This window comes from Bacillus sp. XT-4 (assembly GCF_050864245.1).
Lineage (GTDB): Bacteria > Bacillota > Bacilli > Bacillales > Bacillaceae > Bacillus > Bacillus altitudinis.
The window spans coordinates 625,930-681,199 of the sequence record NZ_JBPAFI010000001.1 but is presented as its reverse complement, the minus strand read 5'-3'; the positions used below and the strand labels follow the sequence as shown (position 1 = coordinate 681,199).

Sequence of the window (55,270 nt, the reverse complement as noted above, 5' to 3'; positions counted from 1 at the left end):
CTTGTCCCTGGCGCCATTCAAGAATTAGAAGCAATTGGCTGTGAAGTGAAACTACTCGGCAGCTATCAAACATATGAATTAACGAATGAAAAATAGTGTCCTCTTGGGGACACTATTTTTTTAGTCTTTAATGAGAAATCCAGCGTCATCAAGCGCTTGAATGGCTTGGTCAAGCTGCTTTTGGCTGTATGAAGTAAGGGTATGTAAGTGTACGCCGTCTGTCAGCTCTGATAAGTAGGAGGCGCCCGTATTAGAAATATGATGAACGAAGTCAGCCACTTGTTTGCGCGTACTCACTCGAATAGAGGCCGTCAGCTCCCCGTAGACAGGGTGCTCAATGATCACGTCTTTCACCGTTACACCGTAGTCTACAATCAGTGTCAGCTCCTCTTCTGTACGATGAGGATCGTGCTTGCAAGCGATAATCTGTTCAATTTCAGTTTCCGGTGTATGCTGCGCCATATACACATAGCCTTGGCTTGTGGCAATAATGGGTTCGTTTTTTGCTTTGAGTAATGAAATATCTTGTACAATGACTTGTCGTGAGACAGCGGCTTTTTTAGCTAAAAAACTTCCGGTGAGTGGTGTATCAGTCTCTTGTAGCCACTTTAAAATGGCGTTTCTTCTATCTTCGCCAATGAGTTTTCTCTCTTGTTCCACGTTTTATGCTCCTTTCTTCTCCTTTTGCAAGCTCTCAAATGTATGCAAAAGCTGATCGATGTCATCCTTTGATGATCCTCGTCCAAATGATAGTCGAATGAATTGAAGGGCATCACGATCTGATACATGTAATGCCTTCACAGCAGGGGAAGGGTGGTGATAACCAGAAGCGCACGCACTTCCTGTGGATATACAAATCCCATGCCGGTTACAAGCTAACATTACATATTGTCCTTCAAACCCTTCAAAAAAACAACCAATAATATGAGGCAGCGTGCGGCGCTGGTCACTTTCTTGCAGCATGCGGACAGGCAGCTGCCTTTTTTTTAGCTGCTGAAGAAAATAATCACGAAGCTGAATATCTAGCTGTTGCTGTTGATCTATTTTCAGCATGATTTGCTCGCTTGCGGCTACAAAAGCACCGATGCATGGCACGTTCACTGTCCCTGGGCGTAGACCATTTTCCTGAACAGTATCTTGATATATAGGCTTCCAAGGGACATGTGCCCCCATATAGACAGCACCGGCGCCCTTAGGTGCATACACTTTATGACTCGAAATGGAGAGGGCATCAACCCCTAGTTCTTTAATCGACACATGCATTTTTCCGAATGTTTGCACTGCATCTGTATGAAAAAGAATGTCTCTTTCTTTTAAGAGCGTTGCTAATTCAGCTAATGGCTGAATAATCCCAGTTTCTGAGTTGGCATGCTGGATGGATACTAGTCCGGTTTCAGGCAATAGAGCCTGTTTGAGAATCTCCTTTGTGATAATTCCTTCTTGATTCGGTTCTATGACCGTCACCTTCACACCGAGACGCTGCAAGGCATTGACCGCATGATGAACAGAAGGGTGCTCTACTGATGTGGTAATGACATGCTGTTTATGTGGAGGTAGCCCATTTATGATCGATTGAATCGCAAGGATATTGGATTCAGTTCCGCCACTTGTAAAGTAAATACTATCAGGTTCGCCCCCTAGAATCGCTGCAAGTGATTGTCTGCTGTAAGCCAAGATTTCATTTGCTCTTCCTCCTGCATCATGCAGGCTGCTCGCATTTCCGTAACATTCTTTGCTCAACTGCTGAAATACATGCAGTGATTCCTCAGAAACAGGTGTAGAAGCTGCATAATCTAAATAAATCAAATCCATCCATCTCCTGTGTGAAAATTTTTTCTTGTATTTATTGTAGTGTTGTGTAATGATATGTGTCAAGACAGGTGTAAATGACAGGAGGGGCGATTGTGTCATCTATCAAAAAAGTCATTGTGGTGGGGTCGGGCATTGCGGCTCTTTCCTTTGTGAATACGATCTCAGAGAACTGCCAAGTCATCATGATGACAAAAAAACAATTTTCCTCTAGTAATTCCATGCTCGCACAAGGGGGAATCGCTGCAGCCTTTTCCGCACATGATTCTGTCGATCAGCATGTGCAAGACACTTTAGCTGCGGGGTGTGGTCACAATGATGACAAAACTGTACAGGAGATCGTCCGTCATGGAAAAGATCTTGTAAAGAAGCTCGTAGAAGAGGGCTGCCCATTTGATCGAGATGAAACGGGAATTCCGCAGTTAGGTAAAGAGGGAGCCCATACGACCCATCGTATTCTGCATGCAGGAGGAGATCAAACGGGAAAAACCCTCGTGCAGTTTTTGAAAGGGAAGCTCGGCTCACACATTCATGTATACGAAAATCATCATGTCATGGATCTATTGGTTCATGAAGGGGTATGTACCGGTGTTGTGTGGAAAGACGAAAAAGGTCATGTACATACAATGACCGCGGATGCAGTTGTATTATCCACTGGCGGCTGTGGATCCTTATATGAAACAAACACAAATGATCCGTCTGTGACAGGAGATGGTCTGATGATGGCCTATCGCGCAGGGGCACAGCTAGTAGATCTCGAATTTGTGCAATTCCATCCGACCCTTTTGACCACTTCAGGTAAAGCGATCGGTCTCGTATCAGAGGCAGTCAGGGGAGAGGGCGCCTATTTAGAAGATGAATCAGGCAGGCGGATCATGAAAGGAATCCACCCGCAGAGCGATTTAGCGCCTAGAGATGTGGTGGCAAGGACCATTTTCCATGAGCAGCAACTCGGTCATTCCATTTATCTTAACATCCGTGATATTCCGCATTTTTCTGCACGTTTTCCTGCGATTGCTTCGATGTGTCAGCGTGCGGGAGTTGATATGGCAAGCGGAAGGCTGCCAGTTTCACCCGGTATGCACTTTTTAATGGGTGGAATTAAGGTGAATGAACATGGAGAAACAACTGTTCCATCACTTTTCGCCATTGGTGAAGCAGCTTGTACAGGTTTACACGGCGCCAATCGACTGGCAAGTAATTCGCTCTTAGAAGGTCTCGTTTTAGGAAACAAGGCGGCACGGTATGTTGAGCGGTTGCAAGCCCAGCAAGATAAAAACCCTGCTCTTTCCATTCAAGAAGTATGGTCTGTCCCAACGGTGTCACAGGCTCAGCTCAGAAAATGGATGACAGCATATGCCGCAATTGTGAGAGATGAGAAAGGCTTACAGACTTTGCTCGATCATTTAGAACAAGTCTCTTTTCAGCAAATTAATGTGAAAAATATCACAAATGAACAGATCGAAATAACTAATCAATGGGCTTTAGCCATATGCCTTATCAAATCCGCATTACTCAGAACAGAAAGTAGGGGCGGTCATTATCGCATCGATTATCCAAATCGGCACGATGCTTCGTGGCGAGCAAAACAGATTGTACATGAACAGGGCCATATTTATACCGTAAAAAATGAAAGGATTGGTGCCAAATGGAACGTTTACAGTTAAAGCAAATGCTCACTCATTTTTTAAAAGAAGATATTGGGTTTGGAGATGTATCCGCTGATGCCATCTTTGGAGACAAGAAAGGAACAGCTTACATCATGGCGAAACAATCAGGCGTATTGGCCGGGACACAAGTCATTGATATGGGATACAAACTGCTGAATGAACAAGTTCAAACTGAGCTGTTTTTCCAGGAAGGTGATTGGATTCATGAAGGGGCTGTACTGGCACAAATAACAGGCCCCGTCAACGACTTGCTGAAAGGGGAGCGGGTGGTGTTGAATATCCTACAAAGAATGACAGGGATTGCTACACTAACGCATGAAGCAGTAGAGCGATTAGCTGATCCATCTATTACGATTTGTGATACGAGAAAGACGACACCCGGTTTGCGCATGCTGGAGAAGTACGCAGTAAAAGTCGGAGGCGGAAAGAATCATCGTTTCGGCTTATCCGATGGTGTGATGATTAAAGATAATCATATTGCGGCTTGTGGTTCTATCAGGGAAGCTGTGGAGAAAGCAAGAGCATACGCCGGTCATATGGTGAAAATTGAAGTGGAAATTGAATCAGAAGCACAGCTGATGGAAGCCATTGATGCCAAAGCAGATGTCATCATGTTTGACAACTGCTCTCCAGACGAAGTGAAGCGCTTTAAACAAATGACCCCTGAAACCATATTGACAGAGGCATCAGGCGGCATCACGTTAGAGAATGTGGCTAACTACCGGGGGACAGGTGTAGACCTTATTTCACTTGGATTCCTTACACATTCTGCTCCATCATTCGATTTTAGTATGAATATGGAATTCAGCCATAAAGGGGGAACGACTCATGTCCATGGTTGATGTGTTAGCAGCACAACATACAGCCATGATGCCAGATGAATATAAACAGCGCTCTTATGATGAAATGAAAGAGAGAGTATTAGAGATTAAAAGCGCTTTTGGATCAAAGCTTTTTATACCGGGTCATCATTATCAAAAAGATGAAGTCATCCAATTTGCTGATGTGACAGGTGATTCATTGCAGCTTGCACAAATTGCTGCTGACAATCACGAAGCAGAATACATTGTATTTTGCGGGGTTCATTTTATGGCAGAAACGGCCGATATGCTATCAAAAAAGAATCAGCACGTCTTTTTGCCAGATATGAGAGCAGGTTGTTCAATGGCAGATATGGCGAATATGAAACAAACAGACAGGGCGTGGGATCAGCTCACTGAGCTGTTTGGAGATACGATCCTTCCGCTGACTTATGTAAACTCAACGGCTGATATTAAAGCATTTGTCGGCAAACATGGCGGATCGACTGTCACATCTTCAAACGCTAAAAAAGTATTGGAGTGGGCGCTGACCCAAAAAGAGCGAATTCTTTTTCTTCCTGATCAGCATTTAGGGCGTAACACAGCCTATGATTTAGGGATTCCGCTAGAGGAAATGGCTGTCTGGGATCAAATAGAAGAAAAGCTCATCACCGACCAACCGCTTCATCGAATCAAAATGATTTTATGGAAAGGTCATTGCTCTGTTCATGAGAAATTTACCATTGAGAATATTGAACAAACGAGAAAACGTGACCGTGACATACAGATTCTTGTTCATCCAGAGTGTACGCATGAAGTCGTAAAGGCTTCTGATCTAGCTGGTTCAACGAAATTTATTATTGATACGATCAAGCAGGCACCAGCAGGAAGTAAGTGGGCCATTGGAACAGAAATGAATTTAGTGAAACGCATCATTGACCAGCACCCTGACAAACAAATTGAATCCCTCAATCCAGATATGTGTCCATGTTTGACAATGAACCGTATTGACCTGCCTCATCTACTATGGTCACTTGAAAGCATTGAAAAAGGGGAGCCAGTCGGTTTGATTCAAGTGGATGAAGAGACGACAAAAGAGGCATTGCTCGCTTTAAATAAGATGCTGACCATTAAATAATGAAGTGTCCCCTCCTATCAGAAAACAAGTTTTTATCATATCGGCTTGTAAATAGGCATAAATTTATGTTGAAACATATTGTACTTCTGACATAACCGCTACGTTCACGTTTTGCATAGGAGGGGAAAACGTTGAAAATTCATATTGTGCAAAAAGGAGACTCCCTTTGGAAAATTTCAAAGAAGTACGGAGTCGACTTTCAAGAATTGAAAAAATTAAATTCACAGCTCAGTAATCCAGATTTGATCATGCCAGGAATGAAAATCAAAATTCCATCTAGTGGTGTTCCTGTGAAAACCGATCATCACAAAGCAAAAGAAATGCCAAAAGCAAAAGAACACCCGTATGTAAAAGAAAAGCCAAAGGATGTCGTGCAAGTTCAAGATACGAAGCCGAAGGAAAAACCGAATGAACCGGTACCTTATGTGCCACCAGTACCAAAGATTGAACAGCCAGTTTTTCCACAAGTTGATGTAAACTATTATCAGACGAATCTCTACCAGCCATTCACGCCTCCTCCCAAAAAAGAACATCATGAGAAAAAAGATCACGTTCATGAAAAGAAAGATCATGTTCATGAGAAAAAGGATCATAAAGATCACAAGGACCATTTTCATCATGAAAATAAGGATCATTTCAAAGATGAAGTGGCAAAGGGATATGATCCATTCATTCATATCCCACATCAAAAAGAGGAGGGAAAAGAAATGGAGTATAGTAATTACCCAAACCTTCCTAATTTCCCGCAAATGCCGAATGTTGGAGGGGCAGCAGTAGGGGGCATGGCTGAAAATAAAGAGCATCACCACCATCATCAAGAATCATATGATCCTTATTATGGTTATGGTCATTACATGCCAGCAATGTATCCATATCCGCAGCAAATGGTACCCGCTTCTCCTATTTTACCGGGATCAGGCCTTTGTTATCCGGTACAGCCGTATTATCACCATCACATGATGCCGTACCCTTATCCGGCGGCTCAGCCGTATTACCCTGCGTATCAAGCACCAGCTTATTACGGTGAAAATCACGAGCATCATGCAAACGATGGGCATCACTGGCACCACCATATGCATCCAAATGCAGGAGCGAATGCGAATGCCAATCAAGGCTTTTATCCAAACGCTCCAAATGAAGCATATGGCAAGGAAGACTGCGGATGCGATGATGGTATGAAGCATCATCAACCATGGCCTGGACATTATCCAAACCCTGTTCCATATGGTCAAATGGGTGCTTATCCAGCACAGCCTTATATGCAGCAGCCTTATCAAAACCCATCTGTTTTTGCAAGACCAGAAGAAGACGAAGAAGATTAATGACACAAGGGACGATCTCAATCGTTCCTTTTTTTGTTTATAACTGACAGCTTGTTTTTGTCCTCAACTGTACATGCTAAAACAGAGCCTGTTTTGCGCTCATGAGATTCAATTTGTACAGGGGGTTTTTCGTTTGAGACAAAAATGGCAAAAAACAATCGCCTTAGTGCTTCTACCTATTGGATTAACGGCATGTGGTACAAATAACAATGCGGGTGTAGATACACGTCATAATCAATCTGGCCAGCCAGTTGGATACCACTCCAATCAACAGGCAACAGACAACAATCAAGATCATCAAGGACCGGTTTCTGAGCTTATGGAGGGAATGAACGGAAGAAATACAACGAATGTTGATGATCGTTCACGCCCTACACAGGATCAAGTGAGAATGCCACTGACTGGTGGAGATGGACGCTACAGTCATGGAGATATGAACTATCATAACCAAATGTCGTTCTCTGGCTACGATAAACAAGAGAACATCCAGCGTTCAAGAAAAATCGCCAACCGAGTGAACAAAATGAACCATGTGACAGACTCACAAGTCATGGTGACGGATGAAAATGTGTATATTGCTCTTAAAACAGATGGGCGCTTGACATCAGAGGGTGTATCACAAGTAGAAGAAGCAGCGACTCGTTATGCAGATGGAAGAGCTGTCCAAGTCATTAAAGACGAAGGCGTATTTACACGCTTCAGAGATATGAGAAAAACGCAATTTGAAACAGGTCAGACAGGCATGACCCGCTAGGCGGGAATAAAAAAGGCTAAAGTTCATGACGAACTTTAGCCTTTCTTTAAAAATAAACTTTGATCCCGATATAAAATTCATAAAAGAAATAACAGCCAAACCCAAGTAATAAAATACCGGCAATAATGGATGTCCACTTGATCATTGTTCGATTCATCACTTTTCTTGTTAGGGAAACAATCGTGAGAAGACCGATGTCATGAAGAAGAATCCCTGCCAAAATACCCGCAGCAGCCAATATAAATTCAGATGAATTTGTATTCGTATAAGCATCTGCCAGTACAGCACCAAACACAGATACCCAGAACACAAGGTTTCCAGGGGATACTGCGACGAGCAGCCCATTTCGGTATGTTTTAGCGAATGATTTATTCACTTTTTCTCCTGCTAAATGGATGTCTTGATCCGCATTTTTAATCGAATCGTAGGCAAGAATCATTAAAAAGATGGCACCGATCAGCCAGAGAGGAATTTGGATAAAGGGCAAAGATAAAAATTGAGCAAATCCAGCATATAAAGCCAAGATGAGCAATATATCGATGGTCATACCACCAGCGCCTACAGTTAATCCATGAAAGAATCCGTTTTTTAATCCCTGCTTTGTCATTTCAACCGTGATCGCTCCAACAGGTAGAGCAATTGAGAATCCAACGACGATAAATGTAAGAAATGTTTGCAATCGACTAGAACTTCCTTTGAATCATGTTTGTATAAAAATTCTCCGTTTAGATTAATTATACATATTAGGAGAAAAGGATCAATGATTATTTCTGATTTAATCGAAATGAGAGAGATAGATCGTGTATAGAAAGATGTATATCGTGAAGAGCGTGTATTCATTGTAGGGCAAAGGAACTATTTTCCTGAAACTTCTTTTTTTCATTTCTCAGCTATGCTACACTGTTGTGGAAATCAATATAAGTGACTAGGGGTGCCCGGAAATGCGGGCTGAGAGAGAAGACAAGCTTCTTAACCCTTTGGACCTGATCTGGCTCGTACCAGCGTGGGGAAGTTGAAGATGATACATGTGCCATATGAATGGCATACATGTTTTTTTCTGACGACGAAACCAGGTTCTTTACATAGAATCTGGTTTTTTGCTGGTGCTGATTCCATCCTGTCCGGTGACACGAAAAGAAGGAGAGAACAGCAAATGAATGAAAAGACAAATGTTCCATCAACGCAATCTTTATTATCAAACTTTGAAGGCAGTCGAAAGGTATATGAACAAGGCTCAAGACCTGACATTTTGGTGCCAAAAAGAGAAATCGTGCTCACAAATACAGTGACACAAGCAGGTGATATCCAAAATGAACCGATTCGTGTGTACGATACAAGTGGACCGTATACAGATGAGGAGGCTCATATTGATGTCACAAAGGGATTAAAGCGCCTGAGATCAAAATGGATTAAAGAAAGAGAAGATACTGAAAGCTATGAAGGGCGTCAAGTAAAGCCAGAAGATAATGGATATCGCTTGAACGGGAAAGAATCCTTTCAAGCTGCCCAGACAGAATTTCATCATGTGCCGCTCCGCGGGAAACAAGGTGCTTGTGTGACGCAAATGCATTATGCAAAAAAGGGGATCATTACGCCTGAAATGGAGTTTATCGCTTTGAGAGAACAGCTAAGTCCTGAGTTTGTTAGAGAGGAAGTGGCTAGTGGGAGAGCGGTCATTCCAGCGAATATCAACCATCCTGAAAGTGAGCCGATGATCATCGGGAAGAATTTTCACGTGAAAATTAATGCGAATATTGGCAATTCAGCTGTGACGTCGTCCATTGAAGAAGAGGTGGAGAAGATGACATGGGCAATTAGATGGGGGGCAGATACGATGATGGACCTGTCTACAGGAAAGGACATTCATACAACGAGAGAATGGATTATCCGCAATTGCCCAGTCCCAGTAGGAACGGTTCCAATTTATCAAGCACTTGAAAAAGTGAATGGAATCGCAGAAAATTTGACGTGGGAAGTATACCGAGACACATTAATTGAACAGGCAGAGCAAGGGGTTGACTACTTCACCATTCATGCGGGCGTCCTGTTAAGGTATATTCCCCTCACAGTCGACCGGGTCACAGGAATTGTTTCAAGAGGCGGAGCCATTATGGCAAGATGGTGTCTCGCTCATCATCAAGAGAACTTTCTGTATACCCATTTTGAAGAAATTTGTGAAATCATGAAAACATATGACATTGCCTTTTCGCTTGGGGACGGGCTCAGACCTGGATCCATTGCGGACGCAAATGACGAAGCACAGTTTGCAGAGCTGGAAACGTTAGGGGAATTGACAGAGATCGCTTGGAATCATGATGTACAGGTCATGATTGAAGGACCTGGTCATGTTCCAATGGATAAAATCAAAGAGAATGTCGATAAGCAGATGGAGATATGCAAAGAGGCACCTTTTTATACGTTAGGCCCTCTAACAACAGATATTGCACCGGGATATGATCATATTACATCCGCGATCGGTGCGGCGATGATCGGCTGGTACGGAACAGCCATGCTGTGCTATGTGACACCAAAAGAGCATTTAGGTCTGCCGAACAAAGAAGATGTAAGAGAAGGTGTCATCGCCTATAAAATCGCCGCACATGCAGCTGATGTAGCAAAAGGACATCCTGCTGCTCAAAAGCGTGATGATGCCTTATCAAAAGCGAGATTTGAATTCAGATGGCGGGATCAATTTCATCTGTCACTTGACCCAGAACGAGCGCTGGCATTCCATGATGAAACATTGCCTGCTGAAGGTGCTAAAACCGCTCATTTCTGTTCCATGTGTGGACCAAAGTTTTGCAGTATGAAAATATCCCATGACATCCGCAACCAATCAGAAGAAGTGAAAAGAGAGATGGAGAAGAAGGCAAAAGAGTTTATCAATCAAGGCAGCCAAATCTATCAATCCTAAAAAAAACCTCGCACTCCTCTAGTGCGGGGTTTTATAAAACGGCTGAAATGGCTTTTCTCACGAGGTGGAAAAATGCTTTTACTGCAATCGCCATCGTTTCAACACTTGGGATGAGGGCATCTGTTAAATGAAATAGAACTGTTTGTCTCTCTGGAGATGTTCGTTTTTTCTTTTGTTTCATAAAGACAGCCTCCTTTTCATTCAATATACTTCTTTTGAAGCGTATCTAGATAGATATGTTGTGCGAATTTAAACAAAATTTAAACTTCTTGTGTTTAGAAGGAAAGAAGCAGGGGAAACGGATTGAATAGAGAATGAATGAAAAGAGCTGACCGATTCGGTTAGTGAACAAGACAGAGTGGAAGGTGATCTTATGATGAAAGTATTTAAGGTAACATTTCATATGAACAATGGGGAAGTGCTCGATTTCGAGCTGAAACGTCCAGCTACCTATGATGTGTATAAAAAAATTGAGGAAGCCAATCATTGGTTTAAGCTGAATAATGAAATCATTAACCTATTAAATGTGAATAGTATCCATGTAGAAACAGAATAAAACAGAAAGCCGCTCAAAGAGAGCGGCTTTCAGCGTGTAGACAAACCCTCGCATTCGGTGTCAGTCCTGCGTGCCGGTGCTCACGAATGTCAAATTCGCTCCGCGCCGGTACTCGTCATTCCTAGGGCTGCAAAGGTTTTCTATCACGCTGAAAAAGAAGACAAAGGGCTAAAATAAAGTTCATTTTAGCCCTTTGTCAACAATCTGAAAGCCGCTCTTTTCGAGCGGCTTTCATTATGCAGTAAAATCATTTCGATTGTTCAGCTGACCTCGAGACAGCCAGTTTTTCTTATACAAATAGGCAATCACTTCAAGCCACAGACGCGGCGCTTTTTTAGGGAAAAAAGGTTTTTGATAATAGGTGTATGCAGCTTTTAAATCATCCCATTGATGACATGTTTTCGTTTGCGTGAAGCGGGCGACGTCAATGACCCTGACGCGGCCATCCTTTGTTAAAATTAAATTTCGCAGATGAATATCAGAAGGATTTAAACCTTTCGCGCGTGCTTCTTCTAGCGCATCATCTACTTGTTCAATCATTTGTTTTTTGATCGGAATTCCTTTTGTCAGGCATTCATAGAAAGTATAACCTTTAATATATTCCATTAAAATATACTGATCCCCAGACTCGTAAATCTCAGGATAATAGGAGGAGCCGGAAAGTTTTTCATAAATTGCAGCCTCTTTGCGGGCGATGTTTCGATAAGAAGGAAAAAAGACTTTTAACGCCATTTTTTTGCCGTCTTTTTTGTATGAAAATACATAGGCACTTCTTCCTTTGCCGCACAGCTCAAGCTCAGCCGGTTTAAAGACGAGCTTATTAAAACGCTTTTCTTCTTGATACTGAATCGATTCGGCTAATCTTTTGACATCTGACATTGACTTCACCTTCTTTGGTTTCAGTTTATGCGGCTGAAAAACGAATGATGAAAAAACCATGTAATTCGGTAGAGCAATGGATTGTATAAAACATAACATTTACGCACGAAGGATACAACGAAAGACGCTCAATATGTGTCAAGACATCGATTTGGTTAATGTGGAGCAAAATGGGTCAAACTACATATGTCATGCATCGATCTTATGTTCTAAAGAGGTGTAAATAGTGAAAGTGAAAATAAAGTATTTCGTTACAGGACTTATCATGACAAGTGTACTCTTTTTCGCTGTTGATATGGAAGCAGCAGAACACTTGCAAAAAGAGTCAAAAACCATCAACGTTCAGCTTGAAAAGGTCTATCTAGACGGCGATGTGAGTATTGAAAGACAGCGGGCATCATTAGAAGACAAAGACACATTTTGGGCCCAGTATAAGGGCTGGACATTGGTAGAACAGCGAGAGGATTTTGCCCTTTTTAGAAAGCAAATTGACGATATATCGCCTTTAAGTAAAGCAAATGGATATATCGGATTATCAGAAGACGGCGTGATTTCTACGTTTCATGGAAGGCCTGACGGGTGGGCGGAGCCTATTCATCTCTTTTTTCAAATTGATACGTCCCGCTTGGAAAGTCATGTAGAGCAGCAGCTTGCACAAGGCATTCCGTTTCGAACAAAAGATGAATTTGAGCATGTGCTTGAAGTCATGAAACCTTACCGAAATGAACAATCGTTTTAATCGTATGACAGCTTGCTGGTGTGAAGACCGCAAGCTCTTTTTCATGGGTTGACGATGAAAAAAGGCTGAGCGAACGTATGTTAACTTTTATTACGGTTTTCTCTTCGATTTATGTTACAATGGAGAACAGTCAAAGAGGTGAAAACGGTGATAGAGTTTGTAAAAGGGACCATTGATTATGTGTGCCCGCAATATGTTGTCATTGAAAACGGCGGAGTGGGATATCAAGTCTATACCCCAAATCCGTTTATCTATCGAGTAACAAAACAAGAAACGATTTATACGTATCATTACATAAAGGAAGACGCTTTTTCGTTATATGGATTCCAAACACGAGAAGAAAAAGCGTTGTTCACAAAACTGTTAAATGTCACAGGGATTGGACCGAAGGGTGCGCTTGCGATTCTTGCTTCCGGTGACCCTGGCGCTGTCATTTCAGCGATCGAACGAGAGGATGAAGCTTTTCTCATTAAATTCCCGGGTGTTGGCAAAAAAACAGCACGACAGATCATTCTAGATCTGAAAGGGAAGCTCGCAGATGTGGTGCCTGAAATGATAGGAAACTTATTTAACCACGAGGATCATATCCAGATTGAAACGCAGCAAAGCGCTTTAGATGAAGCGGTTGAAGCCTTAAGTGTCCTTGGGTATGGTGATCGTGAAATCAAAAAGGTTCTTCCTTTATTAAAAGAAGAGAAGAATCTTACAACCGATCAATATGTGAAAAAAGCTTTACAAAAAATGTTGAAATAGGGTGATGTCTCATGGATGAACGGCTCGTCTCAACTGAAGCAGACAACCATGAATCAGCCATTGAGCAAAGTCTGCGTCCACAGACGCTTAGTCAATATATTGGCCAGCAGAAAGTAAAGGATAATCTCAGCGTATTTATTGAAGCTGCCCGAATGAGGCAGGAAACGCTGGATCACGTTCTTTTATATGGGCCGCCGGGACTTGGGAAAACAACGCTTGCGTCGATCATTGCCAATGAAATGAATGTTCAGCTGCGTACAACGTCTGGACCAGCGATTGAACGCCCTGGCGATTTGGCGGCGATCTTAACATCTCTTGAACCTGGCGATGTTCTGTTTATTGATGAAATTCATCGCTTGCAGCGTTCAATAGAGGAAGTGCTATATCCAGCGATGGAGGACTTTTGTCTAGATATCGTGATTGGAAAAGGAGATACAGCACGCTCTGTGCGGCTTGATTTACCGCCATTTACGCTTGTAGGTGCTACAACCCGTGTTGGGCTTTTAACAGCGCCGCTTCGTGATAGGTTTGGGGTTCATGCAAGATTGGAATACTATGAGCAAAGAGATTTGGCTCACATTGTAGCAAGAACAGCCGAGCTGTTTGAGATTGGGATCGACATTCGTTCAGCTGAAGAGATTGCAAGAAGATCTAGAGGCACACCGAGGGTCGCCAATCGTCTGCTCAGAAGAGTAAGAGATTTTGCGCAGGTGCTTGGAAATCATGCGATCACACAAGACATTGCAGAAGATGCTCTTGAGCGTCTGCAAGTTGACAGACTCGGACTTGATCATATCGATCATAAACTGCTTTTAAGTATGATTGAAAAATTTAGAGGCGGTCCTGTTGGACTTGATACGATCTCAGCGACAATTGGAGAAGAATCACATACGATTGAAGATGTGTACGAACCGTATTTACTGCAAATTGGTTTTCTGCAAAGAACACCAAGAGGGCGGGTCGTCACAAGAGAAGCGTATGAACATTTTCATATGGAGGTTCCGATTCGTGACTGAATTCCCTAAAATGTTGATGATTTTAGGTGGTGTCCTTTTTGCCGCAGGTTTAGTGTTTCAATTGGTTGGGAAACTTCCAGGCGATATTTTCGTGAAAAAAGGGAACGTAACGTTCTTTTTTCCTGTGATTACATGCATTGTCATTAGCATCGTCCTAACCATTTTACTCAATGTCTTCGGACGGATGAAATAACGTTAACTAGTTAACTACAGAATAGGTGAAGGAAATGAAGTTAGAACTATTTGATTTTGATTTACCAGAAAGATTGATTGCACAAGTGCCGCTTGAAAAACGAGATGCATCAAGACTGATGGTCTTAAATAAACAAACAGGTGGCATCACACATGATACATTCTCGCAAATCACAGATTACTTTCAAAAGGGTGATTGTCTCGTTTTAAACAATACTCGTGTATTGCCTGCACGTCTGTTTGGAACGAAAGAGGATACGGGTGCTAAAGTGGAGCTGCTTCTTTTGAAACAAGAAGAAGGAGACAAATGGGAAACGCTCGTGAAACCAGCAAAACGTGTGAAAAACGGAACAGTCATTACATTTGGTGATGGACGATTAAAAGCGGTATGTACAGAAGAACTGGAACATGGCGGAAGAAAAGTTGAGTTTCAGTATACAGGCATTTTTTATGAAGTACTTGATTCCTTAGGTGAAATGCCGCTGCCTCCGTACATTAAAGAGCAGCTTGACGATCGTGAGCGTTATCAAACCGTTTATTCCAAAGAGGTTGGTTCGGCTGCTGCGCCTACTGCCGGTCTTCACTTTACAAATGAACTGCTGGATGCACTGAAAGCAAAAGGAGTGCATATTGCGTTTATTACGCTCCATGTAGGACTTGGCACATTTCGACCGGTCAGTGCTGAACGCATTGAAGAACATGAAATGCACGCAGAGTTTTACGAAATGAATGAAGAAACGGCAGAAGAACTTAATCGCGTGCGCAAAGAAGGCGGACGGATTATTTCAGTCGGAACAACTTCGACAAGAACGCTTGAAACCATTGCAAGTGCTTATGATGGTGAATTCAAAGCGTCAAGCGGCTGGACGTCGATTTTTATTTACCCAGGCTATACATTTAAGGCAATTGATGGCATGATCACGAATTTCCACTTGCCAAAATCGTCTTTAATCATGCTTGTCAGTGCATTAGCTGGACGAGAGTACGTCCTAAAAGCGTACAATGAGGCTGTAAAAGAGGAATACCGATTCTTCAGTTTTGGCGATGCCATGCTGATTCAATAACATTATACAACAAAGACAGGAGGGCTCATTTTTGTCGCAATTACCGATACGTTATGAGTTCATTAAATCATGCAAACAAACAGGTGCACGTCTTGGACGCGTTCATACACCGCACGGCTCCTTTGAAACACCTGTATTTATGCCAGTTGGTACACTGGCTACAGTGAAAACAATGGCGCCTGAAGAGTTAAAAGCAATGGAAGCAGGCATCATTTTAAGCAATACGTATCATCTATGGCTGCGCCCGGGGCATGACATTGTCAAAGAAGCAGGCGGTCTGCACAAATTTATGAACTGGGATCGAGCGATTCTAACAGATTCAGGCGGTTTCCAAGTGTTTTCTTTAAGTGAATTTAGAAAAATTGAAGAAGAAGGCGTTCACTTTCGTAATCACTTAAATGGAGATAAGTTGTTCCTTTCTCCTGAAAAAGCGATGGAGATTCAAAATGCTCTCGGCTCAGATATTATGATGGCATTTGACGAATGCCCTCCGTACCCAGCAGAGTACGATTATATGAAACGGTCTGTAGAACGGACAAGCAGATGGGCAGAGCGCTGCTTAACAGCGCACCAGCGTCCAGAGGATCAAGGGCTGTTTGGCATTGTGCAGGGCGGAGAATACGAAGAGCTTCGTAAACAAAGTGCAAAAGATCTTGTTTCACTTGATTTCCCAGGCTACGCCATTGGAGGTTTATCTGTTGGTGAACCTAAAGATGTGATGAACCGTGTGCTGGAGTTCACAACGCCATTTTTACCGGATGACAAGCCAAGATACTTAATGGGTGTTGGCTCACCAGATTCATTAATTGACGGTGCGATCCGCGGTGTCGATATGTTTGACTGTGTACTGCCAACGCGAATTGCCAGAAATGGTACGCTCATGACAAGTGAAGGACGCCTTGTTGTGAAAAATGCTAAATATGAGCGTGATTTCAGACCAATCGATGAAAACTGTGACTGCTACACATGTAAAAATTACACACGCGCTTATATTAGACATTTGATCCGTACAAATGAGACGTTCGGAATTCGATTAACAACTTATCATAATCTTCATTTTCTGTTAAAATTAATGGAGCAAGTGAGAGAAGCTATCCGTGAGGATCGTTTAGGTGATTTTAGAGAAGAGTTTTTTGAGCGTTATGGCTTTAACAAACCGAATGCGAAAAACTTTTAACGCATAAACGAAAAGCTTTACAATGCTTTAGAAAGGGGTGAGATAGAATGGATGGTGGTATGGGTTCAATCATTATGATTGTTGTCATGTTTGCTGTGCTTTACTTCTTGTTAATCCGTCCACAGCAAAAGCAACAAAAAGCTGTGCGTCAGATGCAGCAATCTTTATCAAAAGGCGATAAAATCGTCACAATCGGTGGTTTACACGGTGAAATCGACTACATTGATGAATCAAAAGTGGTCATCAAAACAAGCGAAAACAACCGTTTAACTTTCGACCGACGTGCTATTAGAGAATTAGCTGACAAAGGTTAATCCTCCAATACATAGCGATAAAAAAAGAGCGATATCATTCGCTCTTTTTTTATTTGCCCCGAAGATTAACGCCAATCATTCCCCCTAGCATACAAATTCCTAAAAAGGCTGCATGATAGATGAATTGTTCTGGTGAAAAGGTTTCTCCAAACCCTAAATATTGAAATAAAAAAACTGTGAGTGAAAAGATAAAAGAGGTCATGGCGCCAATGAGCCAGCCCCGTTCCTTTGCTTTCCCTCCAGAAATCATTCCTCCTAGAAAAAGTGCCGCAAAGGACAAGATCATGATCATCCATTTAAACGATGATTCCTGCATACTTGTGAAGGTAAGTATCAGTGATACAAGTAAGCTTGTGACAATCATCACGACAAAAATAGCAATTAAGCCAGATAAAATGCCTTTTCCTATTTGTTTCGTTTCCTGCATGTGATTCGTCTCCTCTCCAATTGACCGAAGCTTGTCTTTTACTAAAATGTATTCACGGAGAAGAAAAAATAGACATGTTTCTCGTGATAAAAACCGAGGCTTTCTTTTCTACATAAATAAAGTGTTTTGACACAAGCTATGGTGGAGAAGGAGGGGTTACATCATATGCAGGACATCTTAATTATCTCCATGAGAACGATCATTTTATATTTTCTCATTTGGTTTATCTTTCGTTTAATGGGCAAAAGGGAGATTGGGGAACTGAGTATTTTAGATCTTGTTATTTTTATGATGATCGCTGAAATTGCGGTGCTCGCCATAGAAGAAGTTGAGGATCACATGTTACATACAGTATGGCCGATCCTGCTGTTAACCTTCATTCAAATCACCCTTGCCTATTTGTCACTAAAATTCCAAGGTGTTCGTCGTTTTCTCGACGGTAAGCCGGCCCTGCTCATCATCAACGGAAAAATAGATGAGGGTGCGATGAGAAAACAGCGATACAATTTTGATGATTTGCTGATTCAATTAAGAGAAAATAACATCGATAGTATCCAGGATGTCTCATATGCCATCTTGGAGCCTTCAGGAAAGCTCGCCGTTGTTGAAAAAGAAAACAAGCGCAAACATGCAGCGCTTGAGCTCCCGCTTATTGCAGACGGTGTGGTTCAGCATGATCATCTCAAGCAGATCAACCATGATGAACAGTGGCTGATAAAGGAGCTTGCCAAAAGAGGCTATCATGATATCGAGCAAATCTCTTACTGCAGCTTTAATCAGAAGAATTTTTATATTGATTTGAAAGATGAAATTATAAAGAAAAGATGAGCTACAGCAGCTTCCCAATAAACGGGATGCGGCGCAGCTCTTCTCGTTTCACTAGCCCAAGACAGATTAATAGAAAGACATACAGCACGCACGTCAAAAAGATCATCATGACAAGCTCTAAAGGTGCGGAAAAGAGTCCGCTCGCTTGATGTTTGATCCATAAGCTGACCGCCCCAGTGCCGATGATCACAAGGACGCAAAGTCCATATTCTTTTAATGGTAAATGAATAGGCAGCACTTTACCGACAGTTGCCGCATGGAGCAACGTGACAAGAACGATGCCGATGAGGATCGCAAGCGCTGCGCCCATAATGCCAAAGCTTGGCTGTGAAGCAAGAACAAAGATCATGCCTGTTTTCACAACAGCTCCTATCAAACTGTTGGTCATCGCTGCCCCCGCTAAATTTAATGCTTGAAGGACAGCCTGCAGCGGCCCTTGAAAGTAATAGAGCAAAAAGAAGGGGGCCATGAATTTTACATAGACAGCGGCATGAGATGAACCATACATGAAGAGGGTTAAATTTTCTGCATACACAAAAAGGATAATACATGAAATGCCCCCGCTTAATAAACAAAGGCGCATCGCCTGCTTGAGCCGGTATTCAACTGTTTTGCGTTTGTTCTGTTCCATCCCCTCACTAATCGCTGGAACTAGTGCGGTGGAGAGAGAATACGTGATAAAACTAGGAAGTGTCAAAAGGGTGAGCGCAAGTCCCGTCAATTCTCCGTACTGCCTTGTTGCTTCCACAGCTGCATAACCGGCAATCGCAAGGCTTTGCGCGACGACAATCGGTTCTAAAAACCACGAGATATTGCCGATGAAACGGCTGCCTGTCGTTGGCAGGGCAATACTCATGAGCTGCTTAAACGTATCCTTCCCATCATGAATTGCCTTGAAAAAACGTTTTCGGATACGGATAGTCTTTTTATAACGAAAGGCAATCAGTAAGTAAGCAAGTGAAATCATTTCCCCGATGACAGATGAAATCATGGCGCCTGCTGCTGCGTATTCAATTCCATAAGGCAGGAACGCTGTTGTACATACTGCCACGAGTGAAATTCTTGCGACCTGTTCTAGTACTTGCGACATCGCAAGCGGGCTCATTTGCTGTCTTCCTTGGAAATAGCCCCTTAGCACACTAGAGATCGCAATAACGGGTACGACTGGTGTAATGGCAAGCAGAGGATAGACCGTTCTAGGATCTGTCAGCATATTTTCCGCCATAATAGGGGCAAACCATAAAAAGAGCGGCGTGAAAATCAGGCTGAGTGTTCCTGTTATCGCAAGGGACATCACTAGAATGCGTTTTGTTTTCTGTTTGTCACCACGGGCTTCTGCTTCTGCGACTAGCTTACTAATCGCAACAGGAAGTCCGAATTGTGTCAGCGTCACGGCGAGAAAAAAGGTAGGCGCTGCCATCATATAAAGCCCTACGCCTTCTTCACCAATGAACCTTGCAATCACAATTCGATTGACAAAACCCAATATTCTTGTAATAAAACCTGCTAAAATTAAAATAATCGTCCCTTTTAAAAACGTTTGCTTCGTCAAATCACAGATCACCTGCCTTCTCAAACGACATAGAATCATATACAATAAGATATGCGTGTATATCGTCCAAGCATGACAAGTCTCTCGATAAAAAACTGAAAAGGGGGAGCCTCACATTGACACAACATCCGGCTGCTATATACAAAGACCATCTAAAGCCTTTTCTGTTCAGTAAGCTTGAAGAATTCATCGTTTTGGGCTATAAAGATGTAGATTTAGAGGAATTATGGTCATACTTAGAGAATAAGAAGTGGAAGAAAAAACAAGAGTATCCGATTCATGAAATGGTTGCAGATATTTTATCTGTGAAAATTGGCGAATTTATGAACTATGCAACCGTTCAGTCGTTTAAAACGTCTGCTTTTTTGGACAGTGAAGATGGCAAGAATATGCTGGACGAACTGTTGAAATAAGCCATCTAAATGGATTCAGGTGTTTAAGGAGGAAATACATAATGAAAAAAGGGCGCATACTTGCGTTTTTCTTAGTGGTTCTGTTAATCGGAACTGGTGTGGGCTTATTAACGAAGCCCGTTGCGAAAGATATGACGCTAGGGCTGGACTTACAGGGTGGATTTGAAGTTCTGTATGATGTACACCCAGTGAAAAAAGAAGACAAGATCACAAATGGTGTTCTCGTCAGTACAGTAGAGGCTTTAAACCGAAGAGCCAACGTGCTTGGGGTCAGTGAGCCGAACATTTCGATTGAAGGAAACAACCGTATCCGCGTACAGCTTGCGGGTGTAAAAGATCAAAACAGAGCACGGGAGATTCTATCGACTGAAGCACAGCTTTCCTTCAGAGATACGAATGACAAAGAGCTTCTAAACGGATCTGATCTTGTTGAAAATGGTGCAAAACAAACATTCAATCAAACGAATGAGCCGATCGTGACGGTCAAACTAAAGGATGCGAAAAAGTTTGGTGACGTGACAAAAAAAGTAGCGGCGATGGCACCAAACAATCAGCTTGTCATTTGGCTTGATTATCATAAGGGAGATTCCTTCAAAAAAGAAGTCTCTAAATCAAATCATAAGTATGTATCTGCGCCGAATGTAAACCAAGAAATTAACAGCAGTGACGTACAAATCGAAGGAAACTTTACGGTTCAAGAGGCAAAAGACCTTGCGAGCATTTTAAATGCTGGCGCATTGCCAGTAAAATTAACCGAAAAATATTCAACATCTGTGAGTGCACAGTTTGGTGAGCAAGCACTAAACGAAACAGTCTTCGCAGGAATTGTAGGAATCGCATTTATCTTCTTATTCATGCTGTTTTATTACCGATTACCAGGTCTTGTTGCTGTCATTACACTGTCAGCTTATATCTATATCACACTGCAAGTCTTTGACTGGATGGGTGCGGTCATGACACTGCCTGGAATCGCTGCATTGATTCTTGGGGTAGGGATGGCTGTAGATGCCAACATTATTACGTATGAGCGGATTAAAGAAGAGCTCAAGCTCGGTAAATCTGTCCGTTCTGCTTTCAGATCGGGTAACCGCAGATCATTTGCCACGATCTTTGATGCAAACTTAACAAGTATTATTGCCGGAGGGGTTCTGTTCTTCTTTGGAACAAGCTCTGTCAAAGGATTTGCAACCATGCTTATCCTATCGATTTTGACAAGCTTTATCACGGCTGTCTTCCTATCAAGATTCCTTCTTGGCTTACTTGTAGAAAGCCGTTATCTCGATCGCAGAAAAGGCTGGTTTGGTGTTCGTCAGAAAGACATCATTGATATTCATGAAACAACTGAAAATACTGAACCGAAAACACCATTTGATAAATGGGATTTCGTTAGCAAACGTAAAGGCTTTATGATTTTCTCAGCAGCCATTACCATTGCTGGAATCATTGTGCTGTCAATCTTCAAGCTCAATGCAGGTATTGACTTTGCAAGTGGTACTAGAGTTGATATTCAAAGTGACCATAAATTGTCAACAGAACAGGTGGAGCAAGATTTTAAAAAGCTAGACCTTGAGACAGACAGTGTTGTGTTATCGGGTCAAAAAGAAAATCAAGCAGCAGCTCGATTTGTCGGTGTTCCGAATAAAGAAAAAATTGCTGAAGTGAAAGATTACTTCAAAGATAAATACGGAACGGAGCCTAACGTAAGTACAGTGTCTCCGACGGTCGGAAAAGAGCTTGCGCGTAACGCATTATACGCTGTCATCATTGCTTCGATCGGGATTATCTTATATGTATCCGTCCGATTTGAGTATAAAATGGCGATTGCAGCGATAATCTCTCTGCTTTACGATGCATTCTTTATCGTTGCCTTCTTTAGTATTACGCGCTTAGAGGTGGATGTCACCTTCATTGCAGCGATACTCACGGTCATTGGGTACTCAATCAATGACACGATTGTCACCTTCGACAGGGTGCGTGAGCAAATGAAGAAACGCAAACCGAAAACGATCGAAGATTTATCGTACATTGTGAATTTAAGTTTACAGCAAACCTTTACGCGTTCTGTGAACACCGTGCTTACCGTACTTGTAGTGGTGATTGCACTTCTCATTTTCGGTTCAGCATCTATTACAAACTTCTCCATCGCCTTACTTGTCGGCCTATTAACAGGGGTGTATTCTTCCCTTTACATTGCGGCACAAATTTGGCTGATATGGAAAGGTCGTGAGCTGAAAAAGCCGGCTAAAATCGACACAGAACAAGATATTTAAACAAGAAAGACTGCCAGCTTGGCAGTCTTTTTTTCATGCATCATACTTGTCATCGTCACAACAATAAGATGATATGTAAAAACATTTCGGGTTTCATTGATCTTGAAATGGTCTTTTGCTATAATGACATACGTTTAGATCAGTATAGAAAGCAAGTGTCCGTTTGGGGCATTTGGCTTTTATTCATTGGAGGGGCTGTTATGAAGGTTCGGGAAACTGAACTGCCAGGTATCGGTCACAAAGCCGAAATGATCACAAGAAATAATGAGAAACTTGCCATTATCACACATGATGACGGCAGAAGAGAGATGTATCATTTTCAAGAAGATGATCACGAAGAATGTATTTCTGGTATCTTGCTTAGCGATGAAGAAGCAAGACAAATCTCGGCTATTTTAGGTGGCATGGTCTATAAACCAAAAGCGCTTGAGACAGTGGAGGTGGCCATTGATGAACTCATCATTGAATGGTTTAAGATTGAAAAGAACGCACCGGCTGTTAACCAGACGATCGGAGACCTGAGTGTTCGCCAAAACTATCAAGTAACAGTCATCGCCATTGTGAGAAAATCACATGAGAAAATTTTAAATCCAGGACCAGATACGGTGATTGAAGAAGGAGACACCCTTGTCATCTCTGGAGAAAGAAAAGAATTAAAGAGCCTCATTAAAGAAAAACTCAGCAGCTAAGCGCCCATGCTGATAGAAAACCTTCCGCCATGTTCTTTCGGTGTTTAAAAAGGACAAGAAAGAGGGAAGAATAAAAGAAAAAGCTTGGGGGATTTGTAGATGAATAAACAACAATGGACCATCATACTCGCATTTATTTTCGTATTAATTGTCTCAGTATTTGCTGTTATTAACGTGCGGCCTGTACAGGTAGACTACTTATTTGGAACGGCTGAATGGCCGCTGATCCTTGTCATTATCGGTTCTGTTCTTATGGGCGGACTCATTGTGGCTTTTGCGGGGATTTTCCAAATTGTGAAACTAAAACGTGAATTAAAAACATTAAAAGCTGAACATGCAGCCGCTAAAGCAAGCCCTGCTTCTTCTCATAAAAAGGCGGACAAAGACGTTCAAAAGAAAACGAATGTCACACCTTTAAAAGAACAGCCAGCGTCTTTTGACCGGAAGGAAAAATAATCTTCCAGTACAATTTCATAAAATAAAAATTGAAACCCCTCAGTCCACTCTAGTATAATAGTGTGGTTGAGGGGTGAATTTATGTTATTATCCAAAATGCGTTGGGAATATGAACATCCTAGCGAAGAAAAAGTGAAATCACTCTCTGAAAATCTGAATATTTCAGCGCTGACTGCATCACTTCTTGTACAAAGAGGGCTCGAAGAAGTAGAAGAAGCGAGGTCTTTTTTATTTGATCAAAAAGCCGAATTTCATGATCCATTCTTATTAAAAGGAATGAAAGAAGCAGTAGAGCGCATCAACAAAGCGATCGAAGAGCAGGAATCGATTGTGATCTTCGGAGATTATGATGCAGATGGTGTGACAAGTACGTCTGTACTTTTACATACACTTAAAGAACGATCTGCGAAGGTAGACTTTTATATTCCAGATCGATTTAAAGAAGGATATGGGCCAAACGAACAGGCTTTCCGATATATCAAAGAGCAAGGAGCATCGCTTGTTATCACCGTGGATACAGGGATCGCTGCTGTAAATGAAGCACGTATTGCAAAAGAAATAGGATTAGACCTGATCATCACAGATCACCATGAACCAAGCGAGGAACTGCCTGAGGCACTTGCAATTGTACATCCTAAGCAGCCTGGGTGTGAGTATCCGTTTAAAGAGCTGGCGGGTGTCGGTGTTGCGTTTAAAGTGGCACATGCACTCCTTGGTAAACTCCCAGTAGAATTATTAGATCTTGCTGCAATCGGCACAATTGCCGATCTTGTCCCGCTGCATGATGAAAATAGATGGCTTGCAAAAAAAGGCCTGATGCAGCTTCGTCAATCTAGACGGCTTGGGTTAAAAGCGTTATTAAAAGAAGCAGGCGCCACTCTTGAAGAAGCAAATGAGGAAACGGTCGGCTTTCAAATTGCGCCAAGGCTGAATGCTGTTGGACGAATTGAGCAGGCAGATCCGGCTGTTCATCTTCTCATGACTGAGGATATGGATGAAGCAGAAGAACTCGCTCGTTTTGTACAAGAATTGAACAAAGAACGGCAGAAAATTGTGAGTACGATCACGGAAGAAGCCATTCAAATGGTTGAAGAGACAGGCGCTGACCAGTCTGCTATCGTCGTAGCAAAAGCTGGCTGGAATCCAGGCGTTGTCGGCATTGTTGCCTCAAAATTGACGGATACATTTTCTCGTCCGGCGATTGTGCTTGGAATAGACGAAGAAACGCAGATGGCGAAAGGGTCAGCACGAAGTATTCCTGGCTTTGATTTATTTTTCCATTTGAGTAAGTGCCGTGACATCCTGCCGCATTTCGGTGGACACCCGATGGCAGCAGGAATGACACTTCAAGCGGATGATGTTCCTTTACTTAGGGAAAGATTGAATCAATATGCAAATGAAACGTTGACTGAAGAAGATTTTATTCCAATTCAACGGGTCGATGCAGTATGTAAAGTGGACGAAATGACGGTGCAAGCCATTGAAGAAGTGGGACTGCTGTCCCCGTTTGGCATGCAGAATCCTAAGCCGTTCATTATGATTGAAGACGCCCAGCTTGAAGACATCCGAACGATCGGGGCCAATCAAAATCACATTAAAATGTCACTAAAAGACGAAGACAAGCTGCTCGACTGTGTCGGTTTTCACCAAGGCAAGCTAAAAGAAGAACTTGTCCCAGGGAGTCAAATCTCTGTCGTTGGCGAGGTCTCGATTAATGAATGGAATAACCGAAAGAAACCTCAGCTCATGCTAAAAGACGCTAGAGTCGATGAATGGCAGCTGTTTGATTTACGCGGGAAAAAAGATTGGGAAAAGAAAGTATCAACACTTGATCCAGCAAAAACGATGGTCTTCTGTTTTGACGAAGAAACAAAAAGGCAATCGGAGCTGGTGGATATTCCGATTCACCATATTGATGCAGAAAATGTATCCACGTTTGATGTGCAGGAAAAGTATGTGATCTTTGCCGATGTTCCTGCAGATGAACACTTGCTCAAGCTGCTTTTAGAAAATCAACAACCAGCAAGAATTTATACGGTGTTTCAGCGGAAAGAAGATCACTTTATGTCCTCATTCCCGAGCCGTGATCAATTCAAATGGTTCTATGGGTTCTTGTTCAAACGGGGAAGTTTTCCTATTAAAGAACAAGGCATGGAGCTTGCCAAACATAGAGGTTGGACAAAAGATACAATCATTTTTATGACAAAGGTGTTTTTTGAACTCGGTTTTGTTAAAATAGAGAATGGTGTGCTGTCAATAGTGCGTGATGCCCCTAAAAAAGATTTAACCGCATCATCGTCTTATACAGCAAAACAACGATTGATGGAACTCGATCAAACACTAACATATTCCTCAGCCAAAGAGCTGAAGGAATGGCTGAATAGCATGATGAGCGAAGTCTCACCTGTGCTTTGACGTACGAGGAGGAAAAGGAAAAGATGGATTTAAAACAATATGTGACAGTTGTACCTGACTACCCAAAGGAAGGTGTACAATTTAAAGATATTACAACGTTAATGGATAAAGGCGAAGTGTACCGTTATGCAACGGATCAAATCGTTGAATACGCGAAGGAAAGAGACATTGATCTCATTGTTGGACCTGAAGCGCGTGGATTCATTATTGGCTGCCCTGTAGCATACGCACTTGGTGTAGGTTTTGCCCCAGTTCGTAAAGAAGGAAAGCTTCCTCGTGAAGTCATCAAAGTCGATTACGGTTTGGAATACGGTAAAGATGTATTAACGATTCATAAAGATGCAATTCGTCCTGGTCAGCGTGTACTGATCACAGATGATTTGCTTGCGACAGGTGGAACGATTGAAGCATCCATCAAGCTGGTTGAGGAATTAGGCGGCGTTGTGGCAGGGATTGCATTTTTAATTGAGCTGACGTATCTTGATGGCAGAAAGAAGCTTGACGGTTACGACATCTTGACGTTAATGCAATACTAATGGAGTTTTACGCAAAAAGCACTCAGTAAGAAGGGTGCTTTTTTCCTATCAAAAATCTTTTAGCGGACTTCTTCTCTTTACATCTATCGAATTTTTCTTGATAATAAACTACAATACAGTTTTCATTTAAAAAGGTGATTCCATGGCGAACGAACAAGTTTTAACGGCGCAGCAGGTCATTGATAAGGCAAGAGAATACCTGTCCGCTGAACATATTCAATTTATAGAGCGTGCATACGAATATGCTGAAAATGCTCACAAGGAGCAATACCGGAAATCCGGTGAGCCCTATATTATCCATCCTATTCAAGTGGCGGGAATTCTTGTTGATCTTGAAATGGACCCTTCGACCATTGCAGGCGGCTTCTTGCATGATGTTGTCGAAGACACGGATGTGACATTAGAAGATTTAAAAGAGCATTTTAACGAAGAAGTAGCCATGCTTGTTGATGGTGTGACAAAGCTCGGAAAGATTAAATATAAATCACAAGAAGAACAACAGGCTGAAAACCATCGTAAAATGTTTGTTGCAATGGCGCAGGATATTCGCGTCATCTTAATTAAGCTGGCAGACCGTCTTCACAATATGAGAACACTCAAACACCTTCCGCAGGAAAAGCAGCGAAGAATTTCAAATGAAACCCTTGAGATCTTTGCACCGCTTGCGCACAGATTAGGGATTTCAAAGATTAAGTGGGAGCTTGAAGATACAGCCCTCCGCTATTTAAATCCGCAGCAATACTACCGGATTGTGAATCTCATGAAGCGTAAACGAGCGGAACGTGAGGAATACTTGGACGAGGTTGTCAATGAAGTAAAAGACCGCGTGTCTGAGGTGAACATTAAGGCTGAATTCTCCGGCAGACCGAAACATATTTATAGTATTTATCGAAAAATGGTCATGCAAAATAAGCAATTTAATGAAATATATGATTTGTTGGCTGTACGTATTTTGGTTGACAGCATTAAAGACTGCTATGCGGTACTTGGTATTATTCATACATGCTGGAAGCCGATGCCAGGCAGATTTAAGGATTATATTGCGATGCCAAAGCCGAACATGTATCAGTCTCTTCATACAACGGTGATTGGTCCAAAAGGGGACCCGCTTGAAGTTCAGATTCGTACAGTGGAAATGCACGAAATTGCTGAATACGGAATTGCCGCACACTGGGCGTATAAAGAAGGCAAAGAGTCAGCAGAATCGACGGAAGAAGCCGTTTTCCAGAAGAAGCTGTCTTGGTTTAGAGAAATCCTTGAATTCCAAAATGAATCCACAGATGCGGAAGAATTTATGGAATCGTTAAAAATCGATCTCTTCTCTGATATGGTGTTTGTATTTACACCAAAAGGAGACGTCATCGAGCTGCCGTCTGGTTCTGTTCCAATTGATTTCTCATACCGGATTCATTCGGAAATTGGGAATAAAACAATCGGAGCCAAAGTCAACGGTAAAATGGTCACACTTGATCATAAGCTAAAAACAGGTGACATTATTGAAATTCTGACATCTAAGCATAGCTATGGACCAAGCCAGGATTGGGTCAAACTTGCCCAAACCTCCCAAGCGAAGCACAAGATCAGACAGTTTTTCAAGAAACAGCGCCGTGAAGAAAATGTCGAAAAAGGCCGAGAACTTGTGGAGAAAGAAATCAAAAACCTTGAGTTCGATGTCAAAGACATTTTGACCGCTGAAAATCTGCAAAAAGTGGCTGATAAATTTAATTTCTCAAATGAAGAGGACATGTATGCAGCCGTTGGTTATAACGGAATTACGGCACTCCAAGTGGCGAATCGTTTAACGGAAAAAGAAAGAAAACAAAGAGATCAGGAAGAACAAGAGAAAACCGTTCAAGAAGTGTCTGTAGAGTCAAAACCATATCACGGGAAAAAACGGGAAGCTGGCGTGCGAGTGAAAGGAATTGATAACTTGCTTGTGCGTTTATCTAAGTGTTGTAATCCTGTTCCTGGTGATAGCATTGTTGGCTTTATTACAAAAGGCCGTGGTGTATCTGTTCACCGTGAGGACTGCCCAAACGTGAAGACAGGCGAAGCGCAGGAGCGGTTAATTCCGGTTGAGTGGGAGCACGAACAGCCTGCTCGAAACCGTAAAGAATACAATGTGGAAATTGAAATATTAGGATATGACAGACGCGGCTTACTTAATGAAGTGCTTCAAGCAGTCAACGAAACCAAAACGAACATCTCGTCGGTTTCTGGTAAGTCTGATCGTAACAAAGTGGCGACGATCCATATGGCGATCTTTATCCAAAATATTAACCATTTGCACAAAGTGGTAGAACGCATTAAACAAATCAAAGACATTTACTCTGTTCGCCGATTTATGAATTAGAAAGGAAGTATATCGTCTATGAGGCTTGTTGTTCAGCGTGTGACGAGTGCATCTGTGAAAGTAGGAGAAGAGATCACAGGTGCCATCAATGAAGGCTATATGGTGCTCGTTGGGGTTACACATGAAGACACAGAAGAAGATGTGCATTACTTAGCTGAAAAGCTCGCACACTTGCGTATTTTTGAAGATGAAAACGGGAAAATGAATCATTCTTTGTTAGATGTAAAAGGAAGCGTGCTGTCTGTATCTCAATTTACCCTTTATGGTGATACGAGAAAAGGCAGACGGCCGAACTTTATGAAAGCTGCCAAGCCAGATGCTGCGAACGCCCTTTACGAATGTTTCAATAAAGCCCTTAGAGACAAAGGCATTCATGTAGAAACTGGCCGCTTTGGTGCGATGATGGATGTGTCATTGACCAACTCAGGACCCGTCACCATCTGGATGGATAGCAAAGAATAGATTCACTTTAGACTGTAGATAAACTCTTGCTGAGAGTTTGTTTAGAGTCTTTTTCTTTTGCGATCAAACAAAAAAGAGGCGCAGCGGCCTCTTTTTTCTATCGGAAATATTGTTTTAATCCTTCTGTCATTCCTTCTGTCACTCGTTCTTGGTAAGAGGCGCTATAAATGATCGCTTCTTCTTGAGGATTGCTTAAATAGCCGAGTTCATATAAAAGGGAAGGGCGCTTGTTTTCTCTTAAAACAAAATAATCTCCAAATTTGACTCCTTTATCAGGGATCTGTGATCGTTTTGCGACTTCCGTATGAACGCTTGTCGCCAGGCTTTGATCTTTGGATGCCTGATAATAATATGCGGTGCTCCCTCTGATACTTGGGTCCATAAAACTATCATAATGAAGACTAATAAATGCATCTGCATTTCGGTAATGTGAAGTGGCAACCCTCGATTGAAGGCTGATGAATGTATCATCACTTCTTGTTAAATAGACATTTGCTCCAGAAGCTCTTAACTTACCCGCCAGCAAATGAGCGGTTTTGATCGTGATATTCTTTTCAAATGCACCGTCTGCGCCGATCGTGCCGCTGTCTTTTCCGCCATGCCCAGGATCAAGAACAATTGTTTTGCCTTTTAAAGATCCAGTGCCAGACGATGAATCCTGCTGAGGTCTTGGTGCTTCGCTGCTATTTTTCTTTGTTTGAACGACCCAGCTCGCCACGTAGCCTGTTCCGCCGTTTGATAATGTCACCTCGTACCAGTCACCTTGTGTACGAACAATTTGATAAGCAGCTCCTTTTGTTGCTCTTTCTGCAATTCCAGCAGAGGTAGAAGCGCTTTTTCTAATATTCGTTCCATCATAAACGATGTACGCTTTCTGATGAGATGACGAAGAGGAAGAATTCTTTTCAGGTGCTGCACTTGTTCCTTGGTTTGAGACAATATAATAACTTGCAACCCAACCTTTAACGCCTTTTGCTTCGATTTCATACCAGCCATTTTGCTCCCGTAAAATGGTGACTTGAGTGTTGCGGGAAAGTGAAGCGGCCACTTGTGCATTTGGTGCCGCCGATTTTCGAACATTCAAGCTTGATACGCCAACTGTGCCGGACTGTTTAGAACGAGCGGGCTCAGCTGAACTGGATGAAGAAGCGTTTTGTCCGCCAGAAATATAATCAGAGTGGACCCAGCCTTCCGCTTGTTTGTACGATATTTTTGTCCATTCGCCGCTTGTGTCCAGCTTTTTAGCGGAAGCGCCCTGCGGAAAAGTGCCAATGACTTGATAGGAAGTCCCTGGGCCTGTCCGAATGCGAAGGTCGGAGGCTGTTGACGTAATCGAACTGCTTCCTTGCGTACTTTGACCTTGCGTCTTTTGCTTAGCAGGCTTTTGTGCATCAGATGACTTAGTAATCAGCCATGAGACGACCCAGCCTTTTTGTCCGTTCGATAGCCCGATCTGTACCCATTCTCCTTGTTCAGTGAGAATCGGGTAGCTTTCTCCTCGTTTCACAACTGCTGCGATCCCGTAGCTTAAACCAGGTCCGGTTCGCACATTGATTTCATCTGTTGCAACGACAGCTTGATCTGTTTGAGCCGTCGCATGTGTCATTGGCCAAGTGCTGGCAATGAGGACAAAACAGGTTAGCAGCAACATGATGTGATGGTGTGTTTTCAGATTCAAAACGGTGTTTTCCCCTCCCTTGTAAAACCGATGAATGTTAATTCGTTATGTAATGGATGAATTCCTTGCGGTTTCCCTAATAAAAATGAATCAATCTGTTTATACTAGATAAAAATGTGATAAAAGGATGTACAAACATGAGATTAAGCAGAAAATTAGGACGAGTGCAATATAATGGACATCGTGATATCGATCGCTGGCAGCACGACGAAATGGATCAACCAGGCTTCCTTGAAGAAGCAGCATCTGAATACGGATGCACGTCAAAAGAAGAGCTGGAAAAGAAAAAGAGACACGGCAAGGGTTGACAGAGTGGCAGCACCGACCTTATTATAATATAAATCAACACACTTGAAAATTTAAAATGTGGAACTGATGATAGAGAATAGTAGGGTAAATTGCGTGAGCAGAGAGGAATCGCCTTAGGCTGAAAGCGAATCCGCATGGCATTTATCACGAAAGAACACTCTGTAGGTTTCCTGCTGAACACTCAAAAAATGAGTCATTAGGCGGAGAACGTGAATCTGCGTTAAGGATTTGAGCGGGAACATGGCTAGATCATGTTCCAACTAGGGTGGCACCACGGGTATAACTCTCGTCCCTACTATACACATAGTAGAGGCGGGGGTTTTTTATATGTCCACATAAAAAATGAATGATGGTCGTAGGAGGACGAAAAATGAGTTTTAATATTCCAAGAGGCACACAGGATATTTTACCGGGAGAATCAGAACGCTGGCAGTATGTTGAACGAATTGCGAGAGATACATGTGCAGCCTTTCAATACAAAGAAATCCGCACACCGATTTTTGAGCATACGGAACTGTTTGCACGAGGAGTAGGTGAGTCAACAGATATCGTTCAAAAAGAGATGTACACATTTGAAGACAAAAAAGGACGTAGCATCACACTTCGCCCAGAAGGAACAGCTTCAACTGTCCGTTCTTATGTTGAAAATAAACTGTTTGCACAGCCTGCACAGCCTACAAAGCTGTACTACATTGGACCAATGTTCCGCTATGAGCGTCCGCAAACGGGAAGATATCGTCAATTTTATCAATTCGGAATTGAAGCGATCGGTTCAAAAGATCCTGCCATTGATGCAGAGGTCATTTCATTAGCGATGAGTGTGTATGAGAAAGCGGGTCTTTCCAACTTAAAACTCGTCATTAACAGCCTTGGTGACAAAGAAAGCCGTGCAGATTACCGTCAAGCACTTGTCGAGCACTTTGAACCAAGAATTGATGAATTCTGTCATGACTGCCAAATTCGTTTGCATCAAAATCCATTGCGTATTCTTGATTGTAAAAAGGACCGCGACCACGAACTGATGGCAACGGCACCATCCATTCAAGATTACTTAAATGAAGAATCACGGACTTATTTTGAAAAAGTAAAACAATACTTAACCGATCTAGGCATTGAATATGTCGTCGATCCGAACTTAGTGCGCGGTCTTGATTATTACAATCACACTGCCTTTGAGATTATGAGTAATGCAGAAGGCTTTGGCGCGATCACAACATTAGCCGGCGGCGGCCGTTATGATGGACTCGTTGAAGGAATTGGCGGTCCTGAATCACCAGGTATCGGCTTTGCGATGAGTATTGAACGTTTCCTATCAGCGATTGATGCAGAGAAGATTGAGCTTCCTGTTCAAGACGGCATTGATTTATATATTGCGGCATTAGGAGATCAAGCAAAAGATTATGCTGTTGGCTTATTGAATCGCCTAAGAAAAGAAGGCATTTCAAGTGAAATGGACTATACAGGGAAAAAGCTAAAAGCACAATTTAAAGCGGCAGACCGCTTGAAAGCCAAGTTTATTGCAGTTCTTGGTGAAGATGAGCTGGCGCAGCAAATTGTAAATGTAAAAGATACGACAACGGGTGAACAAATTGAAGTGAAGCTTGATGAGCTGATTCAAATGATGAAAGCCCACCAGAAAGCGTAAAGAAGGAGTGGAATGTTTGTGTTTGGTAGAACTTTTTATTGTGGAGAAGTAACAGAAGACCAAATCGGTCAAACAGTTGTATTAAAAGGATGGGTACAAAAACGTCGTGACCTTGGCGGATTAATCTTTATTGACCTGCGTGATCGTACAGGCATTGTGCAAGTTGTCTTTCATCCAGACCAATCAAAAGAGGCTCTTGAGACAGCAGAATCGATTCGGAATGAATATGTCCTTGATATTAAAGGGACAGTGGTCGCAAGAGAAGAAGCCACGATCAACCCAAATTTAAAAACAGGCAAAATTGAAATTCAAGTCGACACAGTCACTGTTTTAAATGAAGCCAAGACGCCTCCATTTGTGATTTCTGATCAAGCAGATGAGGTATCAGAAGATGTGCGCTTAAAATACCGCTACCTAGATCTTCGCCGTCCTGCGATGTTTGAAACGATGAAAATGCGACATGAAGTCACAAAAGCATTCCGCCATTTCTTAGATGATCACGGCTTTCTAGACATTGAAACGCCAATTTTAACAAAAAGTACGCCAGAAGGTGCACGTGACTATCTTGTGCCAAGCCGTGTACACGAAGGAGAATTCTATGCGCTGCCGCAGTCTCCGCAATTATTTAAGCAATTGCTCATGGTGTCTGGGATGGACCGCTACTATCAAATCGCTCGCTGCTTTAGAGATGAAGACTTACGTGCTGACCGTCAGCCGGAATTTACACAAGTCGATATTGAAATGTCCTTTATGAGTCAAGAAGACATCATGACGCTTGCTGAAGAGATGATGGCAAAGGTGATGAAAGATGTCAAAGGTGTTGACCTGACATTGCCATTACCTCGTATGACGTACGATGAAGCGATGAATTCCTATGGTTCTGACAAGCCAGATACACGATTTGACATGAAGCTTGTCAACATTTCAGACACCGTAAAAGACTCAGATTTCAAAGTCTTCAGCGGTGCTGTAAACAATGGCGGAGCTGTCAAAGCCATTAATGTCAAAGGGGCTGCAGCAAACTATTCAAGAAAAGACATCGATGCACTTGGTGCATTTGCAGCGAACTATGGTGCAAAAGGTCTTGCTTGGCTAAAAGCTGAAGGGACAGAGTTAAAAGGACCAATCGCTAAATTCTTTGATGAGTCAAAACAAGCAGAATTAAAAGAACAGCTTCAAGTTGAAGAGGGAGACCTTTTACTCTTTGTTGCAGATAAGACGTCTGTTGTCCATGATGCGCTTGGCGCACTTCGCTTAAAACTTGGCAAAGAGCTTAAACTCATCGATGAATCTGTCTTTAATTTCTTATGGGTAGTCGATTGGCCGCTACTTGAAAAGGATGAAGAAGAAGGCCGCTTCTATGCTGCCCACCATCCTTTCACAATGCCAGTTCGGGATGATCTTGAATTAATTGAAACAAGTCCAGAAGATATGAAAGCTCAAGCGTATGATCTTGTGCTGAACGGCTATGAGCTTGGCGGAGGTTCTATTCGTATTTTTGAAAAGGACATTCAAGAGAAAATGTTTGGTTTACTTGGCTTTTCTAAAGAAGAAGCGTACGATCAGTTCGGCTTCCTTCTTGATGCATTTGAGCATGGTGTGCCTCCGCACGGCGGAATTGCGCTTGGACTTGACCGCTTAGTGATGCTGCTTGCCGGCCGATCTAACCTAAGAGATACCATTGCGTTTCCGAAAACGGCAAGTGCAAGCTGTGTTCTCACAGATGCTCCTGGCACTGTAAGCGCAGCGCAGCTAGATGAACTGAGTTTGGCGATTAAAACAAAAGTAAAACAGTAAAATAGGCGCATGTTTATAGGCATGTAAACGCTTGTAAAAGGGACATGCCTATGATATGCTTTCATCAACCAATAAATAAAGTCCTGATACGTACGGTGGTTACCTAGTTTTGACCGAACATTTTTTTCTACGGGAGCTTGCCTTTCCTTTCTGCATAAATGCCTCTTCTGAGGACTTATAAAGTGAGGAAGAAAGCACCCACCTGCATGGTGCGGGGTTCAAAACGAAGGAAAAGCTGGCGGCGTGATCGGGACTTTTTTGTGTTTTTTTCTATTTGAGAAGGATGACGGAGAACGCTGAATATGATATGATTCTTTCGATTCATTTTAAATAAAGGTGGAGTGAGGCACTTGTTACATCAGTTTTCAAGAAACGAGCTTGCCATTGGCAAGGAAGGCTTAAATATATTAAAAAACAGTACAGTTGCAGTGCTTGGAGTAGGCGGCGTAGGTTCTTTTGCAGTAGAAGCCCTTGCTCGTTCAGGTGTTGGCCGTATTGTTCTTGTTGATAAAGATGATATTGATATTACAAATGTAAATAGGCAGCTGCCAGCTTTGCTATCAACGGTTGGTCAGCCTAAAGTTGACTTAATGCAGGCAAGAATTGCTGACATTAACCCAGAATGTGAAGTTGTTGCGCTCAAAATGTTCTATACAGAAGAAACGTATGAACAATTCTTTGAGTATCCGCTCGATTATGTCATTGATGCATCAGATACAATTCATTATAAAATTCATTTAATGAAAGAGTGCCTGAAACGCGATGTGAACATTATTTCGAGTATGGGTGCTGCAAATAAAACAGATCCGACACGTTTTAAAATTGATGACATCTCGAAAACACATACAGACCCAATTGCGAAAGTCGTCAGAACACGCCTGCGGAAGGAAGGCATTCGTAAGGGAATAGAAGTTATTTTCTCTGATGAAAGTCCGATTGTCATTCGTGAAGATGTGAGAAAAGAAGTTGGAAATGATGAAGCGAAAATTCGTAAGGCACAAATGCCGCCATCATCCAATGCGTTTGTTCCATCTGTGGCTGGACTGATCATGGGTGGTCATGTCATTATGAAACTGTTAAAAGACATTCCGATTACACGTGTGAAAGATAAATAAATAGCCCGCCTGCTTAGAGCAGGGGGCTTTTTTTATTTTTGCCGTCTTAAATTTTCATACACTTGCTTTAGTGCACCTTCAAATTTTCCAGTTTGCTTTGGTTCATAATATTGTTTGTTTTTCAGCGGATCAGGTAAATATTGCTGCTTCACCCAGCCATTTTCATAATCGTGCGGATATAAGTAATCGGCGCCCCTTCCAAGTGCTGCTGCTCCTTTATAGTGGGCATCTTTTAAATGAACGGGAACTTCACCAATTTTCCCCGTGCGAATATCATGCAGTGCCGCATCAATCGCTTGGTAAGCGGAGTTTGACTTTGGAGAAAGACACAGTTCAATCACGGCATTAGCGAGTGGAATTCGTGCTTCTGGAAAACCAACTCTCTCAGCTGTTTGAACAGCGCTTAACACACGTGGCCCTGCCTGCGGACTGGCTAGGCCAATATCTTCATAAGCCATCACAAGTAATCGTCTCGAAATGCTTTCAAGGTCTCCCGCTTCAATGAGTCTTGCAAGGTAATGCAGCGCCGCATCTGTATCAGATCCTCTAATGGATTTTTGAAAAGCCGAGAGGACATCATAATGAGCATCACCATTCTTGTCATGTGAGAAACTCTTTTTTTGTAAACATTCTTCTGCTGCGGCAAGAGTGATTTTGATATGCCCAGTCTCATCTGCTTTTGTTGATAAGACAGCGAGTTCTAGTGCATTTAAAGCTGAACGCACGTCTCCTCCGCATCCATTGGCAAAATGATTCATCGCTTCATCGTCAACTGTCACCTCATAACCGCCAAGCCCGCGATGTTCATCCTGTAAAGCTCGAGATAATGCAGCTTTGATTTGCTCTGTTTCCAGCGGCTTCAGCTCAAATATTTGTGTCCGGCTACGGATGGCTGGGTTGATCGCATGATACGGATTAGCTGTTGTCGCGCCAATTAAAATAATCATGCCATTTTCTAAATACGGAAGAAGGAAATCCTGCTTCCCTTTATCGAGTCTGTGGACTTCGTCTAAAATCAAGATGACCTGACCACTCATTTTCGCTTCAGCGGCGACAGCTTCCATATCTTTTTTGTTATGAATCACCGCATTCAATGTACGGAAGGCAATGCTTGTACTGCCAGCGATTGCAGTGGCAATGGATGTTTTGCCGATTCCCGGCGGTCCGTATAAAATCATCGAGGACAAATGTTTTGCCTCGACCATTCGTCTAATAATTTGACCTTCTCCAACGAGATGCTCCTGCCCAATAATGTCTCCAATATGACTTGGGCGCATCCGATACGCTAAAGGTTTCATGATTATCTCTCCTAAAGCAATGTCTTGTTTGTATAGAGTACCGAAATTTCTTCAAATAGAAAAGGGATGCGTCCTCGTTTTGAGCTCAGAACCCGCAAATGAAAGTTGGCTAAAAGTATGATATAATTGCTTTTGGTCTATATAAGCGTATATGAAATCAGAAAAATAATTGATGACATAGAAATAGAAAACGCAGAGGTGTTTAACTTGAAAATTTCTACTAAAGGCAGATATGGTCTGACGATCATGATCGAATTAGCCAAAAAACATGGCGAAGGCCCTACATCATTAAAATCAATCGCTCAAAACAATGATTTGTCTGAGCATTATTTAGAGCAGCTTGTATCACCACTTCGCAATGCACGTCTTGTGAAAAGTATCCGTGGAGCGTATGGCGGCTATGTGCTTGCCCATGAGCCAAACGAGATTACAGCCGGTGATATTATTCGAGTATTAGAAGGACCTATTAGTCCTGTTGAAGTGATCGAAAACGAAGAGCCAGCAAAGCGTGCACTTTGGATTCGTATTCGTGATGCAGTAAAAGACGTACTAGACAATACAACTCTTGAAGACTTAGCAAGCTATAAAGATGATGAGGATCAAGAGGCGTATATGTTCTATATTTAGATCAGAGGTGTACCGGAAATGGAACGTATCTATTTAGATCATGCAGCCACAACGCCGATGGATCAGCGAATTGTGGACAAGATGATGCCTTACTTTACAGAGATATTTGGCAATCCCTCTAGTATTCATTCATATGGGCGCGAGGCAAGAAAGTGGCTCGATGAAGCAAGGGAAGTCATTGCAGGAGAATTACACTGTAAGCAGCAGGAGATCATCCTCACAAGCGGGGGAACAGAGGCAGACAACTTGGCCATTACAGGTGTTGCAATGGCAAGGCAGCATGAAGGAAAACATATCATCACAACAAAAACTGAGCATCATGCAGTGCTGCATACATGCGAACGCTTAGAGCAGCTTGGTTTTGATGTGACGTATTTAGATGTGGATCACACTGGATTGATTCATCTTGATCAATTAAAACAAGCACTAAGAGACGATACAATTCTGGTGACCATCATGTATGGCAATAACGAAACAGGTGTGATTCAGCCAATTAAAGAAATTGGTCAACTTTTACACGAACACACTGCTTATTTTCATACAGACGCTGTACAAGCATTTGGGACAATATCAATTGATGTCACAGAACTTCATATCGACCTCTTATCTGCGTCCGGTCATAAACTAAATGGCCCGATGGGAACAGGCTTTTTATACGTGAATGAGCGTGTAAAACTTTCTCCGCAGCTATTCGGAGGAGAACAAGAGAGAAAACGCCGTGCTGGCACTGAAAATGTGGCGGGAATCATTGGACTTGCAGAAGCAGTTCAATTAACAAAGCAAAATAGAAGAGAAAAAGCAGTGCATTATGGTAAGCTCAAAGAAGCGATGCTGCAAGTATTCGAAGAGGAATCACTCAATTTCTCTATCAATGGACATCCGAAAGAGACATTGCCGCACATTTTAAATGTCCACTTCCCGGGCGTTTCTATTGAATCGTTACTTGTGAACTTAGATATGGAAGGGATTGCTGTTTCAAGCGGGTCAGCATGTACGGCTGGATCTGTCCTTCCTTCGCACGTATTAAGCGCCATGTATGGTGAAGAAGCAAAAGAGCTGACATCCTCAGTCAGAATAAGCTTCGGTCTTGGAAATGAAGAGGAACATGTGAAGCAGGCGGCGCATAAGATAGCGGCTGTCGTGAAACGCCTAGCCAAATAAATGCTCCCTTTTGTTCGTGTGTGAAAAATGAAACAGCTAGGCACCTGAAGAACGAAACGCGCACGTTGTTTCATTGAAATTGGAGTTGATGAAGATGACAAAAAGACCTGAAGACACAAGAGTTGTGGTCGGTATGTCCGGAGGCGTCGATTCATCAGTTGCTGCGCTCATGTTAAAGGAGCAAGGCTATGATGTGATCGGCATATTTATGAAAAACTGGGATGACACAGATGAAAATGGTGTATGTACAGCAACGGAGGACTATGAGGATGTCATTCGTGTTTGTAACCAGATTGGAATCCCATATTATGCAGTGAATTTCGAGAAACAGTATTGGGACAAAGTGTTTCAATATTTTCTTGATGAATATAAAGCAGGCAGAACGCCGAATCCAGATGTCATGTGTAATAAAGAAATTAAGTTCAAAGCATTTCTTGAGCATGCATTGTCGCTTGGAGCGGATTATTTGGCAACAGGCCACTATGCCCGTGTCGACAGAACCGGCGATGAAGTGAAAATGCTAAGAGGTCTTGATACAAACAAAGACCAAACTTATTTCTTGAATCAGCTGACTCAAGAACAACTTGATAAAGTGTTGTTCCCAATTGGCGATTTAGAGAAAAAAAGAGTGCGTGAATTAGCGAAAGAAGCAGAGCTCGCAACAGCAACGAAAAAAGATTCTACGGGCATCTGCTTTATTGGGGAAAGAAACTTTAAAACGTTCCTTAGCCAATATTTGCCTGCACAGCCCGGTGTGATGCAGACAATGGACGGAGAAGTAAAAGGTGAACATGATGGACTGATGTATTACACGATCGGTCAACGCCAAGGACTTGGCATTGGCGGAAGCGGTGATCCGTGGTTCGTTGTTGGGAAGGACTTAGAGAAAAATATCTTATTTGTTGAACAAGGCTTCCACAACCCGCTTTTATACTCTGAAAGTATTTCAGCTGTTAACATCAGCTGGACTCGTCCTCATATTGTCGGCGAAAACGGTGAACTCACATGCACAGCAAAATTCCGATACCGTCAAGAAGACCATCATGTAAAAGTCAAAATGACAGGTGAGCAGGAAGCAATGGTGATCTTTGATGAACCCGTTCGTGCTGTCACTCCAGGACAAGCTGTTGTTTTTTATGATGGCGAAGAATGTCTTGGCGGCGGGACCATTGACGATGTCTTTAAAGATGGCCAAAAGCTGTCGTATGTGTAACATGTGTTAAAAACCTCAACGTCGCTGTTGAGGTTTTTTAATGAAAGGATGAAGAGAGCGAATGAATCATAACGAAATCGGTATTGAAGCTTTAAATCAAGGGAACATTGAACAGGCAGCTGAAGCTTTTACGAAAGCCATTGAAGAAAGCCCAAAGGACCCGGTTCCATATATTAACTTTGCGAATTTACTTTCAAGTGTTCATGAATTTGAACGTGCATTGAACTTCTTTCAAAAAGCCATTGAACTTGATCATACAGCAGCTGCAGCTTATTATGGGGCAGGAAATGTCTACACGATGAAAGAAGACTTTATGAAAGCGAAAGACTATTTTGAGCAAGCGCTACAAGCTGGAATGGAAAACAGTGATTTGTTTTATATGTTAGGGCAGACACTGATGAAATTAGAGCAGCCAAAGCTTGCGATGCCTTATCTTCAGCGTGCAGTTGAGCTAAACGAAGAAGATAACGAAGCAAGATTTCAATTTGGCATGTGCTTAGCGAATGAACATCTGCTGGAGGAAGCGGTCGCAGTCTTTACTGAAGTGATTACGCGAGATTCGCAGCATGCAGACGCCTTTTATAATGCAGGCGTTGCGTATGCGTATTTAGAAAAAAAAGATGAAGCGCTTGAAATGCTAGGAAAAGCCATTGAAGTGCAGCCTGATCATATGCTTGCATTGCATGCGCAAAAGCTGATTCAAGAGGCAGAATAACCGGAAGGAGGGAAGACCTGTGCAGGAACATCCAGATCAAATGAAGCTTGAAGATGAACCGTTTTTAAAAGGGACGATTCAAGCCGTTATTTTCCATAACGAAAGTAATTTATACTCGGTGTTAAAAGTAAAAGTCATTGAAACATCAGAGAATTTAGAGGAAAAAACTGCATCTGTCACAGGGTACTTCCCAGCGCTTCATGAGGAGGAAACCTACACCTTCTATGGCAAGGTCACAAGTCATCCGAAGTTTGGCGAGCAGTTTCAAGCCACTCATTTTCAAAAGGAAGTCCCTACAACAAAGCAAGGCATCATTCATTATCTCTCTAGTGACTTGTTTGAAGGGATTGGAAAAAAGACGGCGGAAGAAATCGTCGGTAAGTTAGGTAATCAGACGCTTCATCAAATTATGCGTGATCCGTCTGTGTTGTATGACGTCCCTCGCCTGTCAAAAAAGAAGGCAGATAAGCTGGCTGCCGCACTTCAAGAGCATCAAGGGCTTGAGCAAATCATGATCAGCCTGAATCAATATGGCTTTGGTCCTCAGCTTAGTATGAAGATTTACCAAGCGTACGAGAGTGAAACGTTGCAGAAAATTGAAGAAAATCCTTATCAGCTCGTCAAAGACGTCGAGGGGATTGGATTTATTAAAGCAGATGAACTCGGCGCTAGAACAGGGATATCTGGAAATGATCCAGAACGCATTCGTGCAGCCCTTTTGTATACCGTTGAGACAGCAAGCCTGCAAGACGGTCATACGTACATACAAACGAAAGATCTGATCATCGAAACCCGTAAATTGCTGAATCAAACAGGCAATGACTACAAAGTGACTGAAATGGACGTTGCCAATCAGATCATTGCACTTGGTGAAGGGAAAGACATGATCATTGAAGATGATCGCTGTTATCATCCGTCGCTCTTTTATGCGGAGCAAAGTGTGGCAAAACGCATTCAAAAAATTGTTGCTCAAACGGAATATGCAGATCAATTTCCTGAATCAGAATTTCTGCTTGCACTCGGTGAACTGGAGGAACGGCTTGGTGTCCAGTATGCACCAACCCAAAAAGAAGCCATTCAAAAGGCACTCATGTCTCCAATGCTGCTTTTAACAGGCGGACCGGGTACAGGGAAAACGACGGTCATTAAAGGGATTGTCGAGCTTTACAGCGATCTTCACGGCGTTTCTCTTGACCCGGGTGATTATAAAAAAGATGAAGCATTTCCGTTCGTGCTTGCCGCACCAACTGGACGTGCTGCGAAACGAATGACAGAATCCACTGGACTTCCTGCTGTGACCATTCACCGGCTGCTAGGCTGGAATGGATCAGAAGGCTTCTCACATGATGAAGACCAGCCGATTGAAGGAAAGCTTGTCATCATTGATGAATCGAGTATGCTGGATATTTGGCTGGCGAACCATTTGTTTAAGGCGATCCCAGATCATATTCAAGTCATTATGGTTGGAGACGAACATCAACTTCCATCTGTCGGACCTGGTCAAGTGTTAAGAGACCTGCTTGCGTCACAAGCTATACCGGCAGTTACACTAACTGATATTTACCGGCAGGCAGACGGTTCAACAATTGTTGAGCTTGCGCATGATATGAAAAATGGTGTTTTGCCAAAGGATATTACTGCACGCTCGAAGGATCGATCCTTTATTCAATGCTCTAGTGACCAAATGAAAGAAGTCATCGAGAAAGTGGTCAGCAATGCTGCTCAAAAGGGGTATTCAGCAAAGGACATTCAAGTGCTCGCCCCGATGTATAAAGGAAAAGCAGGCATTAATGAACTGAATAAAATGCTTCAGCAAATTTTGAATCCTAAAAAGCCAAAAGGAAGAGAAATTCCTTTTGGTGATGTCGTCTACCGGACAGGTGATAAGGTACTTCAGCTTGTCAATCAGCCCGAGAATAACATTTTTAATGGAGATATTGGCGAAATTGTCTCGATCTTTTATGCGAAAGAAAACACAGAAAAAGAAGATATGGCGGTCATCTCCTTTGATGGAAATGAAATCACGTTTACGAAAAAAGATTTTCATCAATTTACACACGCTTATTGTTGCTCGATTCATAAATCCCAGGGCAGTGAATTCCCAATCGTGGTGCTGCCAGTCGTAAGAAGTTATTATCGAATGCTTCGAAGAAATTTGCTTTACACGGCCATTACACGAAGTAAAAAGTTTTTAATTTTGTGCGGCGAGGAATCAGCATTAGAGTGGGGCGTAAAAAATAATGAAGACTCCCTTAGACAAACGTCTTTAACCATGCGTCTTACTGAAACGGAAGAAATCATGGACGCTGAGCTAGCAGCCCTCCAAAAAGAACTTCCTTTCAGCGTACACGATGCCAATATTGGCATGGAGGGAATCACTCCGTTTGATTTTATGCAAGAGTAAATGGCTTCCATGGAAGCCATCATATTGTTAAACAAAGGGCTAAAATGAACTTGATTTTAGCCCTTTGTTTTTTTCAGCGTGAAAGAAAACCTTTGCAGCCCTAGGAAGGACGAGTACTGGCGCGGAACGAATTTGACATTCGTGAGCACCAGCACGCAGGACTGACAAAGAATGCGAGGGTTTGTCTACACGCTGATGGCTTCATTCATGGAAGCCATTTCTTCGTATGAGTCATAGAGGAAACGCACACGATAAGACTGTTCCGAAAAGGTGGTTGATCACATTTTGAGAACATGTCGAGAGCTTGAAGGACTGACGATCTATACAGACGAGCTGTCTCATTCACTTGGGGCGATCAAAGATATTTGCTTTTTAGCCGGCGGCAGCTGCGGGGGATATGTTTTAGATGGGAAAAAGAAAGACTGTGCTTTCATTCCATTCTCAGCTGGCGACAAACTGACAGACAAAGGTCTATATGTGAGCTACCAGAAGGGCATCGAGATAGATACCTCCGCCCCATCCTTCTTCTTTTCGAAATTAAAAAAGAAAATGATCCGTACGCCAGATGGTGAAACATTAGGTGTTTTGGAAGATGTATACTTTTGCATGAATTCGGGCACAATCGTAGCATATGAACTCTCGGACGGCTTCTTTACAGAGCTATCAGGGATTCGAAAGCAGCTGCATGCTGCCGGAACCTTGATGGATGTTCAAAAGGAAGCACTTGTTCTAAACCGAACGTAAAGAGGTGCTGAATATGCTCATTTGCCCAAATTGCAAATGTAAAGACATCGGAAAAATTGGGGTCAATCAATATTATTGCTGGGGCTGTTTTATTGAATTGACACTGTCAAAAGGCAAAATATCTACTCACCAAGTGGAGGAAGACGGTACACTAAGCAGTTTAGACGACCTGTTTAGTGACGATGAACGTTCAATTCAACTATAAGTGTTAAGGGGGAATTTCGAATGGGCAAAATGACTTCTTCACTATTAACGCTTGGTGCAGGTGCACTCGCATATCACTTTGCAAGTCGATATGATATGCCATCTAAGCGGGATATGAAAAAGATGAGAAAACGAGTTATGCGAATGCTTTAAACAAAAAGGGACATCCACCATGAGCGGATGTCCTTTTTTTATGCCTGCCTGTACTCTAATCTCCGTGCAAGTATAGACAAGCTGAAGTTGACAACAAAGTACATCATGGCCGCCAAGAGGAAAATAGGAAGTAAATAAGATTGGCTTTGACCATTTAAAATCTGCGCGTGATGCAATAACTCTGGAAGGGCAATTACAACGGCGAGCGATGTATCTTTTAAAAGAGAAATAAATTGACTGACAATCGGCGGTACCATTCGGCGTAACGCCTGTGGCATGATAATCATTTTTAACGTTTGAATATACGTTAAACCAGAGGACCTGGCCGCTTCGATTTGTCCTTTATCAATTGATTTTAATCCACTACGAATAATTTCTGACAGCATGGCGGATTCAAACACGGTTAAAGCCGCAATGGCAGAGGCCGTAATGCTCAGCTTAATACCGATTTCAGGCAGGGCGAAATACGTAAAAAAGATGATCAGCAAAAGCGGCAGGTTCCGAACGGTTTCAACAATGACCGCAAGCACCTTTGATAAAATAGGGATTTGTGCGAACCTCAATGTGCCAACGACTAATCCGATGATAAAGCTTAAAATGATGGAGATAAAAGCCACTTTTAAGGTGACAGCAAATCCTTCAAGTAAAAAGGCGAGATGATCGGGCTGGTAGGCACCTATAAAATCCATTGTGTTTCCTCCTTTCTAGTGGCTTCGGGCTAATCTTTTTTCTAAATAACCAACGCCTAGACTAAGCGGAATGGTCAATAGAAGATAGAACATGGCAACAAAAATGTATACATCAAATGTCACAAACGTTCTCGAAGCGATAAGGTCTCCTTGGTACATCAGATCAAACCCTGCAATGACACCTAAAATAGACGAGTTTTTCACAAGGTTGATAAATTGATTCCCAAGTGGTGGAATGACAATTTTGATGGCCTGCGGCAGAATAATATATCGCATCGTTCCGCCATATGACAGACCAGAAGCTCTAGCAGCTTCCATTTGTCCAAGCGGTACAGCTTGTATACCTGCACGAATGGCTTCAGCGATAAAAGCAGACGTATAAATGGAGAGGGCAATGGTTCCTGCTGTAAAGCCATCTGCCACAATGCCAAGTACCGGTAAACCAAAAAAGAACACAAAGGTGATCAATAATAACGGAATATTCCGAATAAATTCCACATAAGCCGTCCCTAACCAGTTGAGCGGCCTTAGTGGCGCGATTCTCATGATGGCAATGAGTGTACCGATGAAAAAGCTTCCAATCAACGCAATGACACTTGCACCAATCGTATATTTAAACCCTTCTAAATAAAGATGGAAGTTCTCAGTTAAAATGGAAAACCGCAGCAATCAGTTCACTTCCTTCCTAATCAACAGAGGAGCCGGCAAGCGGATCTCCTGAGGGTGTTGAGATTGATCGAGTCAATTAATTATTCTTTGATCCATTTTTTATGAATCTTGTCATACTCTCCATTGTCTTTTAATGCCTTTAACGCTTTATTAATGGCTTCTGTCAATTCTTCATCGCCTTTTTTCACAGCGATACCATAAGGCTCATCGGTAAATGTTCCACCAACGACTTCATAATTTGAATCTTCGTCTGCCATGCCAAATAAAATTGCATTATCAGTTGTCAGAACTTGCCCTTGATTTGATTTTAAGGCTGTAAAGGCTTCTTGATAATTTTCAAACTCCAAAACGGATGCTTCTGGTGCCTTTTCGCGAATGTTTTGAGAAGAAGTGGACCCTTTCACTGCAAGCACCTTCGTACCTTTTTTAAGATCATCAATCGATTGAATGTCGCTGCCTTTTTTCACAAGCAGTGATTGTCCTGCTTCAAAGTAAACATCTGAGAAATTGACCTCTTTTTTACGCTCTTCTGTGATCGTCATTGTGGCAACAATGGCATGAATATCTCCTTTTTGCAGTAAAGGAATTCTTGTTTTAGATGTCACTTCTTTGAATTCTGCTTTTCCTTCATCACCGAGCATTTCTTTAGTGATCGCTTTTGCGATATCGATATCAAACCCTTCAATATCCCCGCTACTAGGATTTTTTAGACCAAATAAACGAGTATCGTTTTTCACACCGAAAACGATTTTTTTGTCTTTCTTAATGGCTTCTAATGAGCTGCTTTGTTTTGCATCGGTTGAGCCTTTCTCGGCAGAGCCGCAGGCAGCGAGAGCGATCATACAGCAAGTCATCAACAGTAATAGGCCAAGGCGTTTCATTTTTTTCATCAAATTCATTCCCCCTAGTGATTTAAAATACGGCTTAAAAAGAGCTGAGCGCGTTTCTCGCGCGGTTTTTCATAAAAGGCAGCTGGTGTAGATTCTTCAAGAATTCTTCCTTCATCAATAAACACAATACGGTCTGCGACTTCACGGGCAAAACCCATCTCGTGCGTGACAACGACCATTGTCATTCCTTCCCTTGCCAGCTGTTTCATCACATCTAGCACCTCACCGATCATCTCTGGATCAAGAGCTGATGTTGGTTCATCGAAAAGCATGACCTCAGGTTTCATTGCAAGTCCCCTTGCGATTGCCACACGCTGCTGCTGTCCTCCTGAGAGTCTAGAAGGGTAGGTGTCTGCTTTTTCAGGAATGCCAACTTTATTTAAATAAAATTCAGCTGTTTCCTTTGCTTCTTCTTTGCTCACTTTTTTAACCTTCATCGGCGCAAGCATAATGTTTTCAAGCACCGTCTTATGCGGATAAAGATGGAAGTGCTGAAACACCATCCCGATATTTTGCCTGATGAGATTGATGTTGGTTTTCGGATGCTGAACAGACACTTGATTGACAAGGACTTTTCCTTCATCAATGCTTTCAAGACGATTGATACACCTGAGCATCGTGCTTTTTCCAGATCCTGAAGGACCGATGATCACAACAACCTCACCTTTTTGAATATGTAGGTTAATGTCCTTAAGTACATGGAACTGGCCGTAATGCTTGTTGACTTCTTCGAATGTGATCATGAAGAACCTCCTCTTCTAATGATTGAGCTAAAGCGGATTCTAGCATAAATGGTTTAAAAAGAAGTAAATATTGGAATATTTTCTGACGGGATTTTACAGCAAACAGTGACTTTGGATGGAGCTGTATGTTTCATGTGTATTCATTTTTAACAAAGTTAGGACAAATTTTATTTACATGGATAATTGCAGAAGTTGGTTAAACAATAAGAAGAGAGGTGAAAAAGGTGAAGAAACGTCCGATCGAGTTTCTAATATATGCTGCAGGTGTACTGCTTGTCCTTGCGTCTTTACTCATTTTGGTTCAGCTCGACGAGTTATGGATGCCTATTTTTTTATTGCTCAAAGCGGTTTTGATCCCGCTTCTTATCGCTATTTTTATTTCTTATCTTCTTTATCCGATTGTTGAAAGACTACATAAGCGAGGTTTGCCAAGGACGGTCAGTCTCTTATTGATTTATGTGCTGTTTTTTGGTGGCATTGGTTTGGCTGTGTATAAAGGGGCACCGGTTTTAATCGCTCAGTTAAATGAATTGTCGGAGCAAATTCCCATGCTTGCCGAAACGTATAATGGTGCTTTATCACATGTTCATCGTCATACAAGCCATTGGCCTGATGGACTGCATGAACGGCTGGATCGTTTTATTGTCCAATCTGAAACGTATGCCGCAAATGGGGCAGAGCGGATGATTCTTAGCTGTAAAGTACTGCTTGATTACGCCTTAGTTGCTGCACTTATTCCTTTTCTTGTCTTTTATATGGTGAAAGATATGAACACGATGAAGCGGGCAGCATGGTATTTAACACCGCCAAGCTTCCGAAAAAGGGGACATGCCTTTGTGAAAGCAGTGGATGACTCACTTGGGGATTATATTAGAGGGCAATTGCTTGTCTGTTCTTTAATTGGAGGTGCTGCCGCCATTGTTCTTTGGCTGTTTCATATTCCATATCCGCTTGTACTAGGTATGTTAATCGGCGCAACGAATGTCATTCCGTATTTTGGTCCGATTATTGGAGCGATTCCAGCTGTCTTTATCGCTTTTACCATCTCAGTGAAGTCAGTGATCATTGTGCTAATTACAGTAGCCGTGCTTCAATTTTTAGAAAGCAATGTACTGAGTCCGATCATTGTCGGGAGAAGCCTGCATATGCATCCTGTCGTAATCATGCTGGTGTTACTCGCTGGAGGTGAGCTGTTTGGCTTGATTGGAATGATTTTAGCCGTGCCGTCCGCAGCCATTATGAGGGTCATTATTGTGCAATATATTCACATGAGACGAAGCGTTCATTGACAAGACGAGCCGAGTTGTCTATAATAATTTCGATTCATACATATTGAATTCAATGACGGACCCGAGTACGTTAAAAAGCTGTTGCAGAGAGAGGCTTTGTTTGCTGAGAAAAGCCTTATCAGACCTTTAACGGAAGCTAGTCCCGAGTGCAGATAAACACTGCCGCTCTCTTCCGGCGTTATCGGATGTGAAGGTGATAGACGCATATGTCTATAATCAGGGTGGTACCGCGAGAGCATCTCGTCCCTGTGTAAGTAGTTTTTTGCTTGCATAGGGCGGGATGTTTTTTCGTTTGTGTGAAGATTGAGAATAAAAAAGGGAGGATTTATGATGAAAACTTTAACTTCAGCTCAAGTACGTCAAATGTTTTTAGATTTTTTCAAAGAAAAAGGACATGCTGTCGAACCGAGTGCGTCCCTCGTACCGCATGACGATCCAACACTTTTATGGATTAACAGCGGGGTGGCAACATTAAAGAAATACTTCGATGGCCGCGTCGTGCCTGAGAATCCGCGTATTTGCAACGCACAAAAATCAATTCGTACAAATGACATTGAAAATGTAGGGAAAACAGCACGTCATCATACGTTTTTTGAAATGCTGGGCAACTTCTCTATTGGAGACTATTTCAAAGAAGAGGCAATCGAATGGGCTTGGGAATTCCTCACAAGTGACGAGTGGATTGGCTTTGATCCGAATCTGTTATCTGTAACAGTGCATCCAGAGGATGAAGAAGCATATGTTCTTTGGAGAGATAAAATGGGTGTCCCTGAGGAACGAATTATTCGTCTAGAGGGCAACTTCTGGGATATTGGCGAGGGGCCAAGTGGTCCGAATACAGAAATTTTCTATGATCGCGGCGAAGCATATGGCAACGACATGAACGATCCTGAATTATATCCAGGCGGAGAAAATGAACGTTATCTAGAAGTATGGAATCTTGTTTTTTCTGAATTTAACCATAATCCAGATGGTACATACACACCGCTTCCGAAGAAAAACATTGATACAGGAATGGGTCTTGAGCGTATGGTCTCTGTGATTCAAAACGTACCGACGAACTTTGATACAGACCTGTTCATGCCGATTATTCGTGCAGTAGAAACGATTTCTGGAGAAAGCTATGGGGAGTCAAAAGAAAAAGACACAGCATTTAAAGTCATTGCTGACCATATTCGTACTGTTGCCTTTGCCGTCAGTGACGGAGCGCTTCCTTCTAATGAAGGCCGAGGTTATGTGTTAAGACGTTTGCTGCGCCGTGCTGTGCGTTATGCAAAAACGATCCATATCCACCGTCCATTCATGTATGACCTAGTTCCAGTTGTTGCGGAGATCATGAAGGATTTCTATCCAGATGTTCAAGCAAAAGAAGAATTTATTGCAAAAGTGATCAAAAATGAAGAAGAGCGTTTCCATGAGACACTGAATGAAGGGTTAGCCATTTTATCAGAAGTGATTAAAAAAGAACGAGACAATGGCAGCTCACAAATTTCCGGTAAAGATGTGTTTAAGCTTTATGACACATATGGATTCCCGGTCGAACTCACAGAAGAATATGCTGAAGATGAGAACATGACAGTCGATCGTGAAGGCTTCCAGCTAGAAATGGAGAAGCAGCGTGAACGTGCAAGAAATGCCAGACAAGATGTGGGCAGTATGCAGGTTCAAGGCGGGGCTTTAGGCGATATAAAAGCAGAAAGTACGTTTGTTGGCTACGAAAATTTAACTGCAGATGCTCGTATTATCGAATTGCTTCAAAACGGTGAAATTGTCACAGAAGCACACGAAGGGGAAACGGTGCAAATTTTATTAGATGAAACACCTTTCTATGCGGAAAGCGGCGGACAAGTGGCGGATAAAGGAACGTTAAAAAGTGCCGAAGCGATCATTGATATCAAAGATGTGAAAAAGGCGCCAAACGGCCAGCATGTCCACGAAGGAGTCGTCGTAAGTGGTACGGTTCAAAAAGGCATTGAAGTCACTGCAGAAGTCGAATCAGCGCTTCGAAAAGGCATTGTGAAAAATCACACAGCGACACATCTTTTGCACCAAGCGCTAAAAGATGTATTGGGCAGCCACGTTAACCAAGCGGGTTCACTTGTGAATGAAAACAGACTTCGCTTTGACTTTTCTCACTTTGGACAAGTAACAAAAGAAGAATTGTCACAAATTGAAAAAATCGTCAACGAAAAGATTTGGGAAGGCATTTCGGTTGCCATTGACCTGAAACCAATTGCTGAAGCAAAAGAAATGGGCGCAATGGCGCTGTTTGGCGAGAAGTATGGCGATATTGTCCGTGTTGTGCAAGTGGGTGATTACAGCATCGAGTTATGCGGAGGCTGTCACGTTCAAAACACTGCGGAGATCGGATTGTTTAAAATTGCATCTGAATCGGGTATTGGTGCTGGAACACGCCGTATTGAGGCTGTAACAGGTAAAGGTGCTTATGAAGAATTAAATGATCAGCTTGCGATTTTAGAAAAGGCAGCTAATGAACTGAAATCAAATACAAAAGATGTACCAAAACGCATCGCTTCCTTGCAGGCTGATTTAAAAGAAGTTCAAAGAGAAAACGAATCACTTCTTGCGAAATTAAGTCAAGCAGAAGCTGGCTCTATTTTGGAAAAAGTTATCGAAGTTGGCGGAGTGAACGTGTTAACTGAAAAAGTAAACGCCAAAGACATGAACCATTTAAGAACGATGGTTGATGACTTAAAAGCGAAATTAGGTTCAGCTGTCATCGTACTTGGTGCCGTTCAAAATGGAAAAGTCAACATTTCAGCCGGTGTGACAAAAGATGTCATTGAAAAAGGTCTTCATGCAGGAAAACTTGTGAAGCAGGCAGCTGAAATTTGCGGCGGAGGCGGAGGCGGACGCCCAGATATGGCACAAGCAGGCGGGAAACAGCCAGAAAAGCTTGAAGAAGCACTGGCAACTGTCGAAGAATCTGTCAAATCCGTTTTATAATCAGTCAATGTAGTGTAGAATAATGGTATTAGATGAGCGGTTAGAAAAAGCTTGCTAGTAGAATGTTGGAAGAGAGGTGCAAGAAGCAGTGAGTTCATTTGATAAGACAATGAAGTTTAACTTCTCTGATGATTCAGCTGAAACCAATGTGAATGAAGTGCTCATAACAGTTTATGACGCACTCCAAGAAAAAGGATACAACCCGATCAATCAAATTGTCGGATACTTGCTGTCAGGCGACCCTGCTTATATTCCAAGACATCAGGATGCACGCAACCTAATTCGTAAACTAGAACGAGACGAATTAATTGAGGAATTGGTTAAATCGTACTTAGAGACACATAAAGAGGCGTAAAACATGAGAATTTTAGGCTTAGATTTAGGCACGAAAACCCTTGGTGTGGCAATCAGTGATGAAATGGGATGGACAGCTCAAGGGATTGAAACCATTAAAATTGATGAAGCAGGCGGAGACTTTGGTCTCAGCCGCCTGTCTGAGATCGTCTCGCAATATGGAACGGATAAAATTGTCCTTGGTTTTCCAAAAAATATGAACGGTACGGTCGGTCCAAGAGGCGAGGCCAGCCAATCATTTGCGAAAGTGTTAGAAAACACGTACAATGTTCCTGTTGTGCTTTGGGACGAGCGTCTGTCAACGATGGCAGCAGAAAAAATGCTCATCTCTGCAGATGTGAGCAGACAAAAGCGTAAAAAAGTCATTGATAAAATGGCGGCTGTTATGATCCTTCAAGGGTATTTAGACAGCTTAAATTAAAATGAGGTGAATCAAATGGAACACGGAGAAAAGCAAATTACAATCGTTGATGATAATGGAAATGAGCAGCTTTGCGAAGTACTATTTACTTTTGAAAGCGACCATTTTAACAAATCATATGTTCTTTACTACCCAATTTCTGAACAAGATAACGAAGAAATTGAAATTCATGCATCAAGCTTCACACCAAACGAAGACGGTGAAGATGGCGAATTAGAGCCAATTGAAACGGATGAAGAGTGGGACATGATTGAAGAAACGTTAAATACGTTCTTAGATCAAGAAGACGAAGAAGAATAGAACGAATAAAAGGCCTGTGAACATGATCTCTGTGATCTTTCTTCACAGGTCTTTTTTTACATTCTATATGTAAACTATTATTGAAATTTAGTTGACATATATCACTCGACCTTTTACGCTATTTTTATCAAAAACATCGAGTGAGGGGTATGAAAATTGAAAATTCACGATATGATGCAAATGGCATTAATGACAGCAGTTATTGGGATGTTAGGGTTGATTCCGCCTATTTTTCTTGCGTTTACACCTGTACCAATCACAATGCAAACCGCAGGTCTTTTGCTTGCTGGTGGGCTGTTAAAACCAAAGCAAGCGCTGATTAGTTTACTTCTGTTTCTCCTAATAGTGGCAGCAGGCGCACCTATTTTATCTGGAGGGAGAGGCGGTATAGGGGTCTTTTTTGGGCCAAGCGGTGGTTTTTTACTTGCTTATCCAGTGGCTGCCTTTATGATCAGCCTGTGGCTGAACCGGCTGAAGAAAGTGACGGCCTTACGACTATTTTTGATCTATGCGGTATGCAGTATCGGGATATTATATATAGGCGGAATACCCTTTCAAGCCATGATGATGCATATAAAGATCACGCAAGCAGCTCTGTTCAGCGTCATTTATTTACCGGGTGATCTGATCAAAGCAGGGATATGTGCTGTCTTCACGGTGAAAATCATTCAAGCGATGTCATATCGAAAAAGGGACTCACATAGAGGGAGGCGAGCAGTTTGATGAGAATAACGGAAAGCTATGCAGCTCATGCAAAAGTGAACCCAAGTCAGATGGCGATCATAGATGAAAAAGAGAAGATCACTTATAAAGAATGGCATGAGCGTGTGCAGTCATCTGCACAATGGTTAAAAGAAACGCCTCATCAGCAAAAAAGAGTCGCTTTTTTAGTATCAAATGGTGTTCCGTTTCTCCAACTATTTGCTGGCGCAGCTTCTGCAGGATGGACAGCGGTGCCTCTTGATCCGCGGTGGAGTGACAAGGAATGCGCGGAAAAGCTCTTATTAAGCGACGCGGACCTTGTCATTGTGGAAGATCGATATATCAAAAGGATTGAAAAGTACAAGCTGGATATGCCAGTGCTCTCTTTATCTGAATGGAAAGAAAGAATCAGCATAAACGTTCAATCGAACAAAGGTGAACCGGAGGAAGATCCTGCTTTTTATATGGGATTTACTTCAGGATCAACGGGATCGCCCAAAGCCTTCATAAGACGCCAGCAGTCATGGATCGAGAGCTTTCAAATGACAGCTTCCGTCTTTGGGATCACACATCAAGATCATGTACTGATTTTGGGCACACTTTTATCCTCTCATTTTTTATACGGGGCGATCAGCACACTTTATTTCGGGGGCACCGTGACATTGTTAGAAAAATTTGTGCCAGATAAAGCAAAGAACATCTTAGAAAGAGGAGACATCACGGCTATTTATACGGTTCCGACCATGACAGAATCGTTACTGCAAATGGATGCCTTCGGAAAACATCCGCTTCTTGTCCTGTCTTCTGGTGCAGATTGGGGAAACTCTTCAAAAAAACAGCTCGTCAACCGCAATCCCCACATCACATTTTTTGATTTTTATGGAACATCAGAATTGAGCTTTGTCTCCTATTTATCTTCAGATGATTTTTTGCAAAAGCCTACTTCTGTCGGAAAGCCTTTTCTTTCTATTCAGGTTGAAATCAGGAGGGCAGATCAAACCGTTTGCAAGCCAAATGAAATCGGGAGAATTTATGTGAAAAGCCCAATGTCTTTTTCAGGCTATTTACAAGATGAAAAGCCGCCCGCAGAGTGGCTGACCGTATATGACATGGGGTGGCTCGACGAGGATGGTTACTTGTATATGAGCGGCCGCGAGAATGGCATGATTGTCTATGGGGGACTGAATATTTTTCCAGAGGAAATTGAGCGTGTGCTGAATGAACAGCCAGAGGTGAATCGGTCAATCGTGATTGGACTTCCTGATCCATATTGGGGCGAAATCCCTGTTGCCATTATTGAGAATGTACAGCAAACAAAAACCATTCGGCAAGCTGTAAAAGAAACATTAGCGGCATACAAAGTACCAAAAAAATGGCTCGTCACGGACAAAATGATCGAAACATCAGGAGGGAAAATCGCTCGTGCCAGTATGAAAAAGTGGGCGGAGGAACAACTATTATGCAAGCCGTGATCGTACAAGCGAAACGGACGCCCTTCGGTGAGAAAAATGGAATGTTGAAGGATTACCGGCCAGAGCATCTAGCTGCGCCCTTGATCCAGCATTTTTCAAACGTGACCAAGCCAGATGACATCATTTTAGGCAATGTCGTCGGGGGTGGTGGCAACATTGCCCGTCTGTCCTCGTTAGAAGCAGGGCTTTCATTACATATTCCGGGTATGACCA

56 protein-coding genes, 1 other RNA gene, 1 pseudogene, 1 riboswitch and 2 other annotated features (1 of these 61 cut by a window edge) are annotated in these 55,270 nt (G+C 42.4%); of the genes and pseudogenes, 45 read left to right on the top strand and 13 right to left on the bottom strand.

What is annotated here, in order from left to right:
• Positions 1 to 96: pseudogene (locus tag ACRRMM_RS03630) on the top strand (prephenate dehydratase); the annotation flags it as partial.
• Positions 97 to 120: 24 nt separating this feature from the next.
• Here the strand turns inward: ACRRMM_RS03630 and ACRRMM_RS03625 are convergent.
• Positions 121 to 660 (bottom strand): transcription repressor NadR, encoded by a 540-nt coding sequence (locus tag ACRRMM_RS03625; RefSeq protein ID WP_048001815.1) that lies wholly within the window; start codon positions 658 to 660, stop codon positions 121 to 123.
• A gap of 3 nt (positions 661 to 663) precedes the next feature.
• Positions 664 to 1,812 (bottom strand): IscS subfamily cysteine desulfurase, encoded by a 1,149-nt coding sequence (locus ACRRMM_RS03620; RefSeq protein WP_048001814.1) that lies wholly within the window; start codon positions 1,810 to 1,812, stop codon positions 664 to 666.
• Between the two features lie 92 nt (positions 1,813 to 1,904).
• Between ACRRMM_RS03620 and nadB the strand changes: the two genes are divergently transcribed.
• The 5 genes from nadB to ACRRMM_RS03595 all read left to right on the top strand — a co-directional run bounded on the left by nadB (position 1,905) and on the right by ACRRMM_RS03595 (position 7,493).
• Complete coding sequence (nadB, locus tag ACRRMM_RS03615; protein WP_080987806.1) at positions 1,905 to 3,476, top strand: L-aspartate oxidase; 1,572 nt, start codon at positions 1,905 to 1,907, stop codon at positions 3,474 to 3,476.
• Positions 3,458 to 4,321, top strand: a complete 864-nt coding sequence (nadC, locus tag ACRRMM_RS03610) for a carboxylating nicotinate-nucleotide diphosphorylase (RefSeq protein ID WP_432450786.1) — start codon at positions 3,458 to 3,460, stop codon at positions 4,319 to 4,321. The genes nadB and nadC overlap by 19 nt, the downstream gene beginning before the upstream one ends.
• The gene (gene nadA / locus ACRRMM_RS03605; RefSeq protein ID WP_432450785.1) at positions 4,308 to 5,417 is read left to right on the top strand and encodes a quinolinate synthase NadA; all 1,110 of its coding nucleotides are present in this window, start codon (positions 4,308 to 4,310) and stop codon (positions 5,415 to 5,417) included. Before nadC ends, nadA begins: the two co-directional genes overlap by 14 nt.
• Positions 5,418 to 5,548: 131 nt before the next feature.
• Complete coding sequence (gene safA / locus ACRRMM_RS03600) at positions 5,549 to 6,739, top strand: SafA/ExsA family spore coat assembly protein (RefSeq protein WP_116307227.1); 1,191 nt, start codon at positions 5,549 to 5,551, stop codon at positions 6,737 to 6,739.
• A 133-nt stretch (positions 6,740 to 6,872) separates the two neighbouring features.
• Positions 6,873 to 7,493 (top strand): YhcN/YlaJ family sporulation lipoprotein, encoded by a 621-nt coding sequence (locus ACRRMM_RS03595; protein ID WP_072367488.1) that lies wholly within the window; start codon positions 6,873 to 6,875, stop codon positions 7,491 to 7,493.
• Positions 7,494 to 7,539: 46 nt separating this feature from the next.
• Here the strand turns inward: ACRRMM_RS03595 and ACRRMM_RS03590 are convergent, their stop codons facing one another.
• Complete coding sequence (locus ACRRMM_RS03590) at positions 7,540 to 8,172, bottom strand: LysE family transporter (protein ID WP_008342767.1); 633 nt, start codon at positions 8,170 to 8,172, stop codon at positions 7,540 to 7,542.
• Between the two features lie 238 nt (positions 8,173 to 8,410).
• Positions 8,411 to 8,520: riboswitch (TPP riboswitch) on the top strand.
• 126 nt (positions 8,521 to 8,646) lie between these two features.
• Here ACRRMM_RS03590 and thiC point away from each other — a divergent pair.
• A complete protein-coding gene (thiC, locus tag ACRRMM_RS03585) occupies positions 8,647 to 10,407 on the top strand; it encodes a phosphomethylpyrimidine synthase ThiC (RefSeq protein ID WP_206114001.1) in 1,761 nt (586 codons plus the stop codon).
• A gap of 31 nt (positions 10,408 to 10,438) precedes the next feature.
• Here the strand turns inward: thiC and ACRRMM_RS03580 are convergent, their stop codons facing one another.
• Complete coding sequence (locus ACRRMM_RS03580; protein ID WP_164071366.1) at positions 10,439 to 10,588, bottom strand: hypothetical protein; 150 nt, start codon at positions 10,586 to 10,588, stop codon at positions 10,439 to 10,441.
• 192 nt (positions 10,589 to 10,780) lie between these two features.
• Between ACRRMM_RS03580 and ACRRMM_RS03575 the strand changes: the two genes are divergently transcribed.
• Complete coding sequence (locus ACRRMM_RS03575; RefSeq protein WP_008342761.1) at positions 10,781 to 10,963, top strand: hypothetical protein; 183 nt, start codon at positions 10,781 to 10,783, stop codon at positions 10,961 to 10,963.
• Between the two features lie 234 nt (positions 10,964 to 11,197).
• Here ACRRMM_RS03575 and ACRRMM_RS03570 read toward each other — a convergent pair whose 3' ends face one another.
• Positions 11,198 to 11,842, bottom strand: coding sequence for a serine/threonine protein kinase (locus ACRRMM_RS03570; protein ID WP_041506800.1), 645 nt, complete (start codon positions 11,840 to 11,842; stop codon positions 11,198 to 11,200).
• Positions 11,843 to 12,068: 226 nt separating this feature from the next.
• Here ACRRMM_RS03570 and ACRRMM_RS03565 point away from each other — a divergent pair, with 226 nt between their 5' ends.
• The 7 genes from ACRRMM_RS03565 to yajC all read left to right on the top strand — a co-directional run bounded on the left by ACRRMM_RS03565 (position 12,069) and on the right by yajC (position 17,097).
• On the top strand, positions 12,069 to 12,581 hold the full coding sequence (locus ACRRMM_RS03565; RefSeq protein WP_008342756.1) for an intercompartmental signaling factor BofC: 513 nt from the start codon (positions 12,069 to 12,071) through the stop codon (positions 12,579 to 12,581).
• Between the two features lie 147 nt (positions 12,582 to 12,728).
• Positions 12,729 to 13,334: a Holliday junction branch migration protein RuvA gene (gene ruvA / locus ACRRMM_RS03560; RefSeq protein ID WP_017358123.1), complete on the top strand. Its 606-nt coding sequence runs from the start codon at positions 12,729 to 12,731 to the stop codon at positions 13,332 to 13,334.
• A gap of 11 nt (positions 13,335 to 13,345) precedes the next feature.
• A complete protein-coding gene (ruvB, locus tag ACRRMM_RS03555) occupies positions 13,346 to 14,350 on the top strand; it encodes a Holliday junction branch migration DNA helicase RuvB (RefSeq protein WP_007501501.1) in 1,005 nt (334 codons plus the stop codon).
• A complete protein-coding gene (locus ACRRMM_RS03550; protein WP_008342752.1) occupies positions 14,343 to 14,543 on the top strand; it encodes a DUF2905 domain-containing protein in 201 nt (66 codons plus the stop codon). The genes ruvB and ACRRMM_RS03550 overlap by 8 nt, the downstream gene beginning before the upstream one ends.
• Positions 14,544 to 14,577: 34 nt before the next feature.
• Positions 14,578 to 15,606 (top strand): tRNA preQ1(34) S-adenosylmethionine ribosyltransferase-isomerase QueA, encoded by a 1,029-nt coding sequence (queA, locus tag ACRRMM_RS03545; RefSeq protein WP_428828469.1) that lies wholly within the window; start codon positions 14,578 to 14,580, stop codon positions 15,604 to 15,606.
• Between the two features lie 31 nt (positions 15,607 to 15,637).
• Positions 15,638 to 16,783, top strand: coding sequence for a tRNA guanosine(34) transglycosylase Tgt (gene tgt / locus ACRRMM_RS03540; RefSeq protein WP_008342748.1), 1,146 nt, complete (start codon positions 15,638 to 15,640; stop codon positions 16,781 to 16,783).
• Positions 16,784 to 16,830: 47 nt separating this feature from the next.
• Positions 16,831 to 17,097, top strand: a complete 267-nt coding sequence (gene yajC / locus ACRRMM_RS03535; RefSeq protein ID WP_003216659.1) for a preprotein translocase subunit YajC — start codon at positions 16,831 to 16,833, stop codon at positions 17,095 to 17,097.
• Positions 17,098 to 17,146: 49 nt separating this feature from the next.
• On the opposite strand, the gene ACRRMM_RS03530 is transcribed toward yajC, so the two are convergent.
• Positions 17,147 to 17,524, bottom strand: coding sequence for a TIGR04086 family membrane protein (locus ACRRMM_RS03530; protein WP_428828468.1), 378 nt, complete (start codon positions 17,522 to 17,524; stop codon positions 17,147 to 17,149).
• 165 nt (positions 17,525 to 17,689) lie between these two features.
• On the opposite strand from ACRRMM_RS03530, the gene ACRRMM_RS03525 reads away from it, so the two are divergent.
• Positions 17,690 to 18,352, top strand: a complete 663-nt coding sequence (locus tag ACRRMM_RS03525) for a DUF421 domain-containing protein (RefSeq protein ID WP_024718383.1) — start codon at positions 17,690 to 17,692, stop codon at positions 18,350 to 18,352.
• A gap of 1 nt (position 18,353) precedes the next feature.
• Here the strand turns inward: ACRRMM_RS03525 and spoVB are convergent, their stop codons facing one another.
• Complete coding sequence (spoVB, locus tag ACRRMM_RS03520) at positions 18,354 to 19,904, bottom strand: stage V sporulation protein B (protein WP_428828467.1); 1,551 nt, start codon at positions 19,902 to 19,904, stop codon at positions 18,354 to 18,356.
• A gap of 116 nt (positions 19,905 to 20,020) precedes the next feature.
• Here spoVB and ACRRMM_RS03515 point away from each other — a divergent pair, with 116 nt between their 5' ends.
• The 8 genes from ACRRMM_RS03515 (at position 20,021) to dtd (ending at position 29,498) form a co-directional block, all read left to right on the top strand.
• Positions 20,021 to 20,317 carry a post-transcriptional regulator gene (locus ACRRMM_RS03515; protein WP_003216788.1) on the top strand — a complete coding sequence of 99 codons (297 nt, stop codon included), beginning with the start codon at positions 20,021 to 20,023 and terminating at the stop codon, positions 20,315 to 20,317.
• Positions 20,318 to 20,358: 41 nt separating this feature from the next.
• Positions 20,359 to 22,587: a protein translocase subunit SecDF gene (gene secDF, locus ACRRMM_RS03510; RefSeq protein ID WP_048001809.1), complete on the top strand. Its 2,229-nt coding sequence runs from the start codon at positions 20,359 to 20,361 to the stop codon at positions 22,585 to 22,587.
• 200 nt (positions 22,588 to 22,787) lie between these two features.
• Positions 22,788 to 23,276: a cation:proton antiporter regulatory subunit gene (locus ACRRMM_RS03505; RefSeq protein ID WP_008342734.1), complete on the top strand. Its 489-nt coding sequence runs from the start codon at positions 22,788 to 22,790 to the stop codon at positions 23,274 to 23,276.
• A 99-nt stretch (positions 23,277 to 23,375) separates the two neighbouring features.
• Positions 23,376 to 23,732, top strand: a complete 357-nt coding sequence (locus tag ACRRMM_RS03500) for a LapA family protein (RefSeq protein ID WP_017367707.1) — start codon at positions 23,376 to 23,378, stop codon at positions 23,730 to 23,732.
• 81 nt (positions 23,733 to 23,813) lie between these two features.
• Complete coding sequence (gene recJ / locus ACRRMM_RS03495) at positions 23,814 to 26,147, top strand: single-stranded-DNA-specific exonuclease RecJ (protein WP_407974443.1); 2,334 nt, start codon at positions 23,814 to 23,816, stop codon at positions 26,145 to 26,147.
• Positions 26,148 to 26,170: 23 nt separating this feature from the next.
• Positions 26,171 to 26,683 (top strand): adenine phosphoribosyltransferase, encoded by a 513-nt coding sequence (locus ACRRMM_RS03490; protein WP_008342729.1) that lies wholly within the window; start codon positions 26,171 to 26,173, stop codon positions 26,681 to 26,683.
• A gap of 142 nt (positions 26,684 to 26,825) precedes the next feature.
• Positions 26,826 to 29,036 carry a RelA/SpoT family protein gene (locus tag ACRRMM_RS03485; RefSeq protein ID WP_007501480.1) on the top strand — a complete coding sequence of 737 codons (2,211 nt, stop codon included), beginning with the start codon at positions 26,826 to 26,828 and terminating at the stop codon, positions 29,034 to 29,036.
• A gap of 18 nt (positions 29,037 to 29,054) precedes the next feature.
• Entirely contained in the window at positions 29,055 to 29,498 is a 444-nt protein-coding gene (dtd, locus tag ACRRMM_RS03480) for a D-aminoacyl-tRNA deacylase (protein ID WP_099496643.1), read from the top strand.
• 97 nt (positions 29,499 to 29,595) lie between these two features.
• Here dtd and ACRRMM_RS03475 read toward each other — a convergent pair whose 3' ends face one another.
• Positions 29,596 to 31,176: an SH3 domain-containing protein gene (locus ACRRMM_RS03475; RefSeq protein ID WP_144739860.1), complete on the bottom strand. Its 1,581-nt coding sequence runs from the start codon at positions 31,174 to 31,176 to the stop codon at positions 29,596 to 29,598.
• A 137-nt stretch (positions 31,177 to 31,313) separates the two neighbouring features.
• Here ACRRMM_RS03475 and ACRRMM_RS03470 point away from each other — a divergent pair, with 137 nt between their 5' ends.
• From ACRRMM_RS03470 to ACRRMM_RS03450, 5 genes are all read left to right on the top strand, one after another.
• Positions 31,314 to 31,484, top strand: a complete 171-nt coding sequence (locus ACRRMM_RS03470; RefSeq protein ID WP_162242784.1) for a YrzK family protein — start codon at positions 31,314 to 31,316, stop codon at positions 31,482 to 31,484.
• A gap of 58 nt (positions 31,485 to 31,542) precedes the next feature.
• Positions 31,543 to 31,782: a binding site (T-box leader), on the top strand.
• A gap of 73 nt (positions 31,783 to 31,855) precedes the next feature.
• The gene (hisS, locus tag ACRRMM_RS03465; RefSeq protein WP_056705826.1) at positions 31,856 to 33,130 is read left to right on the top strand and encodes a histidine--tRNA ligase; all 1,275 of its coding nucleotides are present in this window, start codon (positions 31,856 to 31,858) and stop codon (positions 33,128 to 33,130) included.
• Positions 33,131 to 33,148: 18 nt separating this feature from the next.
• The gene (gene aspS / locus ACRRMM_RS03460) at positions 33,149 to 34,927 is read left to right on the top strand and encodes an aspartate--tRNA ligase (protein WP_026050119.1); all 1,779 of its coding nucleotides are present in this window, start codon (positions 33,149 to 33,151) and stop codon (positions 34,925 to 34,927) included.
• 77 nt (positions 34,928 to 35,004) lie between these two features.
• Positions 35,005 to 35,185, top strand: a non-coding RNA gene (gene ssrS / locus ACRRMM_RS03455) — 6S RNA.
• Between the two features lie 92 nt (positions 35,186 to 35,277).
• Positions 35,278 to 36,042, top strand: a complete 765-nt coding sequence (locus ACRRMM_RS03450; RefSeq protein ID WP_008342718.1) for a tRNA threonylcarbamoyladenosine dehydratase — start codon at positions 35,278 to 35,280, stop codon at positions 36,040 to 36,042.
• 32 nt (positions 36,043 to 36,074) lie between these two features.
• Here the strand turns inward: ACRRMM_RS03450 and ACRRMM_RS03445 are convergent, their stop codons facing one another.
• Positions 36,075 to 37,340, bottom strand: a complete 1,266-nt coding sequence (locus tag ACRRMM_RS03445) for a replication-associated recombination protein A (protein WP_407974442.1) — start codon at positions 37,338 to 37,340, stop codon at positions 36,075 to 36,077.
• Between the two features lie 207 nt (positions 37,341 to 37,547).
• On the opposite strand from ACRRMM_RS03445, the gene cymR reads away from it, so the two are divergent.
• From cymR to ACRRMM_RS03405, 8 genes are all read left to right on the top strand, one after another.
• Complete coding sequence (gene cymR / locus ACRRMM_RS03440) at positions 37,548 to 37,967, top strand: cysteine metabolism transcriptional regulator CymR (protein WP_008342713.1); 420 nt, start codon at positions 37,548 to 37,550, stop codon at positions 37,965 to 37,967.
• An 18-nt stretch (positions 37,968 to 37,985) separates the two neighbouring features.
• Positions 37,986 to 39,128: a cysteine desulfurase family protein gene (locus ACRRMM_RS03435; RefSeq protein WP_407974441.1), complete on the top strand. Its 1,143-nt coding sequence runs from the start codon at positions 37,986 to 37,988 to the stop codon at positions 39,126 to 39,128.
• Between the two features lie 94 nt (positions 39,129 to 39,222).
• The gene (gene mnmA, locus ACRRMM_RS03430) at positions 39,223 to 40,341 is read left to right on the top strand and encodes a tRNA 2-thiouridine(34) synthase MnmA (RefSeq protein ID WP_008342709.1); all 1,119 of its coding nucleotides are present in this window, start codon (positions 39,223 to 39,225) and stop codon (positions 40,339 to 40,341) included.
• A 61-nt stretch (positions 40,342 to 40,402) separates the two neighbouring features.
• Positions 40,403 to 41,056, top strand: coding sequence for a tetratricopeptide repeat protein (locus tag ACRRMM_RS03425; RefSeq protein WP_108611464.1), 654 nt, complete (start codon positions 40,403 to 40,405; stop codon positions 41,054 to 41,056).
• Between the two features lie 19 nt (positions 41,057 to 41,075).
• A complete protein-coding gene (gene recD2 / locus ACRRMM_RS03420) occupies positions 41,076 to 43,460 on the top strand; it encodes an SF1B family DNA helicase RecD2 (RefSeq protein ID WP_407974440.1) in 2,385 nt (794 codons plus the stop codon).
• Between the two features lie 285 nt (positions 43,461 to 43,745).
• On the top strand, positions 43,746 to 44,204 hold the full coding sequence (locus ACRRMM_RS03415; protein WP_129547742.1) for a PRC-barrel domain-containing protein: 459 nt from the start codon (positions 43,746 to 43,748) through the stop codon (positions 44,202 to 44,204).
• A 13-nt stretch (positions 44,205 to 44,217) separates the two neighbouring features.
• The gene (locus ACRRMM_RS03410; RefSeq protein ID WP_003216308.1) at positions 44,218 to 44,409 is read left to right on the top strand and encodes a hypothetical protein; all 192 of its coding nucleotides are present in this window, start codon (positions 44,218 to 44,220) and stop codon (positions 44,407 to 44,409) included.
• A gap of 20 nt (positions 44,410 to 44,429) precedes the next feature.
• Positions 44,430 to 44,561 carry a YrzQ family protein gene (locus ACRRMM_RS03405; RefSeq protein ID WP_008342695.1) on the top strand — a complete coding sequence of 44 codons (132 nt, stop codon included), beginning with the start codon at positions 44,430 to 44,432 and terminating at the stop codon, positions 44,559 to 44,561.
• A gap of 38 nt (positions 44,562 to 44,599) precedes the next feature.
• Here the strand turns inward: ACRRMM_RS03405 and ACRRMM_RS03400 are convergent, their stop codons facing one another.
• From ACRRMM_RS03400 to ACRRMM_RS03385, 4 genes are all read right to left on the bottom strand, one after another.
• Complete coding sequence (locus tag ACRRMM_RS03400; RefSeq protein ID WP_008342693.1) at positions 44,600 to 45,250, bottom strand: amino acid ABC transporter permease; 651 nt, start codon at positions 45,248 to 45,250, stop codon at positions 44,600 to 44,602.
• Between the two features lie 15 nt (positions 45,251 to 45,265).
• Complete coding sequence (locus ACRRMM_RS03395; RefSeq protein WP_007501460.1) at positions 45,266 to 45,919, bottom strand: amino acid ABC transporter permease; 654 nt, start codon at positions 45,917 to 45,919, stop codon at positions 45,266 to 45,268.
• A gap of 80 nt (positions 45,920 to 45,999) precedes the next feature.
• A complete protein-coding gene (locus ACRRMM_RS03390; RefSeq protein WP_407974439.1) occupies positions 46,000 to 46,809 on the bottom strand; it encodes a transporter substrate-binding domain-containing protein in 810 nt (269 codons plus the stop codon).
• A 14-nt stretch (positions 46,810 to 46,823) separates the two neighbouring features.
• Positions 46,824 to 47,552, bottom strand: a complete 729-nt coding sequence (locus ACRRMM_RS03385; protein WP_007501456.1) for an amino acid ABC transporter ATP-binding protein — start codon at positions 47,550 to 47,552, stop codon at positions 46,824 to 46,826.
• 224 nt (positions 47,553 to 47,776) lie between these two features.
• On the opposite strand from ACRRMM_RS03385, the gene ACRRMM_RS03380 reads away from it, so the two are divergent.
• The 8 genes from ACRRMM_RS03380 to ACRRMM_RS03345 all read left to right on the top strand — a co-directional run.
• Positions 47,777 to 48,841, top strand: coding sequence for an AI-2E family transporter (locus tag ACRRMM_RS03380; RefSeq protein ID WP_017358104.1), 1,065 nt, complete (start codon positions 47,777 to 47,779; stop codon positions 48,839 to 48,841).
• 43 nt (positions 48,842 to 48,884) lie between these two features.
• Positions 48,885 to 49,092, top strand: a binding site (T-box leader).
• A 79-nt stretch (positions 49,093 to 49,171) separates the two neighbouring features.
• Positions 49,172 to 51,808 (top strand): alanine--tRNA ligase, encoded by a 2,637-nt coding sequence (gene alaS / locus ACRRMM_RS03375; protein ID WP_017358103.1) that lies wholly within the window; start codon positions 49,172 to 49,174, stop codon positions 51,806 to 51,808.
• 88 nt (positions 51,809 to 51,896) lie between these two features.
• Positions 51,897 to 52,163: an IreB family regulatory phosphoprotein gene (locus ACRRMM_RS03370; RefSeq protein WP_024718370.1), complete on the top strand. Its 267-nt coding sequence runs from the start codon at positions 51,897 to 51,899 to the stop codon at positions 52,161 to 52,163.
• A gap of 3 nt (positions 52,164 to 52,166) precedes the next feature.
• Positions 52,167 to 52,583: a Holliday junction resolvase RuvX gene (gene ruvX / locus ACRRMM_RS03365; protein WP_003216519.1), complete on the top strand. Its 417-nt coding sequence runs from the start codon at positions 52,167 to 52,169 to the stop codon at positions 52,581 to 52,583.
• A 15-nt stretch (positions 52,584 to 52,598) separates the two neighbouring features.
• The gene (locus ACRRMM_RS03360) at positions 52,599 to 52,883 is read left to right on the top strand and encodes a DUF1292 domain-containing protein (protein ID WP_017358102.1); all 285 of its coding nucleotides are present in this window, start codon (positions 52,599 to 52,601) and stop codon (positions 52,881 to 52,883) included.
• Between the two features lie 156 nt (positions 52,884 to 53,039).
• Positions 53,040 to 53,606, top strand: a complete 567-nt coding sequence (locus ACRRMM_RS03355; protein WP_428828466.1) for a biotin transporter BioY — start codon at positions 53,040 to 53,042, stop codon at positions 53,604 to 53,606.
• Positions 53,606 to 55,057, top strand: a complete 1,452-nt coding sequence (locus ACRRMM_RS03350; RefSeq protein WP_428828465.1) for an acyl-CoA synthetase — start codon at positions 53,606 to 53,608, stop codon at positions 55,055 to 55,057. The genes ACRRMM_RS03355 and ACRRMM_RS03350 overlap by 1 nt, the downstream gene beginning before the upstream one ends.
• Positions 55,045 to 55,270, top strand: partial view of an acetyl-CoA C-acyltransferase gene (locus ACRRMM_RS03345; protein ID WP_146270642.1) — the beginning only. The gene runs 863 nt beyond the window's last position; the window shows 226 of its 1,089 coding nt (coding positions 1-226); its start codon is at positions 55,045 to 55,047; the stop codon falls past the right edge of the window. The genes ACRRMM_RS03350 and ACRRMM_RS03345 overlap by 13 nt, the downstream gene beginning before the upstream one ends.

Excerpts from the sequence above, each read along its gene's own strand:
- ACRRMM_RS03530 (WP_428828468.1), bottom strand. The coding sequence starts at position 17,524 with ATGCAGGAAACGAAACAAATAGGAAAAGGCATTTTATCTGGCTTAATT.
- alaS (WP_017358103.1), top strand. The coding sequence starts at position 49,172 with ATGAAAACTTTAACTTCAGCTCAAGTACGTCAAATGTTTTTAGATTTT.
- ACRRMM_RS03400 (WP_008342693.1), bottom strand. The coding sequence starts at position 45,250 with ATGGATTTTATAGGTGCCTACCAGCCCGATCATCTCGCCTTTTTACTT.
- secDF (WP_048001809.1), top strand. The coding sequence starts at position 20,359 with ATGAAAAAAGGGCGCATACTTGCGTTTTTCTTAGTGGTTCTGTTAATC.
- thiC (WP_206114001.1), top strand. The coding sequence starts at position 8,647 with ATGAATGAAAAGACAAATGTTCCATCAACGCAATCTTTATTATCAAAC.
- ACRRMM_RS03580 (WP_164071366.1), bottom strand. The coding sequence starts at position 10,588 with ATGAAACAAAAGAAAAAACGAACATCTCCAGAGAGACAAACAGTTCTA.
- ruvB (WP_007501501.1), top strand. The coding sequence starts at position 13,346 with ATGGATGAACGGCTCGTCTCAACTGAAGCAGACAACCATGAATCAGCC.
- queA (WP_428828469.1), top strand. The coding sequence starts at position 14,578 with ATGAAGTTAGAACTATTTGATTTTGATTTACCAGAAAGATTGATTGCA.
- ACRRMM_RS03360 (WP_017358102.1), top strand. The coding sequence starts at position 52,599 with ATGGAACACGGAGAAAAGCAAATTACAATCGTTGATGATAATGGAAAT.
- ACRRMM_RS03505 (WP_008342734.1), top strand. The coding sequence starts at position 22,788 with ATGAAGGTTCGGGAAACTGAACTGCCAGGTATCGGTCACAAAGCCGAA.
- mnmA (WP_008342709.1), top strand. The coding sequence starts at position 39,223 with ATGACAAAAAGACCTGAAGACACAAGAGTTGTGGTCGGTATGTCCGGA.
- dtd (WP_099496643.1), top strand. The coding sequence starts at position 29,055 with ATGAGGCTTGTTGTTCAGCGTGTGACGAGTGCATCTGTGAAAGTAGGA.
- ACRRMM_RS03575 (WP_008342761.1), top strand. The coding sequence starts at position 10,781 with ATGATGAAAGTATTTAAGGTAACATTTCATATGAACAATGGGGAAGTG.
- recJ (WP_407974443.1), top strand. The coding sequence starts at position 23,814 with ATGTTATTATCCAAAATGCGTTGGGAATATGAACATCCTAGCGAAGAA.
- ACRRMM_RS03620 (WP_048001814.1), bottom strand. The coding sequence starts at position 1,812 with ATGGATTTGATTTATTTAGATTATGCAGCTTCTACACCTGTTTCTGAG.
- ACRRMM_RS03470 (WP_162242784.1), top strand. The coding sequence starts at position 31,314 with ATGAGATTAAGCAGAAAATTAGGACGAGTGCAATATAATGGACATCGT.
- ACRRMM_RS03525 (WP_024718383.1), top strand. The coding sequence starts at position 17,690 with ATGCAGGACATCTTAATTATCTCCATGAGAACGATCATTTTATATTTT.
- ACRRMM_RS03570 (WP_041506800.1), bottom strand. The coding sequence starts at position 11,842 with ATGTCAGATGTCAAAAGATTAGCCGAATCGATTCAGTATCAAGAAGAA.
- ACRRMM_RS03435 (WP_407974441.1), top strand. The coding sequence starts at position 37,986 with ATGGAACGTATCTATTTAGATCATGCAGCCACAACGCCGATGGATCAG.
- ruvX (WP_003216519.1), top strand. The coding sequence starts at position 52,167 with ATGAGAATTTTAGGCTTAGATTTAGGCACGAAAACCCTTGGTGTGGCA.
- nadA (WP_432450785.1), top strand. The coding sequence starts at position 4,308 with ATGTCCATGGTTGATGTGTTAGCAGCACAACATACAGCCATGATGCCA.
- ACRRMM_RS03410 (WP_003216308.1), top strand. The coding sequence starts at position 44,218 with ATGCTCATTTGCCCAAATTGCAAATGTAAAGACATCGGAAAAATTGGG.
- ACRRMM_RS03405 (WP_008342695.1), top strand. The coding sequence starts at position 44,430 with ATGGGCAAAATGACTTCTTCACTATTAACGCTTGGTGCAGGTGCACTC.
- yajC (WP_003216659.1), top strand. The coding sequence starts at position 16,831 with ATGGATGGTGGTATGGGTTCAATCATTATGATTGTTGTCATGTTTGCT.
- ACRRMM_RS03445 (WP_407974442.1), bottom strand. The coding sequence starts at position 37,340 with ATGAAACCTTTAGCGTATCGGATGCGCCCAAGTCATATTGGAGACATT.
- ACRRMM_RS03485 (WP_007501480.1), top strand. The coding sequence starts at position 26,826 with ATGGCGAACGAACAAGTTTTAACGGCGCAGCAGGTCATTGATAAGGCA.
- nadC (WP_432450786.1), top strand. The coding sequence starts at position 3,458 with ATGGAACGTTTACAGTTAAAGCAAATGCTCACTCATTTTTTAAAAGAA.
- ACRRMM_RS03390 (WP_407974439.1), bottom strand. The coding sequence starts at position 46,809 with ATGAAAAAAATGAAACGCCTTGGCCTATTACTGTTGATGACTTGCTGT.
- hisS (WP_056705826.1), top strand. The coding sequence starts at position 31,856 with ATGAGTTTTAATATTCCAAGAGGCACACAGGATATTTTACCGGGAGAA.
- ACRRMM_RS03500 (WP_017367707.1), top strand. The coding sequence starts at position 23,376 with ATGAATAAACAACAATGGACCATCATACTCGCATTTATTTTCGTATTA.
- ACRRMM_RS03490 (WP_008342729.1), top strand. The coding sequence starts at position 26,171 with ATGGATTTAAAACAATATGTGACAGTTGTACCTGACTACCCAAAGGAA.
- ACRRMM_RS03350 (WP_428828465.1), top strand. The coding sequence starts at position 53,606 with ATGAGAATAACGGAAAGCTATGCAGCTCATGCAAAAGTGAACCCAAGT.
- ACRRMM_RS03425 (WP_108611464.1), top strand. The coding sequence starts at position 40,403 with ATGAATCATAACGAAATCGGTATTGAAGCTTTAAATCAAGGGAACATT.
- ACRRMM_RS03385 (WP_007501456.1), bottom strand. The coding sequence starts at position 47,552 with ATGATCACATTCGAAGAAGTCAACAAGCATTACGGCCAGTTCCATGTA.